This is a genomic window from Sphingomonas montanisoli (assembly GCF_008274695.1).
In the GTDB taxonomy this organism is placed as follows: domain Bacteria; phylum Pseudomonadota; class Alphaproteobacteria; order Sphingomonadales; family Sphingomonadaceae; genus Rhizorhabdus; species Rhizorhabdus montanisoli.
Genome location: NZ_VTOU01000003.1, coordinates 611,786 through 668,281 on the forward strand (window position 1 = coordinate 611,786; position 56,496 = coordinate 668,281).

54 protein-coding genes (2 of these 54 only partly in view) are annotated in these 56,496 nt (G+C 66.6%); 15 read left to right on the forward strand and 39 right to left on the reverse strand.

The window, feature by feature from the left end; all coding sequences use genetic code 11:
• The 6 genes from FYJ91_RS14210 to ung form a co-directional block, all read left to right on the forward strand.
• Positions 1-244 carry the 3' portion of a PspC domain-containing protein gene (locus tag FYJ91_RS14210; protein WP_149522921.1) on the forward strand. It extends 41 nt beyond the left edge of the window, so only the last 244 of its 285 coding nucleotides appear in the window; the start codon falls outside the window, past its left edge; the stop codon is at positions 242-244.
• Positions 245-331: 87 nt separating this feature from the next.
• The gene (locus FYJ91_RS14215; protein WP_149522922.1) at positions 332-1,807 is read left to right on the forward strand and encodes a helicase HerA domain-containing protein; all 1,476 of its coding nucleotides are present in this window, start codon (positions 332-334) and stop codon (positions 1,805-1,807) included.
• A gap of 43 nt (positions 1,808-1,850) precedes the next feature.
• Positions 1,851-2,450, forward strand: coding sequence for an anthranilate synthase component II (locus FYJ91_RS14220; RefSeq protein ID WP_149522923.1), 600 nt, complete (start codon positions 1,851-1,853; stop codon positions 2,448-2,450).
• The gene (gene trpD, locus FYJ91_RS14225) at positions 2,447-3,433 is read left to right on the forward strand and encodes an anthranilate phosphoribosyltransferase (RefSeq protein ID WP_149522924.1); all 987 of its coding nucleotides are present in this window, start codon (positions 2,447-2,449) and stop codon (positions 3,431-3,433) included. The genes FYJ91_RS14220 and trpD overlap by 4 nt, the downstream gene beginning before the upstream one ends.
• Before the next feature lie 96 nt (positions 3,434-3,529).
• Positions 3,530-4,840, forward strand: a complete 1,311-nt coding sequence (locus FYJ91_RS14230; RefSeq protein WP_149522925.1) for a dicarboxylate/amino acid:cation symporter — start codon at positions 3,530-3,532, stop codon at positions 4,838-4,840.
• 3 nt (positions 4,841-4,843) lie between these two features.
• On the forward strand, positions 4,844-5,539 hold the full coding sequence (gene ung / locus FYJ91_RS14235; protein WP_149522926.1) for a uracil-DNA glycosylase: 696 nt from the start codon (positions 4,844-4,846) through the stop codon (positions 5,537-5,539).
• Between the two features lie 155 nt (positions 5,540-5,694).
• Here ung and pal read toward each other — a convergent pair whose 3' ends face one another.
• The 7 genes from pal to ruvB form a co-directional block, all read right to left on the reverse strand.
• Positions 5,695-6,213, reverse strand: coding sequence for a peptidoglycan-associated lipoprotein Pal (pal, locus tag FYJ91_RS14240; protein WP_149522927.1), 519 nt, complete (start codon positions 6,211-6,213; stop codon positions 5,695-5,697).
• A gap of 76 nt (positions 6,214-6,289) precedes the next feature.
• Complete coding sequence (tolB, locus tag FYJ91_RS14245) at positions 6,290-7,618, reverse strand: Tol-Pal system beta propeller repeat protein TolB (RefSeq protein WP_425474050.1); 1,329 nt, start codon at positions 7,616-7,618, stop codon at positions 6,290-6,292.
• 74 nt (positions 7,619-7,692) lie between these two features.
• The gene (locus tag FYJ91_RS14250; protein ID WP_149522928.1) at positions 7,693-8,499 is read right to left on the reverse strand and encodes an energy transducer TonB; all 807 of its coding nucleotides are present in this window, start codon (positions 8,497-8,499) and stop codon (positions 7,693-7,695) included.
• Entirely contained in the window at positions 8,499-8,969 is a 471-nt protein-coding gene (gene tolR, locus FYJ91_RS14255; RefSeq protein WP_149522929.1) for a protein TolR, read from the reverse strand. The genes FYJ91_RS14250 and tolR overlap by 1 nt, the downstream gene beginning before the upstream one ends.
• Entirely contained in the window at positions 8,970-9,671 is a 702-nt protein-coding gene (gene tolQ, locus FYJ91_RS14260; protein ID WP_149522930.1) for a protein TolQ, read from the reverse strand.
• Between the two features lie 5 nt (positions 9,672-9,676).
• Positions 9,677-10,132, reverse strand: coding sequence for a tol-pal system-associated acyl-CoA thioesterase (gene ybgC, locus FYJ91_RS14265; RefSeq protein ID WP_149522931.1), 456 nt, complete (start codon positions 10,130-10,132; stop codon positions 9,677-9,679).
• Positions 10,133-10,304: 172 nt separating this feature from the next.
• Positions 10,305-11,336 carry a Holliday junction branch migration DNA helicase RuvB gene (ruvB, locus tag FYJ91_RS14270; RefSeq protein WP_149522932.1) on the reverse strand — a complete coding sequence of 344 codons (1,032 nt, stop codon included), beginning with the start codon at positions 11,334-11,336 and terminating at the stop codon, positions 10,305-10,307.
• Between the two features lie 95 nt (positions 11,337-11,431).
• Between ruvB and FYJ91_RS14275 the strand changes: the two genes are divergently transcribed.
• Positions 11,432-12,343, forward strand: a complete 912-nt coding sequence (locus tag FYJ91_RS14275; RefSeq protein ID WP_149522933.1) for a 2-hydroxyacid dehydrogenase — start codon at positions 11,432-11,434, stop codon at positions 12,341-12,343.
• Between the two features lie 4 nt (positions 12,344-12,347).
• On the opposite strand, the gene ruvA is transcribed toward FYJ91_RS14275, so the two are convergent.
• From ruvA to FYJ91_RS14340, 13 genes are all read right to left on the reverse strand, one after another.
• The gene (gene ruvA / locus FYJ91_RS14280) at positions 12,348-12,944 is read right to left on the reverse strand and encodes a Holliday junction branch migration protein RuvA (RefSeq protein WP_149522934.1); all 597 of its coding nucleotides are present in this window, start codon (positions 12,942-12,944) and stop codon (positions 12,348-12,350) included.
• Complete coding sequence (ruvC, locus tag FYJ91_RS14285; protein ID WP_149522935.1) at positions 12,941-13,441, reverse strand: crossover junction endodeoxyribonuclease RuvC; 501 nt, start codon at positions 13,439-13,441, stop codon at positions 12,941-12,943. Before ruvC ends, ruvA begins: the two co-directional genes overlap by 4 nt.
• Before the next feature lie 173 nt (positions 13,442-13,614).
• The gene (locus FYJ91_RS14290; protein ID WP_149522936.1) at positions 13,615-14,361 is read right to left on the reverse strand and encodes a YebC/PmpR family DNA-binding transcriptional regulator; all 747 of its coding nucleotides are present in this window, start codon (positions 14,359-14,361) and stop codon (positions 13,615-13,617) included.
• Between the two features lie 70 nt (positions 14,362-14,431).
• The gene (locus tag FYJ91_RS14295; protein ID WP_149522937.1) at positions 14,432-15,724 is read right to left on the reverse strand and encodes a dihydrolipoamide acetyltransferase family protein; all 1,293 of its coding nucleotides are present in this window, start codon (positions 15,722-15,724) and stop codon (positions 14,432-14,434) included.
• A gap of 5 nt (positions 15,725-15,729) precedes the next feature.
• Positions 15,730-16,734 carry an alpha-ketoacid dehydrogenase subunit beta gene (locus tag FYJ91_RS14300; RefSeq protein ID WP_149523375.1) on the reverse strand — a complete coding sequence of 335 codons (1,005 nt, stop codon included), beginning with the start codon at positions 16,732-16,734 and terminating at the stop codon, positions 15,730-15,732.
• Positions 16,735-16,751: 17 nt separating this feature from the next.
• Complete coding sequence (locus FYJ91_RS14305) at positions 16,752-18,011, reverse strand: 3-methyl-2-oxobutanoate dehydrogenase (2-methylpropanoyl-transferring) subunit alpha (RefSeq protein WP_149522938.1); 1,260 nt, start codon at positions 18,009-18,011, stop codon at positions 16,752-16,754.
• 165 nt (positions 18,012-18,176) lie between these two features.
• Positions 18,177-19,610, reverse strand: a complete 1,434-nt coding sequence (locus tag FYJ91_RS14310) for an ATP-binding protein (protein ID WP_149522939.1) — start codon at positions 19,608-19,610, stop codon at positions 18,177-18,179.
• The gene (locus FYJ91_RS14315) at positions 19,607-20,320 is read right to left on the reverse strand and encodes a response regulator (RefSeq protein ID WP_181008518.1); all 714 of its coding nucleotides are present in this window, start codon (positions 20,318-20,320) and stop codon (positions 19,607-19,609) included. The genes FYJ91_RS14310 and FYJ91_RS14315 overlap by 4 nt, the downstream gene beginning before the upstream one ends.
• Complete coding sequence (locus FYJ91_RS14320; RefSeq protein WP_181008519.1) at positions 20,317-21,033, reverse strand: EF-hand domain-containing protein; 717 nt, start codon at positions 21,031-21,033, stop codon at positions 20,317-20,319. The genes FYJ91_RS14315 and FYJ91_RS14320 overlap by 4 nt, the downstream gene beginning before the upstream one ends.
• The gene (locus FYJ91_RS14325; protein WP_149522940.1) at positions 21,030-22,238 is read right to left on the reverse strand and encodes an ABC transporter permease; all 1,209 of its coding nucleotides are present in this window, start codon (positions 22,236-22,238) and stop codon (positions 21,030-21,032) included. The genes FYJ91_RS14320 and FYJ91_RS14325 overlap by 4 nt, the downstream gene beginning before the upstream one ends.
• Positions 22,238-22,978, reverse strand: a complete 741-nt coding sequence (locus FYJ91_RS14330; RefSeq protein ID WP_149522941.1) for an ABC transporter ATP-binding protein — start codon at positions 22,976-22,978, stop codon at positions 22,238-22,240. The genes FYJ91_RS14325 and FYJ91_RS14330 overlap by 1 nt, the downstream gene beginning before the upstream one ends.
• The gene (locus FYJ91_RS14335) at positions 22,968-24,362 is read right to left on the reverse strand and encodes an efflux RND transporter periplasmic adaptor subunit (protein ID WP_149522942.1); all 1,395 of its coding nucleotides are present in this window, start codon (positions 24,360-24,362) and stop codon (positions 22,968-22,970) included. The genes FYJ91_RS14330 and FYJ91_RS14335 overlap by 11 nt, the downstream gene beginning before the upstream one ends.
• Positions 24,359-25,864, reverse strand: coding sequence for an efflux transporter outer membrane subunit (locus FYJ91_RS14340; RefSeq protein ID WP_149522943.1), 1,506 nt, complete (start codon positions 25,862-25,864; stop codon positions 24,359-24,361). Before FYJ91_RS14340 ends, FYJ91_RS14335 begins: the two co-directional genes overlap by 4 nt.
• Before the next feature lie 144 nt (positions 25,865-26,008).
• Between FYJ91_RS14340 and trpC the strand changes: the two genes are divergently transcribed.
• The 5 genes from trpC (at position 26,009) to FYJ91_RS14365 (ending at position 29,675) form a co-directional block, all read left to right on the forward strand.
• Positions 26,009-26,800, forward strand: a complete 792-nt coding sequence (gene trpC, locus FYJ91_RS14345; RefSeq protein ID WP_149523377.1) for an indole-3-glycerol phosphate synthase TrpC — start codon at positions 26,009-26,011, stop codon at positions 26,798-26,800.
• Entirely contained in the window at positions 26,797-27,270 is a 474-nt protein-coding gene (moaC, locus tag FYJ91_RS14350) for a cyclic pyranopterin monophosphate synthase MoaC (protein WP_149522944.1), read from the forward strand. The genes trpC and moaC overlap by 4 nt, the downstream gene beginning before the upstream one ends.
• On the forward strand, positions 27,267-28,457 hold the full coding sequence (locus tag FYJ91_RS14355) for a molybdopterin molybdotransferase MoeA (protein WP_149522945.1): 1,191 nt from the start codon (positions 27,267-27,269) through the stop codon (positions 28,455-28,457). The genes moaC and FYJ91_RS14355 overlap by 4 nt, the downstream gene beginning before the upstream one ends.
• Before the next feature lie 76 nt (positions 28,458-28,533).
• Positions 28,534-29,202, forward strand: a complete 669-nt coding sequence (lexA, locus tag FYJ91_RS14360) for a transcriptional repressor LexA (RefSeq protein WP_149522946.1) — start codon at positions 28,534-28,536, stop codon at positions 29,200-29,202.
• Positions 29,203-29,204: 2 nt separating this feature from the next.
• On the forward strand, positions 29,205-29,675 hold the full coding sequence (locus FYJ91_RS14365; RefSeq protein ID WP_149522947.1) for a DUF3224 domain-containing protein: 471 nt from the start codon (positions 29,205-29,207) through the stop codon (positions 29,673-29,675).
• Positions 29,676-29,691: 16 nt separating this feature from the next.
• Here the strand turns inward: FYJ91_RS14365 and FYJ91_RS14370 are convergent, their stop codons facing one another.
• Both FYJ91_RS14370 and FYJ91_RS14375 read right to left on the reverse strand, forming a co-directional pair.
• Positions 29,692-30,477, reverse strand: coding sequence for an SDR family NAD(P)-dependent oxidoreductase (locus tag FYJ91_RS14370; RefSeq protein ID WP_181008520.1), 786 nt, complete (start codon positions 30,475-30,477; stop codon positions 29,692-29,694).
• A gap of 79 nt (positions 30,478-30,556) precedes the next feature.
• Positions 30,557-32,689, reverse strand: a complete 2,133-nt coding sequence (locus FYJ91_RS14375; RefSeq protein WP_149522949.1) for a ComEC/Rec2 family competence protein — start codon at positions 32,687-32,689, stop codon at positions 30,557-30,559.
• 26 nt (positions 32,690-32,715) lie between these two features.
• Between FYJ91_RS14375 and gltX the strand changes: the two genes are divergently transcribed.
• Together gltX and gltA are read left to right on the forward strand one after the other, a co-directional pair.
• Complete coding sequence (gene gltX, locus FYJ91_RS14380) at positions 32,716-34,137, forward strand: glutamate--tRNA ligase (RefSeq protein ID WP_149522950.1); 1,422 nt, start codon at positions 32,716-32,718, stop codon at positions 34,135-34,137.
• A gap of 48 nt (positions 34,138-34,185) precedes the next feature.
• Entirely contained in the window at positions 34,186-35,469 is a 1,284-nt protein-coding gene (gltA, locus tag FYJ91_RS14385) for a citrate synthase (protein WP_149522951.1), read from the forward strand.
• Between the two features lie 198 nt (positions 35,470-35,667).
• Here gltA and FYJ91_RS14390 read toward each other — a convergent pair whose 3' ends face one another.
• The 4 genes from FYJ91_RS14390 to FYJ91_RS14405 form a co-directional block, all read right to left on the reverse strand.
• Positions 35,668-36,996 carry a sensor histidine kinase gene (locus FYJ91_RS14390; protein ID WP_246152632.1) on the reverse strand — a complete coding sequence of 443 codons (1,329 nt, stop codon included), beginning with the start codon at positions 36,994-36,996 and terminating at the stop codon, positions 35,668-35,670.
• Between the two features lie 10 nt (positions 36,997-37,006).
• Positions 37,007-38,119, reverse strand: coding sequence for a DUF2336 domain-containing protein (locus FYJ91_RS14395; RefSeq protein WP_181008521.1), 1,113 nt, complete (start codon positions 38,117-38,119; stop codon positions 37,007-37,009).
• Positions 38,120-38,152: 33 nt separating this feature from the next.
• Complete coding sequence (locus FYJ91_RS14400) at positions 38,153-39,367, reverse strand: hypothetical protein (RefSeq protein WP_149522953.1); 1,215 nt, start codon at positions 39,365-39,367, stop codon at positions 38,153-38,155.
• 162 nt (positions 39,368-39,529) lie between these two features.
• Positions 39,530-39,820 (reverse strand): Hpt domain-containing protein, encoded by a 291-nt coding sequence (locus tag FYJ91_RS14405; protein WP_246152633.1) that lies wholly within the window; start codon positions 39,818-39,820, stop codon positions 39,530-39,532.
• Positions 39,821-39,913: 93 nt separating this feature from the next.
• On the opposite strand from FYJ91_RS14405, the gene FYJ91_RS14410 reads away from it, so the two are divergent.
• Entirely contained in the window at positions 39,914-42,343 is a 2,430-nt protein-coding gene (locus FYJ91_RS14410) for a coiled-coil domain-containing protein (protein WP_149522955.1), read from the forward strand.
• A 98-nt stretch (positions 42,344-42,441) separates the two neighbouring features.
• On the opposite strand, the gene FYJ91_RS14415 is transcribed toward FYJ91_RS14410, so the two are convergent.
• The 13 genes from FYJ91_RS14415 to nuoF all read right to left on the reverse strand — a co-directional run.
• The gene (locus FYJ91_RS14415) at positions 42,442-42,711 is read right to left on the reverse strand and encodes a DUF1467 family protein (protein WP_149522956.1); all 270 of its coding nucleotides are present in this window, start codon (positions 42,709-42,711) and stop codon (positions 42,442-42,444) included.
• Between the two features lie 107 nt (positions 42,712-42,818).
• Entirely contained in the window at positions 42,819-44,399 is a 1,581-nt protein-coding gene (locus FYJ91_RS14420; RefSeq protein ID WP_149523379.1) for a ribonuclease J, read from the reverse strand.
• 81 nt (positions 44,400-44,480) lie between these two features.
• A complete protein-coding gene (locus tag FYJ91_RS14425) occupies positions 44,481-45,263 on the reverse strand; it encodes a type III pantothenate kinase (protein WP_149522957.1) in 783 nt (260 codons plus the stop codon).
• 30 nt (positions 45,264-45,293) lie between these two features.
• Positions 45,294-45,995, reverse strand: coding sequence for a biotin--[acetyl-CoA-carboxylase] ligase (locus FYJ91_RS14430; protein ID WP_149522958.1), 702 nt, complete (start codon positions 45,993-45,995; stop codon positions 45,294-45,296).
• The gene (nuoN, locus tag FYJ91_RS14435) at positions 45,992-47,431 is read right to left on the reverse strand and encodes an NADH-quinone oxidoreductase subunit NuoN (RefSeq protein WP_149522959.1); all 1,440 of its coding nucleotides are present in this window, start codon (positions 47,429-47,431) and stop codon (positions 45,992-45,994) included. The genes FYJ91_RS14430 and nuoN overlap by 4 nt, the downstream gene beginning before the upstream one ends.
• Positions 47,431-48,957, reverse strand: coding sequence for an NADH-quinone oxidoreductase subunit M (locus tag FYJ91_RS14440; protein WP_149522960.1), 1,527 nt, complete (start codon positions 48,955-48,957; stop codon positions 47,431-47,433). Before FYJ91_RS14440 ends, nuoN begins: the two co-directional genes overlap by 1 nt.
• 1 nt (position 48,958) lies before the next feature.
• Positions 48,959-51,028: an NADH-quinone oxidoreductase subunit L gene (gene nuoL, locus FYJ91_RS14445; RefSeq protein WP_149522961.1), complete on the reverse strand. Its 2,070-nt coding sequence runs from the start codon at positions 51,026-51,028 to the stop codon at positions 48,959-48,961.
• 7 nt (positions 51,029-51,035) lie between these two features.
• A complete protein-coding gene (gene nuoK, locus FYJ91_RS14450; RefSeq protein ID WP_149522962.1) occupies positions 51,036-51,341 on the reverse strand; it encodes an NADH-quinone oxidoreductase subunit NuoK in 306 nt (101 codons plus the stop codon).
• A complete protein-coding gene (locus FYJ91_RS14455; protein WP_149522963.1) occupies positions 51,338-51,949 on the reverse strand; it encodes an NADH-quinone oxidoreductase subunit J in 612 nt (203 codons plus the stop codon). Before FYJ91_RS14455 ends, nuoK begins: the two co-directional genes overlap by 4 nt.
• Before the next feature lie 36 nt (positions 51,950-51,985).
• The gene (gene nuoI / locus FYJ91_RS14460; protein ID WP_127740064.1) at positions 51,986-52,471 is read right to left on the reverse strand and encodes an NADH-quinone oxidoreductase subunit NuoI; all 486 of its coding nucleotides are present in this window, start codon (positions 52,469-52,471) and stop codon (positions 51,986-51,988) included.
• Positions 52,471-53,514 (reverse strand): NADH-quinone oxidoreductase subunit NuoH, encoded by a 1,044-nt coding sequence (nuoH, locus tag FYJ91_RS14465; RefSeq protein WP_149522964.1) that lies wholly within the window; start codon positions 53,512-53,514, stop codon positions 52,471-52,473. Before nuoH ends, nuoI begins: the two co-directional genes overlap by 1 nt.
• On the reverse strand, positions 53,511-55,511 hold the full coding sequence (nuoG, locus tag FYJ91_RS14470; protein WP_149522965.1) for an NADH-quinone oxidoreductase subunit NuoG: 2,001 nt from the start codon (positions 55,509-55,511) through the stop codon (positions 53,511-53,513). Before nuoG ends, nuoH begins: the two co-directional genes overlap by 4 nt.
• Before the next feature lie 6 nt (positions 55,512-55,517).
• On the reverse strand, positions 55,518-56,496 hold the 3' portion of the coding sequence (nuoF, locus tag FYJ91_RS14475) for an NADH-quinone oxidoreductase subunit NuoF (protein ID WP_149522966.1). 314 nt of this gene lie beyond the right edge of the window; the window shows 979 of its 1,293 coding nt (coding positions 315-1,293); its start codon lies off the right edge, out of view; its stop codon occupies positions 55,518-55,520.

Sequence of the window (56,496 nt, forward strand, 5' to 3'; positions counted from 1 at the left end):
GATGTTCGGTGTCTGCGAAGGAATCGGCACCGAATTGGGTTTCAACCCCAACATCCTGCGGATGGCCATCGGCGTTTGCCTGCTGCTCAGCCCGAAGATCACGATCGGCGTCTATGTCGCCCTCGGCATCCTGCTGTTCGCGGCATACAAGCTGATGCCGAGCCGCAAGCGCGCGTCGGTCGTCGAAATCGGCCAGCGCAGCGAGCGGGCGGACGACACACAGGAACTGGCGCAGGCTGCCTGATCTGCGGCTTCCGGCCGAAACATCCACAACTTTATTGGGGCCTGCGCTTGAACGGCACAGGCCCTTTCCGTCAGAACGCAGCGCAGCATGACAGCGCGAATCGATATGGGAGCGAGCGAGCGGGGCGAGAGCGTCTCCTTCGACATCGAGGAATTGCTCGCCACGCGCCTGCTCGTCCAGGGCAATTCGGGTTCGGGCAAGTCGCACCTGCTGCGCCGCCTGCTCGAAGGATCGGCGGGTCTCGTCCAGCAGGTCGTGATCGATCCCGAGGGCGATTTCGTGACCTTGGCCGACCGCTTCGGCCATGTCGCGATCCAGGCGGCCGACCATAGCGAGGCCGAGATCGCGCGCATCGCCAGCCGTATCCGCGAGCATCGCGTCTCGGTGATCCTCGCGCTCGACGAGCTGGAAGTCGACGCGCAGATGAAGTGCGCCGCGACCTTCCTGTCCGCCTTATTCGATGCCCCGCGCGACCATTGGTATCCCGCGCTGGTCGTGGTCGACGAAGCGCAGCTGTTCGCGCCTTCGGCGGCCGGCGAGGTTTCCGAAGAGGCGCGCCGCACCTCGCTCGCCGCGATGACCAACCTGATGTGCCGCGGGCGCAAGCGCGGACTCGCCGGCATCATCGCGACCCAGCGGCTCGCAAAGCTCGCGAAGAATGTCGCGGCGGAGGCCTCCAACTTCATGATGGGGCGCACCTTCCTGGATATCGACATGGCGCGCGCGGCCGACCTGCTGGGCATGGAGCGGCGCCAGGCCGAACAGATTCGCGATCTGCCGCGCGGCACCTTCCTGGCGCTCGGCCCCGCCGTGTCGCGCCGCCCGATCTCGGTGAAGGTCGGCGCGGTCGAAACGAGCGCGCGCAGCGGCAGCCCCAAGCTGATGCCCCTGCCCAGCGCCGCGCCGGCCGAGGATCTGCAGGGGCTGCTGTTCGCGCCCGGCAACGATCTGCCCCCGCCCCCCCCACCGCCGCGTGCGCCCGTCCCGACGTCGGACGACCTGCTGCGCGCGATCAGCCGGTCCGGACCGGCGCTGACGCCGACCGCAGCCCCATCCACACCCGCCATGCCCGAGGATGAGCGCGACGCGGTGATCGACACGGTGCTGCGCGAAATCGTCGAGGATCCCGACGCGACCTATCGCGCCGCCGCGATCCTTTTCCAGGATTTCGGCGTGCGCTGTCGCATGCACCGGCTCGCCAATCCGGGGCTCGACCTTCCCGGCTTCCGGCGCCGTCTCGCGATGGCGCGGGCGGGCCTTTATGGCGGGCTCGATGAAGGATGGCTCGACGCGATGGCGCTGGGCGCGACCTTGCCCGACGACATGCTTGCCCCTTTCCTGCTCGTCGCGCGCGCGGGCCGCGAAGGATCCGAAGCGCCGTCCGATTCGGCGCTCGCCGCCGTGTACGGCACCCACAGCCTCGGCCGCGTCCGCCGGCTGATCGCCTATATGGAAGAACAGGGCATCTTCGTCCTGCGCACCGACCTGGTCGGCAAGCGATCGATCAACATCCCGCGCCTGGGCTGGACGACCGCATCGGCGCTGCCCGAAGCGGCGGAATAGGCAGTCTCTTCCCCCGCGCGACCCCACCCGCTACAGCGCCTTCATGATCCTGGTCATCGACAATTATGACAGCTTCACCTGGAACCTGGTCCATTATCTGATGGAACTGGGTGCCGAGGTCGAGGTCGTGCGCAACGACGCAATCGGCGTGGGACAGGCGATGTCGTCGGGCGCCGAGGCGTTCCTGATCTCGCCCGGGCCGTGCACGCCCAACGAAGCGGGGATCAGCCTGGATCTGGTCGCCGCCTGCGCGGAGGCGAAGCGGCCGCTGCTGGGCGTGTGCCTGGGCCACCAGTCGATCGGACAGCATTTCGGCGGGCAGGTGATCCGCGCGCCGCAGTTGATGCACGGCAAGACCAGCCCGATCCTGCACGACGATACCGGCCTGTACGAAGGACTGCCCTCGCCCTTCACCGCGACGCGATACCATTCGCTGATCGTGCCCGAGGAGGGGATGCCCGCCGATCTGATCATCAACGCGCGAACCCCCGACGGGCAGGTGATGGGCGTGCGCCATGCGACGCTGCCGATCCACGGTGTCCAGTTCCACCCCGAAAGCATCGCGACCGAACATGGCCATGCGATGCTCGCCAACTTCATGCGCGCGGCGGGAATGCAGGTGAAAGAGCGGGCGACAGCTTGAGCGCCCTGCCCGATCCGATCGTTCCGCTCGGCCAGGCCGAGGCCGAAGAAGTGTTCGCCGCCATCCTCGACGGCGCGCACGACGATGCCAGCGTCACCACGTTCCTGACCGCGATGGCCGAGCGCGACGAGACGGCGAGCGAGATTGCCGGCGCGGCGCGGGCGATGCGCGCACGGATGATCCGCGTCACCGCCCCCGACGGCGCAATCGACGTGTGCGGCACAGGCGGCGACGGCGCGCACAGCCTGAACGTGTCGACCGCGGTGGCGATGGTGGTCGCGGGCGCAGGCGTTCCCGTCGCCAAGCATGGCAATCGCGCGGCATCGTCCAAGGCGGGCGCGGCCGACACGCTGGAGGCGTTGGGCCTCGATCTCGATCGCGCGTCCGAACGCGCCGAGGCATCGCTGAACGAGATCGGCATCTGCTTCCTGTTCGCGCAGAAGCATCATCCGGCACTGAAACCGCTGGCCGCGATCCGCAAGGCGATAGGGCGGCGGACGATCTTCAACCTGCTCGGCCCGATCTGCAATCCGGCCGGCGTCGAGCGCCAGTTGATCGGCGTCGCGCGGCCCGATTATCTGCCGACCTATGCCGGTGCGCTCGATCGCCTCAAGCCGGCCTCGGCGATGCTGGTGGCCGGCGACGAGCCGCTCGACGAACTGTCGATCGCGGGCGAATCGAGCCTGTTCCGCCTGGGCGAGGCGGGCTTCGGACCGGAGCGGACCTCACCCGAGGCCGCCGGCCTTGCGCGCCACGGGCTCGACGCGATCAGGGGCGGCGATCCTGCCTACAATGCCGCCGCGCTCACGCGCCTGCTCGATGGCGAGGCGGGCGGCTATCGCGACGCCGTGCTGTTCAATGCCGCCGCCGCGTTGATGGTCGCTGGCAAAGCCGCCGATTGGGCCGAGGGCGTGGCGCTTGCCGCCGAATCGATCGACAGCGGCAAGGCGAAAGCCCTGCTCGCGCGCTGGATTGCATTCTAGACGTCCCAAGTCGCACTCGCGGACCCATAAGTTTATCTCGTTTGTTGCTGGGGCGAAGCGACCCCACCTTCGCGGCAGAGTCACATGAGGTCCGCCATGGCCAGCACGCCCGCACAACGCCCTTTCTTCAGTAATTTCGGATTGCAGGTTCTCGCTGGCATGGTCGTCGGCCTCCTGCTCGGCCTGCTCGCGCGCAATATCGGCGTCGGGCCGGAGGGGCAGCCCAATGCGCTGGCCGAGACGCTCGATACGGTCGGGTCGATCTTCGTCCAGTTGCTCAAGGCGCTGGTGCCGCCGTTGATCTTCGCCGCAATCGTGACGAGCATCGTCAATCTGCGCGAGCTTCAGAACGCCGCGCGCCTCGTCGCGCAGACGCTTTTGTGGTTCGCGATCACCTCGCTGATCGCGGTCGCGATCGGCATCGCGCTGGGCGTGATCATCCAGCCGGGCCTGTCGGCCGGAGTCGCCCCCGCCGATGCGGCGGTGCCCAAGTCGGTCGGCAGCTGGCTCGATTTCCTGAAAGGGCTGATCCCCGCCAACGCCTTCGGCCTGACCGCCTCGACCAAATTGTCGGACACCGGCAGCGCGTCGACCTCGCTCGGCTTCAACGTCCTCCAGCTGATCGTCATCTCGATCGCGGTCGGCGCCGCCGCGCTCAAGGTCGGCGAGGTTGCCGAGCCCTTCGTCGGCTTCGTCCGCGCTTTGCTCGGCATCATGCGCAAGCTCTTGTGGTGGGTGATCCGGCTGACCCCGATCGGGTCGGCGGGGCTGATCGGTCATGCCGTCGCCGAATATGGCTGGGATGCGCTTCTGCGGCTCGGCAGCTTCGCGGGGGCGATCTATCTCGGCCTCGCGCTGGTATTGCTCGTCGTCTATCCGACGCTGCTGCTGATCAACGGCATTCCGCCGCGCCGCTTCTTTGCCGGCGCCTGGCCCGCGATCCAGCTGGGCTTCGTGTCGCGATCGTCGGTCGGCACATTGCCCGTCACCGAAGCCGCCGCCGAGACCGTGGGCGTGCCGCGCACCTATGCGAGCTTCGCGGTGCCGTTGGGCGCGACGACCAAGATGGACGGGTGCGCCGCCATATATCCGGCGATCTCGGCGATCTTCGTCGCGCAATTCTATGGCCTGCCGCTGGGGCCGACCGATTACGCGCTGATCACCTTCGTCTCGGTCCTCGGCTCGGCCGCGACCGCCGGGCTGACCGGCGCGACGGTGATGCTGACGCTCACGCTGTCGACCCTCGGCCTGCCGCTCGAAGGCGCCGGCCTGCTGCTCGCGATCGATCCGATCCTCGACATGGGGCGGACCGCGGTGAACGTGGCGGGGCAGGTTCTCGTCCCGATGATCGTCGCCAAGCGCGAGGGAATCCTTGAGGAGCCGGTGCCCGACGCGCTACCTGCCTGACGCATGGGCGACGTAAGACTGCACGAAAGCTGGAAGACACCGCTGCAGGGGGAGTTCGACGCCCCCTATATGGCGGCGCTGCGCCAGTTCCTGGTCGGAGAGAAGGACAAGGGGAAGCATATCTTCCCCAGCGGCGGCGAGTGGTTCCGCGCACTCGACCTGACCCCGCTCGACAAGGTCAAGGTCGTGATATTGGGGCAGGATCCCTATCATGGCGAGGGGCAGGCGCACGGCCTGTGCTTCAGCGTCAAGCCGGGGGTGCGGCCGCCGCCGAGCCTGGTCAACATCTACAAGGAACTGGGCACCGACCTTAACCTCACGCGCCCGCCGCACGGCTTTCTCGAACATTGGGCGAAGCAGGGCGTGCTGCTGCTCAACAGCGTCCTGACGGTCGAGATGGGGCTGGCAGCGTCGCACCGCGAGCGCGGCTGGGAGAAGTTCACCGATGCGATCATCCGCCTCGTCAATGCCAAGCCCGATCCGGTCGTCTTCCTGCTGTGGGGAAGCTATGCGCAGAAGAAGGCCGCGTTCGTCGATTCGACCGACAAGGGCGGGCGGCACCTCGTCCTGAAGGCGCCCCACCCCTCGCCGCTTTCGGCGCACGCGGGCTTTTTCGGGTGCCGGCATTTTTCGAAGGCCAACGCCTTTCTGGAGGCGCAGGGGCAGACGCCGGTAGATTGGTCGCTGCCGCCCGTCTGAATCCTCCCCCGCAGGGGGAGGGGGACCGGCGCAGCCGGTGGATGAGTAGCTCTCCACGCGGGTATCGCTGCCGGCCAATATCCCTCCGTGGGCGCACAATGAAAAGGGCCGCCGGCATGACGCCGGCGGCCCCAAACATCGCAGAGGCGGAAGCCTTATTGCGGGACGACCGTCACGGCGCGGCGGTTCTGCGCCCAGCTGCCTTCGTCCGAACCGGCCGCGACCGGGCGTTCCTTGCCATAGCTGATCACCGAGATGCGCGACGCCGAGACGCCGGCCTGAACCAGGAAGTTCTTGGCCGAGTTGGCGCGGCGATCGCCGAGCGCAAGGTTATATTCGCGCGTGCCGCGTTCGTCGGCATGGCCTTCGATCGTGACCGCAACGTTCGGGAACTTGGCGAGCCACTGCGCCTGGCGGCTGAGGATCGACTGCGCTTCGCTGTCGACGTCCGAACTGTCGGTCGCGAAGTGGACGGTGTCGGTGCCCGCCTGCTGCATGAAGTCCGCACGCGAACCGGGGATCGTCGTGTTGCTCGGCGCGGGCGCCGGAGCTTCGGGGGCGGGCGTGGGCGCCGCGGCCGGGGGCGGCGGAAGATCCTCGACCTTCTTCTTCGTACAAGCCGCGGTCAGCACGAGGGCCGACACCAGAGCGACATTCAACATCGAGCGCGCCATCTGCTTCTCCTTCTTCATCAATACGGTTGCGCAACAATAACGCAATTCCGTGGAATTCGCTCACTGAACCTCAGGTTTACGGGAGCAGGGGACCCCATGCGGGGTCGGAACCGTCGAGTGGGGTGGGCACCGGCCGTTCATTGACGCCGGTCAGGTCGACCGACCACAGATCGGCCTTGCCGCTGCCCTGGCCGGTGCGGAAGAACATGATCACGCGGCCGTTGGGCGACCAGCTCGGCCCTTCATCCTGCCAGCCGTTGGTCAGAATCTTTTCGCCCGATCCATCGGTGCCCATCACGCCGACCGCGAAGCCGCCGCCAAGCTTGGTGAAGGCGATCATGTCGCCGCGCGGGCTCCACACGGGGGTCGCATAGCGGCCGCCGCCATAGCTGATCCGGTTCTGGTTCGAACCGTCGGCGTTCATCACGTAGAGTTGCTGCCCGCCCGACCGATCGCTTTCGAACACGATCTTCGATCCATCGGGAGAATAGCTGGCGGCGGTATCGATACCGGGCGATGTCGTCAGCCGCTGGGGCGTGCCGCCGCTGGCCGACACGCGATAGATGTCGGTATTGCCGCCGACAGACATCGAAAAGACGACATATTTCCCGTCGGGCGAGAAGCGCGGCGCGAAGGTCATGTTCGGTTGATCGACCACCAGCCGCTGCTGGCCCGTGCCGACATTGTACACATAGATGCGCGGCCGATCGCCCGCATAGGACATATAGGTGATCGTCTGCTGGTTCGGCGCGAAGCGCGGGGTGAGCACGATCGACTGTCCGTTGGTCAGGAAGCGGTGGTTGGCGCCATCCTGATCCATGATCGCCAGCCGCTTGATGCGGTTCTGCTTCGGGCCGGTCTCGGAGACATAGACCACCTTGCTGTCGAAATAGGGCCCTTCGCCGGTCAGCCGGCTATAGACCGTGTCGGCGCATTTATGCGCGGCGCGGCGCCACTGGGCGGGGACGACCTCGAACCCCTGCCGCGTCAGCTCGACCTTGCCGAGCACGTCGTAGAGATAGCAGCCGACCGTGATCTTGCCGTCGGCCGCGGCCTGGACGAAGCCCTGCACCAGCGCCTGCGCGCCACTCTGCCCCCAGAAGATGAAATCGGGGGCATTGGCCTGGCTGAAGGGCACGTTGGCGAGCGCGCTCTTGGGCAGCGGGTTGAACAGGCCGCTATTCTTCAGATCGTTGGTGATGACATCCGACACGCGTTGACCAAGCGCGGCGGTATCGCCCGCAGGCGTGGAAACGGTCGACGGCGTCGGCATCGACGGGATCGCGATCGGCATCGGCTGGGCGATGCCGCCGTTGATGTCGACCTCGAGCTGCGCATGCGCCGGAAAGGCGGTCAGCGACGCGACGATCGCGCCAAGAGTGATGCAGAAACGGGGCAGGGGCAGGCGGTTCAAGGCTCGTCTCCTCTGTCCCCCGTTCCGGTCATAGCCCGAAACGGGGGGATGAAGTCAAATATCGATCAGTTCATCTGGTTCGGGCGGAAGTTGAACTTGATGTCTTCCCAGCCGCCTTCGTACAATTCGGGCGGCAATTTATACGGCGCGCATCGTTGCAATGCGCGGACAGCCGCTTCGTTCATCTGGCGCAGATAGGCCGCGTTCGAATCGTTCACGCCGGCATTGGCGGTGACTTCGGGCGTAACCGCGATCCCGCCGTCGGGCTTCAGCCGCAGCCGGACCTGCGTGACGATGCTCGTCGCCCCCGCGCCGCCCGTTGGCACGGTGTAGCAAGGCTTCACCTGCGACGCGATCAACGCCGCCAGACCATTCGCCTGGATTGGGCTGATCACCGCGGCGCGCGCCACTGCGCCCTTGCCGGGCGACTTGGACGCCGGGATACCCTTCAGGAAGTCATCGCCCAGATTTGTCGCCTTGGGCTTGGCCTTCGCCGCCGGCTTTTCGGGCGCGGGCTTGGCCGCCTCCGCTTTGGGCGGTGCGGGCGTCGGCTTGGCAGGTTTCGGCGCCGGCTTGGGCGTCGCGACCGGCTTTGGCTCAGGCTTGGGCGGGGTCGGCGCGGGCGTCGGTTCGGGCGGCGGGGTCGCTTCCTCGGGTTTCCCGACGTCGGGCGCCTCCATCTGCTGCGGCGGTTCGACCGCCTTTTCGGGCGAGGAGGATTGCAGCGCCACCTTGTCGACGAGCATCACGTCCATCGCATCGGCGAGCGGCGGCTTGGGCCGTGCGCTCATCAGATTGAGCGACATGATCGCCAGCAGCACCACATGGCCGACAAAAGCTACACCGAGCCCGGCCTTTTCCGCGCGCTCCATCAGGGGCTCTCGGCTCCTGCCGCGCCTTCATCCGCGCCCCCATCAGCCCCCATCGTGACGAGCGCGACGCGGTTGAGGCCCGCATGGTTGAGCGACCCCATCACCGCCATCACGCGCCCATAATCGAGCCCGCGATCGGCGCGCAGGAATATCTGGGGCGCATCCTTGCCCTTGCCGGCGGTCGCCGCGATCTGCCCGAACTGGGCGTCGATCGCGGAGAACTGGACTGGCTTGTCGTCGACGAAGATCTCACCCGATTTGTCGATCGAGACGGTGATCGGCTTCTTGTCCTGGTCAAGCGCGCCCGCCGCACTTTCAGGCAGGTCGACAGGAACACCCGCAAGCATCAGCGGGGCCGTGACCATGAAGATGATCAGCAGCACCAGCATGACGTCGACCAGCGGCGTCACGTTGATATCGGCCATCGGCGCGCGCTTGCCGCCCCGGCCGGAGACCGGACCCATCGCCATTTACTTGACCCGCTCCAGCTCGCGGCTGAGCGTCAGGTGGAGCGAGTCGCCGAAACGGTGGAGCTGGTTTTCGATCTGCCCGACGCGGTGGAGGAGCCGGTTATAGGCGATGACGGCGGGGATCGCCGCGAACAGACCGATCGCGGTGGCGAACAGCGCCTCGGCAATACCCGGGGCCACGACGCCCAGCGACGTGTTCTGGCTCGCCGCGATATCGGTGAAGCTGCGCATGATGCCCCACACGGTGCCGAACAGCCCGACGAAGGGCGCGACCGACCCGATCGTGGCGAGGACGTTGAGCCGGTCGGACAGCTTGTCGATCTCCGCGCTGGTCGCGGCCGACATGGCGGTGGCGAGGCGCGCGCGGGTGCCTTCACGATCGACCGGGGTGATCCGCACCGAACGGCGCCATTCGCCGACACCCGCCGTGAACAGCTTCGCCGACGGCGTGTCCTGCCGCCCGGGGCCGTCATACACCTTGTCGATATCTTCGGATTTCCAGAACTCGGCCTCGAACGCCTTCGACGCCTTGAGCGTGCGGCCCATCTTCAGTCCTGACGAAAAGATGATCGCCCAGGTCCAGATGCTGGCCAGCAGCAGGCCGATCATCACCGATTTGACGACGATATCCGCCTGCAGGAACAGGGCGATCGGCGACAGGGCCGAGCTGGTGGCGGCGACGTGTGCGCCCGCTATGCTCATTCCACTCATGCCGTCTCGTCTGCTCCCTGAATTATCTTGAACTTGTTCACCCAGTCGCGCGGCTGGCGCCTGGGGCGGCCATCGGGGCCGACGAACGCGACCGAAACATCAGCCTCGGCGATCAATTGGTGAGCCCGCATGACTCGTTGATGAATGACCATCGATGCGCCCCCGATCTCTCTCATGCGGCTGAGAACGAGCAAATCGTCGTCCAGTTTCGCCGCCGCGCGATATCGGATGTGGAGATCGCGCACGACATAGACCCCGTCGCCCGCCGCCATCACCGCCTGCTGATCGATCCCGCACAGTCGCATCACGTCACTGCGCGCGCGCTCCATGAAGCGCAGATAGCTCGCGTGATAGACGACCCCGCCCGCATCGGTATCCTCGAAATAGACGCGCACGGCAAAACGATGCTCGGGGCCCGCGAAGCGGCCGGAATAGGGGACATCGTTGTGCATCGGTAACGGATTCTAGGCGCGCTTTGTCGATAGGCCAAGGCGCGAAGGGCCTAATTTCACCACTTCTCGTCGCCCGAGCGAAGGCTGGGGCCTATTTCTCTCATCTCCAGCGGTGCCGATTGCCACGGCAGGGACAGGCCCCAGCCTTCGCTGGGGCGACGATGAAATAGGATCAAACCCCGTCGAACAGCCCGTCCTGCCCGGCTTCCGGTGGCGGATTGAGGCCGAGATGCTTCCAGCCCCGGCTGTTCAAACACCGCCCGCGCGCCGTCCGCGCGATCAGGCCGAGCTGGATCAGATAAGGTTCGACGACCTCCTCGATCGTGTCGCGCGGTTCGGAGAGGCCAGCCGCCAGCGTCTCCACGCCCACCGGCCCGCCGCGATAGATGTCGGCGATCATATGAAGATAGCGCCGGTCCATCGCGTCGAGGCCCAGCGCGTCGACCTCCAGGCGGTTGAGCGCATTGTCGGCCGCCGCCGCGTCGACGATATCGTGTCCCGCGACATGCGCGAAATCACGGACCCGGCGCAGCAGGCGACCCGCGATGCGCGGAGTTCCGCGCGATCGGCGCGCAACCTCCATCGCGCCATCCTTCGATATCGGCAGATCGAGAAGTCGCGCCGCGCGACTTACGACCTGCTCCAGTTCCTCGACCGAATAGAATTGCAGCCGCACCGGAATGCCGAAGCGGTCGCGCAGCGGCGTGGTGATCAGCCCCTGCCGCGTTGTGGCACCCACCAAAGTAAAGCGCGGCAGATCGATGCGCACGCTGCGCGCCGACGGCCCCTCCCCGATCATCAGATCGAGCGCGCGATCCTCCATCGCGGGATAGAGCACCTCCTCGACCGCAGGCTGAAGCCGGTGGATCTCGTCGATGAAGAGGACGTCGCCATCCTCCAGATTGGTCAGCAACGCCGCCAGATCGCCCGACTTGGCGATGACGGGGCCCGATGTCGCGCGGAAGCCCGCCCCCATCTCCTTGGCGATGATCTGCGCGAGCGTGGTCTTGCCGAGGCCAGGCGGGCCGAAGAACAGGACATGGTCGAGCGCGTCGCCGCGCCGCCGCGCGGCTTCGATGAACACGCGCAGATTGTCGCGCGCCGCCTTCTGCCCGACGAATTCGTCGAGCGACTTTGGCCGAAGCGCCGCATCGGCATCCTCGGCACGGCGCGAGGCAGTTAGCAGGCGATCGCTATCGGTCATTGGCGCTATCGGTCATTCGCCACCGGATAGCGCGGGGCGGATGGACAGTCGATGGCGGGACTGTAGGGGGTTCCTACCTGCCGCCGGAGACCTCGATGACCAAGCCCCCCCTCTATTATATCGACAGCAGCTTCGCGGTGCCCCGCCTGACCGACGGGCTGAAGGCGACCTATGATCTGCGGCCCGAGCCCGGCCCCGGCATCCGCGCGGTCGCGACGCATGGCAGCACGGGGATCGACGCCGCAACGATGGCGAAGCTGCCCGATCTGGAAATGATCGCGGTGAGCGCGGTCGGGGTCGACAAGGTCGATCTGGCCGAAGCGAAGCGGCGCGGCATCCATGTGACCAACACGCCCGACGTGCTGACCGACGACGTCGCCGACCTTGCGATCGGGCTGATGATCGCGCTCTACCGCAACATCCCGCGCGACGACGCGCTGGTGCGCAGCGGCCGCTGGGCGAGCGAGGGCATGCCCACGCTGTCGCGCCGGCTGACCGGGCAGCGGATCGGCATTTTGGGGCTCGGCCGGATCGGGCAGGCGATCGCCAAACGCGCCGCGCCCTTCGCGGGCGAGATCGCCTATCACTCGCGCCATCCCGTTGCCGACGTGTCGTGGCGCTACGCCGAGAGCGCGATGGTGCTCGCCGCCTCGGTCGACATCCTGATCGTCGCGACGCCCGGCGGCCCCGCGACCGACAAACTGGTCGACGCCACCGTGATCGACGCGCTGGGGCCGAACGGTTCGCTGATCAACATCGCACGCGGATCGGTGGTCGACGAGGATGCGCTGGTCGCGGCGCTCGTCGAAGGCCGCCTCGGCGGCGCGGGCCTCGACGTGTTCGCGCACGAACCGCATGTGCCCGCGGCGTTGCTGCCGCTCCCCAATGTCGTCCTGCTCCCGCATCAGGGCAGCGCGACCGTAGAGACGCGCGACGCGATGGCGCAACTCGTCCTCGATAATCTTGCGGCCTTCTTCGCAGGACAGCCGCTGCTGACGCCGCTCTGACGTCTCACTTCGCGGCCTTGCGCAATGCTAGGCGCACCAGCGCGTCGAGCGTTGCGTCAGGCCCCAGATCCTCGACCGCAGCCCCCACCGCCGCACTCGCTTCGGCGGGGCGGAAGCCGAGGTTGGCGAGGGCGGACATGGCATCCTCGGCAGCACCGCCCTTCGGCGCGGGGACGCCGCTGGCAGGTCCGATCGCGACGCCCCCCATCTTGTCCTTGAGTTCGTTGACGATGCGCATCGCGAGCTTCGGGCCGACCCCGTTGGCGCGCGCGACCATCGCCTTGTCGCCACTGGCGATAGCACGCGACAATTCGCCCGCGTCGAGGACGGTCAGGATCGACAGCGCGACGCGTCCGCCCACGCCCTGCACGCTCGTCAACAGGCGGAAGGCATCGCGCTCGGAAGCCGATCCGAAACCGAACAGGGTGATCGCATCCTCGCGCACCTGCATCTCGGTGAGCAACAGCACCTCGCCACCGATCTCCCCCACCGCCGACAAGGTCCGGCCCGAGACGAGCGCGAGATAGCCGACGCCCTGCACGTCGAGCACCAGATGATCGGCCGCGACTTCGGCCAGCAGCCCCTTCAACCGCGCGATCATGCGTAGGCTCTCCGTGCCAGCGACTTCGCGCTCGCCAGATGGTGCGCGTGGGTGATCGCGACCGCGAGTGCATCGGCCGCATCGGGGCCGGCAAGCTTCACGCCGGGCAGCAGATGCTGGACCATCGCCTGGATCTGGCGCTTCTCCGCACCGCCGGTGCCGACGACCGCCTTCTTGACGACCGACGGATGATATTCGCCCACGGCAAGCCCCGATCGCGACGCCGCGAGCAACACCACGCCACGCGCCTGACCGAGCTTCAGCGTCGATTGCGGGTTGGAGTTGCCCAGCACCTCCTCTGCCGCCGCGCTCTCGGCGCGATGCGTGCGGATCACCTCGAACAAGGCATCGTGGAGCAGCGCCAGCCGGCGTGCGAGTTCCATCGACGGTTCGGTCTTGATCTGGCCGTTGGCGACGTGGCTCAGCCGATTGCCCTCCGCCGCGATCACGCCCCAGCCGGTGGTGCCGAGGCCCGGATCAAGCCCGATCAGGATCATGCTTATGCGGCCCCATGTTCATCACATGTTCCGTTTCGCGTATTGCGGAAGGTTTGTGAAGCGAAAACATCCCTCGTCATTGCGAGGAGCCGAAAGCGACGAAGCAATCCACTCCGGCATTGGAGTGGATTGCTTCGCTACGCTCGCAATGACGAGGTGGGGAGGTGAGCGGTTTAGCCGCCCAGCTTTTCCATCACGTCTTCGGGCACGTCGTAATTGCCCCAGACGGTCTGGACATCGTCATCGTCGTCGAGCGCGTCGATCAGCTTGAGGAGCTTGGCAGCATCCTCCTCGCCCACCGTGACCATCGTCTGCGGGCGCCAGGCGAGCTTCGCGCCTTCGGGTTCGCCCAGCACGGGTTCGAGCGCCTTCGACACTTCGTGGATCGCGTCGATCGCGGTCCAGATCTCGTGGCCGTCCTCGGTCGAGGTCACGTCCTCGGCGCCCGCTTCGAGTGCCGCTTCGAACACCTTGTCAGCATCGCCGGCGCTGGCCGGATAGTTGATCAGGCCGAGCCGATCGAAGGCGTGGCTCACCGAACCGCCCGCGCCCAGATTACCGCCATTCTTCGAAACGGCGGTGCGGACGTTGGTGGCGGTGCGGTTGCGATTGTCGGTCAGCGTCTCGATGATCAGCGACACGCTGCCGGGGCCGAAGCCTTCGTAGCGAACCTCTTCATAATTGGCGCCGTCATTGGCCGAAGCCTTGTTGATCGAGCGTTCGATGTTGTCTTTTGGCAGGCCTTCCTTGCGCGCGGTGATCACGGCGGAACGCAGGCGCGCGTTCATCGCCGGATCGGGAAGGCCCATCTTGGCCGCGACGGTGATTTCGCGGCTGAGCTTGGAAAAGAGCGTCGCGCGCTTCTTATCCTGCGCACCCTTGCGGTGCATGATGTTCTTGAACTTGCTATGACCGGCCATTGCCGCGCCCTCATCTTGATCTGTCGTGAAGTGGCCGGCTCTCTAGCGTCCGCCAAGGGGGCGGCGCAAGTCAGTCGACGAACAGTAGCGCCGGGGTTTCGAGAAGTCGCTTCAATGCCTGCACGAAACTGGCCGCGTCCCAGCCGTCGACGACGCGGTGATCGCAGCTGATCGACAGGTTCATCAGCTTGGCCGCAACCACCTGCCCATCGCGGAAGACGGGGCGTTCGACGATCCGGTTCGGGCCGATGATCGCGACTTCGGGCCGGTTGATCACCGGTGTGGTCGCGATGCCACCGAGCGGCCCGAGCGACGTGATCGTGAGCGTCGATCCCGAAAGCTCCTCCGACTTCGCCTTGCCCGTGCGTGCGGCGTCGGCAAGGCGGGTGATCTCGGATGCGAGCTGCCAGACGTTGCGATCCTGCGCGTCGCGGATGACGGGAACCATCAGCCCCGCATCGGTCTGCGCCGCCATCCCCAGATGCACCGCCCCGCTGCGCGTGACGATGCCGTTCTCATCATCGTAGCGCGCGTTGATCATCGGGAAATCCGGGATGGTCTTGCAGATCGCGACGATCAGCAGCGGCAGCAGGGTCAGCTTGGGCCGGTCCCCGCGCGTGTCGTTCAGGTCGCCGCGCAACGCCTCCAGCTTGGTGACGTCGATTTCCTCGACATAGGTGAAGTGCGGGATATGTCGCTTCGACGCGGCCATATTCTCGGCGATGCGGCGGCGCAGGCCGATCACCTTCACCTGTTCGTCGGCGCGCTTGCCGGTCGAGGGCGCGTAGCCGCGATTGTAGGTGATAAAGGCATCGAGATCGGCATGGCGGACATGATCGCCCGCGGATTTTACCGATGCGAGATCGATGCCGAGATCCTTGGCGCGGGCTCGGACGGCGGGAGAGGCAAGGACCTTTCGATCCTCCCCGGCACGGGGAGGGGGGCCGTCAGCCGCAGGCTGATGGTGAAGGGGGGCTTCAACAGGCGGCGCCTCCGGGGGCGAACTCCCTCCACCGGCTTCGCCGGTCCCCCTCCCCGTTCCGGGGGGGATCGATTCGACAACGGCGGCCGCCTCATTCGGCGCAACCTCGACGGTCGGCTCCGTCGCCGGCTCCGCGCCACCCTCCGTCTCGAACGTGGCGAGGATCGATCCGATCGCGACCATCTCACCGACTTCACCCGCAAGCGCGACAATCCGGCCGGAAACCGGCGCGGTCATTTCGACGGTCGCCTTGTCGGTCATCAGATCGGCGAGGGGTTCATCCTCCTCGATCATGTCGCCGACCGCGACGTGCCAGGCGACGATTTCCGCCTCGGCGATGCCTTCGCCGATGTCCGGCAATTTGAAGCTGTAGCTGCCCATTTCGATCAATCCTGCATGACGCGCTTGAGCGCTTCGCCGAGGCGGACGGGGCCGGGGAAATAGGCCCATTCGAGACTGTGCGGATAGGGCGTGTCCCAACCGGTCACGCGCTGCACCGGCGCCTCGAGATGATGGAAGCAATGTTCCTGGACAAGCGCGGACAGCTCGGCGCCGAACCCGCTGGTCTTGGTCGCTTCGTGAACGACCACGCAGCGCCCGGTCTTCTTCACCGACGCCACGATCGTTTCCAGATCGAGCGGAACAAGGGTGCGCAGATCGATGATCTCGGCATCGATGCCGGCATCGGCGACGACGCTCTGCGCGACATGAACCATCGTGCCATAGGCCAGGATCGTGACGTCATCACCCGGCCGCACGATCCGCGCCTTGCCCAGTTCGACGCGATAATAGCCTTCGGGCACCGCGCTTTCGGCGAACTTGGCCCATGGTTGGACCGGGCGATCATAATGGCCGTCGAACGGGCCGTTATAGATGCGCTTGGGTTCGAAGAAGATCACCGGATCATTGTCCTCGATCGCGGCGATCAGCAGGCCCTTGGCGTCATAGGGGTTGGACGGGATCACCGTCTTGAGGCCCGCGACATGGGTGAAGATGCCTTCGGGCGACTGGCTGTGCGTCTGCCCGCCGAAGATGCCGCCACCGAAGGGTGTCCGCACCGTGATCGGCGCGGTATATTCGCCCGCCGACCGATAGCGCAGCCGCGCCGCTTCGGACACGAGCTGATCGAGCGCGGGATAGATATAGTCGGCGAACTGGATTTCGGGCACCGGACGCAGGCCATAGGTCGCCATGCCCACCGCGACGCCGATGATGCCGCATTCGGTGATCGGCGTGTCGAACACGCGGGTCTTGCCATATTTGGCCTGAAGCCCCTCGGTCGCCTTGAACACGCCGCCGAAGAAGCCGACATCCTCGCCCAGCACGACGATCTCGTCATCGCGGCCCATGCAGATGTCGATGGCCGAATTGATCGCCTGGATCATGTTCATGGTGCGGGTTTCGTCGCTCATATCCCCGCCGCCTTGCGCTCGTCGCGCATCTGCTGGCTCTGTTCCTTGAGGTGCCAGGGCATCTCTTCGAACACGTCCTCGAACATCGAATCGAACGGCTGCTTGAGGCCGTCGTGGAGCGTGCCGAGCGCCTCGGATTCGCGCTGCGCCGCCTTGCACAGTTCGGCGACTTCGCGGTCCATCGCGGCGTGGCGCTCCTCGTCCCAGATGCCGAGCGCGATGACGTGCTGCTTCAGCCGCGCGATCGGATCGCCGAGTGGCCAGTTGGTGCTTTCCTCGGCCGATCGATATTTGGTCGGGTCGTCCGAAGTCGAATGGCCTTCGGCGCGATAGGTGAAATGTTCGATCAGGGTCGGGCCGTGATTGCCGCGCGCGCGATCGGCCGCCCATTGGGTCGCCGCATAGACCGCGAGCGCATCGTTACCATCGACGCGCAGCCCGGCGATGCCATAGCCCACCGCGCGCGCCGCGAAGGTCGTCGCCTCGGCGCCCGCAAAGCCCGAAAAGGACGAGATCGCCCACTGGTTGTTGATCACGTTGAGGATCACCGGCGCGCGATAGACGGCGGCGAAAGTGAGTGCCGAATGGAAGTCGCCCTCCGCCGTCGATCCCTCGCCACACCAGACCGCTGAGATGCGCGTGTCGCCGCGCGCCGCACTGGCCATCGCCCAGCCGACCGCCTGCGGATATTGGGTGGCGAGATTGCCCGAGATCGAGAAGAAATTGGCCTGCCGCGCCGAATACATGATCGGCATCTGGCGGCCCTTCAGCCGATCGCCCTTGTTCGAAAAGACCTGGTTCATCATGTCGACCAGCGGCCATTCGCGCGCGATCAATATGCCCTGCTGGCGATAGCTGGGGAAACACATGTCGTCATAGTCGAGCGCGTGGGTGGCGGCGATCGAGGTCGCCTCCTCGCCGGTGCACTTCATGTAAAAGCTGGTCTTGCCCTGCCGCTGCGCGCGATAGAGCCGCTCGTCATAGGCGCGGACCAGTGCCATGTGGCGGAGCATCTTGAGCAGGGTTTCGGGCGCTAAACGCGGATCCCACGGCCCCTGCGCATTCCCCTGATCGTCGAGGACGCGGACCATCGCATAGCTATGGTCGCGCATCTCGGCGGGGGCGGTGCCGATCTCCGGCCGCGCGACGGCGCCCGCCACCGGCATGTCGAAATCGGCGAAGTCGACCGCGTCGCCGGGGCGAAAGCGCGGTTCGGGCACATGGAGCGATAGCGGCGGCAGATTGCGCCCGGTCATCCAGCGTTCCTCTCTCATGACGGCTTCAGCCGCCTTTGCGAAAGTTATATGCCCCCGATATTAAATTACAAAGCGCTGCGAGGGGTCAGGCATCAATTCGCCCGATCCTTGCCAACGCCGTGACGCCCGCGAAATATCCGTGCGGAATCGACGTCCCGAGCGAAATCAGTCGCCGATCGGCAGGCAGGCGACGGCCGCCAGCCCCCCGCCGTCGCGATTCTTGAGCGCAAGGCTGCCCCCATGTTCCTGCGCGATCGCACGCGCGATCGACAAGCCCAGCCCGATGCCGCCAGTGGTCCGGTTGCGCGAGGGATCGCCGCGCTCGAACGGCTTGAACATCCGCTCGATCGAATCGGGCGGCAGGCCGGGACCGCGATCGGACACGCGCAGTTCGGCCATATGTCCGACGCGCGCAAGCGTGATTTCGACCGCCCCGCCGTAGTTCACGCCATTGTCGACGAGGTTCTGGAGCATCCGGCGCAACGCCATCGGATCGCCCTGCACCGTGATCGGCGCGATCGCCCCGGCCGTCACCGGCCGTTGCTGCTCCGCCTCGGTCGCGGCGATGTCGGCGATCAGCGCGTCGAGCGACACCGGACCCATCGGCCCCGACCGCCCCGTGTCGCGTACGAAGGAGATGGTCGCCGCGATCATCGCGCGCATCTGTTCGATATCGCCCTGCACCTTCTGCCGCATGTCGTCGGGTGCGCCTTCGATGCGGAAGGCGATCCGGGCGAGCGGGGTGCGCAGATCGTGCGCGATCGCCCCGATCATGTTGGTGCGTTCGGTCAAATAGGTGCCCAGCCGGTCCTGCATCCGGTTAAGCGCGTGCGCCGTGGTGCGGATTTCGGCGGGGCCTTCCTCGGCGATCGGTGGCGCCTGCGGGTTGGCGCCCATCCGGTCGGCGCCCTCGGCGATGCGGCGTATCGGCCGGGCGAGCACGCGCGCGAAAGCCCAGGCGAATGGCGCGAGCACCAGCGCGGAGATCGCGAACAATTGCAGCATCTGCCGCTGCCAGCGCGGCAGGAAGGGGCGCGGCGGGGTGCGAACCACGCGCCAGCCGTCGGCGGTGCGTACGCCCGCCACCACCGTGTCGAAGAAGATCGGTTCGCCGCGGCGGATCAACACGTTGCGCTCGCGCGCCCACGGCATGTTGCTGCGCTGATCGGCCTCGAAGAACAGGCGTACATCGCCGTCGCCGACGTCGAGCATCGATGCCAGCCGATCGGTGAAGACGTCGTCGGACACCATGTCCGGATCGGGCTTCGGCTCGTCGGGGATGGTCGCGACACTCAGGGCGCGCTCGCGAACCGCATTGCCGCGCTCCTGCCGTTGCTGGCGTTCCTGACGGTCCTCGCGCTGGCGCATGATGTCGCGCGGCTCGCCCAGCGGGCCGATCTGCGGCATCCGCACCGGCCGGCGATCCAGCCGCCGCCCCGCCAGCGTCTCGGCGATGTCGGACAGGCGGTTGAAATCGGGGCGCGGCGGCGGCGAATAGAGAAACAGAGCGATCGACACGCCCTGCACCACCGCCACCGCAGCAACCAGCAGCAGCAGGGTCTGCCAGAAGATCGGCAGCCGGGCGATCGCCTTCATCATTCGCCCTCGACCTTCAGGGTGAACATATAACCTTCGTTGCGCACGGTGCGGATCGGATCGTCGGGGCCGAGCTTCTTGCGCAGCCGGCTGATCGTCACGTCGATCGCGCGATCATAGACGTCGCTGTCGAGCCCCTTGCCCGCTTCGATGATCTGATCGCGGGTCAGCACGCGCTGCGGCCGATCGAGGAAGGCGACGAGGACGCGGAATTCGGCATCGGTCAGCGGCGCGGGCGCAGTGCCCGCACGGCGCACCTCGCGCTGGACGACGTCGAGCGCCCACGCGCCGAACCGGCGCTGCTGCCCGCTGCCATTGGCGGCCCCGGCCTCCTCCGCCTTGCGGCGCAGTACCGCACGGATGCGGGCGAGCAGTTCGCGCGGATTGCACGGCTTGGGCAAATAATCGTCGGCACCGACTTCGAGCCCGATGATCCGATCGGTATCCTCGCCCATCGCGGACAGCATGATGATGGCTGGGCCGCCTGGCTTTCGGATACGACGGAGCACCGACAGCCCGTCCTCGCCCGGCATCATCAAGTCGAGCACGATCAGGTCGGGCCGCTTCGCCGCGATCGCCGCATCCATCGCCACCGCATCTTCCGCGCTTTCGACCGACAGGCCGTTCTGGCGCAGGAAATCGGTGATCAAAGTGCGCAGATCATTGTCGTCGTCGACGACCAGGATGTTGGACTGGGCATTGGGCGGGTTCACGGGCTGGGCTCCTTGCGTTTCTGCGGCGCCCTGCCCGACGCCTTCTCCTTGAGCTTTTCGATGCAACGCCGGTTCGCCTCGATCTGCGCGGGGGTGCGCGGCAGGGTGGCGAGGGTCAGCATCTTGGTGAGATTGGGGTCGAGTTCGCGGAAACGATCGGCCGCCATCCGGCGAAACTCGTCGCGGTCGATCGCGCGGTTGAGATCGGCATCGGCGCCCGCGACCGGATTGGGGACGTTGACGAAGGCGTAGCGCCCCGCCCCCATCGGCCCGTCATAGCCGCCGTCGCCCTTGGCGCGCCGTTTCGCCCGCTCACGCGCCTCGCGCACCGCTTCGGCGCTCGGCCGTTCGGCGGGGGGCGCTCCCGCTTGCCGTGCCCGATACAGCTTCACTTCGGGCGCGACATTCTCCTCATAGTCGCTGATTTCATCGGGCAGCAGCTCGCCATTGTGATCCTTGTCGAGCGTCGCAAAGAAGCGATCGGCGTCGAGGATCAGCTCGCTCTGGGTCAGCTGCCCGTCATGGTTGCGATCGGCGCCGTCGAACCAGCGCGTCACCGGATCGCCGCCATCGGGCTGGGGGCGGAAGGGTTCGCCGACGGGCGACATGAACAACTGCGTCGGGATCGGGCCGGGGCAGACGGCAGGATCGGCCTTCTTCGCCACAGCGGCGGTCGAAAGCGCTGCGGCCAGCAAAGCGAGCGCGATCCTCATTCGTGCCGCAGCGCTTCGATGGGGTTGAGCGAGGCCGCACGCTTGGCGGGGAAATAGCCGAAGACCACGCCGATCGCCGCCGAGAAGAAGAAGGCGAGCAGGTTGATCTGCGGATCGAAGATGAAGGGCACTTTCAGCACCGGCGCGAGCGCCAGCGTCGACAGCAGAGCGAGGACGAGGCCCATCAGCCCGCCGAGCGACGACAGCACCACGGCTTCGACCAGGAACTGCATCAGCACCTCCTTGCCCACCGCGCCGATCGCGAGGCGGATGCCGATCTCGCGCGTCCGCTCGGTCACCGACACCAGCATGATGTTCATGATGCCGATCCCGCCGACCAGCAGGCTGACCGCCGCCACAGCGCCCAGCAGCGCGGTCAGGATCTGGGTGGTGCCCGACAGGGTGTCCGAAATCTGTTTGGTATCGAAGATGTTGAAGTCATCCTCGGCCTCGGCCGTCAGGTGCCGCCGCTCACGCAGCAATTCCTTGAGCGCTGACTGCACCTTCTGGCTGTCATAGGCTTCGTCGACCGAGACCAGGATCGCGCGCACGTCACGATTGCCCGTCATCCGGCGCTGGACCGCCTTGTACGGCATGATCACGACATCGTCCTGATCATTGCCGAAACCGCCCTGCCCCTTGGCCGCGAGCGTACCGATCACCTCGCAGCTGATATTCTTGATGCGGAAGCGCTGGCCCACCGCGTCGACGCCGCGGAACAGCCGGCTGTTGACCGTATTGCCGATCACGCACACCGCCTTGCCCGCCTGCTCCTCGGCTTCGGAAAAGATGCGCCCCTCGGTGATCGTCCAGGGCTGCGCGATGAAATACTCGCGATTGGTGCCGTTGATCGTCGTCGACCAGTTGGCGGCATTATAGACCGCCGCCCCGGTCGACTGGACCTGCGGCGCGACCGCAGTCACACCGACGATCTGTTCGCGGATCGCATCAAGATCCTCGATCTTGAAATCGGGCGGCTGCGGCCCGCCGCCGCCACGCCCGAAGCCCTGGCCGGGCCGGATCTGGAGCACGTTGGCACCCAGGCTGGAGATTTGCGTCTTCACCGCCTGGGTCGCGCCATTGCCCAGCGTCACCATCGTCACGACCGCCCAGACGCCGATGACGATGCCGAGGATCGTCAGGAAGGATCGCAGCAGGTGCCGCCTGATCTCGCGGATCGCGAGGAGGAGCGTGGTCGCCCACATCAGGCAGTCGCTCCTGCGCCTGCGCGATCGCCCGAACCTTGGTCGATCCGTTCGACGAGGCCATCCTTGAAGTGGATGATCGTGCGCGCAAACGCCGCCATGTCGGGTTCGTGGGTGACCATCAGGACGGTGATCCCGCTGTTGCGGTTGAGATCGGTCAGCAGCTCCATGATCTCGATCGAGCGCGCCGAATCGAGATTGCCGGTCGGCTCGTCCGCCAACAACACGTCGGGATGGGTGACGATCGCGCGCGCGATCGCAACGCGCTGCTGCTGGCCGCCCGAAAGCTCGGCCGGGGTGTGATCCCACCAGTCGGCGAGACCAACCTTGTCGAGCGCGGCCATGCCGAGTTCGTGCCGCTTGGCCTTGTCCTCGCCGCGATAGACCAGCGGCAGTTCGACATTTTCCAGCGCGGTGGTGCGCGCGAGCAGGTTGAACCCCTGAAACACGAAGCCGAGATAGCGGCGCCGCAGCAACGCGCGTTGATCGCGATCGAGCGTTTCGACGGCGTGCCCCTTGAACCGGAACTGGCCCGAGGTCGGCACATCGAGACAGCCCAATATGTTCATCGTCGTCGACTTGCCGGAACCCGACGGGCCCATGACGGCGACGAAATCGCCGCGCGCGATATCCAGATCGACGCCCTTGAGCGCCTGAAAGGCGGTCGCGCCTTCACCGAAGGTCTTGGTGACGCCGCGAAGCTGGATCAGCGCGTCGGACGCGCCGGGTTCATTGGGCATTGCGCCGCTGCCCGCCGCCGGAGCCCGACCCACCACCCGACTGGCCGCTCGCATATTGGCCGATGACGACCTGATCGCCTTCTTTCAGCTCGCCACCGACGATCTCGACCAGGCTGCCATTGCTCTCGCCAACCGTCACTTCGACCGGCTTCGGCTTGCCGCCCGAACCCACGATATAGACGGTCTGCTTGCTGCCGCGCCCGATCACGGCCTCACGGCCCGCACCACCGCCGCCACGCCGCGGGCGCGGCGGGGCGATCACGCTGGTGATGCCCCCACCCTGATTGGCGCTGGCACCATTGCTGGGCGTGAAGCGCAAGGCCGCCGTCGGCAGCAGCAGCACATTCTTGCGCTCCGACGTGACGATGTCCGCGGTCGCGGTCATGCCCGGACGCAGCACGCCCTGCTTGTTCGCGACGGTGAGCCGCGCCGTATAGGCGACGACGCCGCTCGTCGTGGCGGCCGTCGTCGAACTGCTCGACGATGACGACGCGCTCGCCGCATTCGCGCCGACATCGACCCGTTCGATCGACGCGGGAAAGGTACGGCCCGGGAAGGCATCGACCGTGAATGTCGCGCGCTGGCCCTTGGCCACCTGCCCGACATCGGCCTCGTCCACCTTCACCTCGAGCCGCATCTGATGGAGATCCTCGGCGATGGTGAACAGCACCGGCGCATTGAACGAGGCGGCGACGGTCTGCCCCGGCTCGATCGATCGCGACAGGACCTGCCCGTTGACGGGCGACTTGATCGAGACGCGGCTCAGGTTGAATTCGGCGGTCGACAGTGTGGCCTTGGCCTGTTCGACCGACGCCCTGGCGGTCGCCACGCCCGCCTCGCCGCGGGCCACATCGGCGCGGGCGGTGTCAAGTTCGGTGCCCGACGGCACCTTGCCGCCCGACAATTTATAGACCTGCTCCATCCGGCGCAAAGTCGCGCGCGACTGAAGCAACGTCGCCTCTGCCTGCTGCACGCTCGCTTCGGCGGATGCGACGCCCGCGCGACCCTGATTCACGGTATCCTGAAAACGCTGCGGATCGATCTTGGCGATCAGCTGCCCCTTCTTCACCCGGTCATTGTTGTCGACATAGACCTCGGTCACCGTGCCTGACTGTTCGGAGCCGACATCGACCTGATTGGTCGGCGCGAGATTGCCAGTGGCGGAGACGATGACGGTCAAGTCGCCACGCTCCACCGCGCGGGTCGCATAGGCCGTGTCGTTGCCGCTGCCGGTGAACAGCCGCCAAACGATCAGCAGGCCGACGACCGCCGCCAGCCCGATCGCGCCACGCCGGATCCACAGCGCGCGCTCGGACTTGGGCTCGACACCCAGAAAGGCGTCGAGATCGTCGCTGTGCGGATCGCTGGTCGGTTGGTCCATCATGGCCTCGTCTTGGAATTGGTGCCGCCCTCATAGGGGCCGGCCGCAGGCGTCGGCGCGGATTCCCATCCGCCGCCAAGCGCCTTGTAAAGCTGGATCGTCGCGGTAGCGCGCGCTGCGCGTGCCTGCGCCTCGCTGTCCTGGCTCGACAGCCGGGTGCGCTGCGCGTCGAGCAGCGCCTGAAAATCGATCAGTCCGGCGCGATATTGATCCTGCGCATAGATCAGCGCGTTCGCCGCCGCCTCCGCCCCGATCGATACGTCACGCACGCTGCGCTCGGCCGCCTCGCGCCCCTTGAGCGCATTTTCGACCTCTTCGAGCGCCACGAGCACGGTCGAGCGATAGCTGGCGAGCGCCGCATCCGCAGAGGCACGCTGCCCCCTGATCGCCGCGCGAATCTGTCCCCCCTGAAAAATCGGCGCGGTGATTCCGGCGAGCAACTGGCCAACGCCGTCGTCGATGACATTGCCGACCGACGTCGCGGATCCGCTGAACGATCCCGACAGGCGCAGCGCGGGATAAAGCTGCGCGGTCTGCACGCCGATCCGCGCGACTTGGGCGGCGAGGGTCCGTTCGGCCTGGCGAATGTCGGGGCGCCTCTGCACCACCATCGCCGGGATAGGCGCGCCCACCCCCGGCGCCAGCGGCAGCGAGGCGGGCGGATCGATCAGCGGCGTGATCGCCCCCGGGGCCTCCCCCAACAAGACCGCGATCCGGTTAACCGCGGTCAGATAGTCATTCTCGATCCCCGGCAGCGAGGCGGCGGTCTGCGATCGCAATTGCCGCGCCTGTTCGAAATCGAGGCTGCTGACCAGCCCCGCCTGCCGCCGCCAACCGACGATCTGGAGCGTATCGTCCTGCGCCGCCAGATTGTCGCGCGCGATCCGCAGGCGGATCTGGGCAAGGCGGGCGTTGACGTAATTGAGGCCGACTTCGGACGCGACGCCCGCCTGCGCAAAGGCCAGGTTCGCCGCCTGCGCCTGCGCATCGGCGCGCGCCGCTTCGACCGATCGGCGGATGCGGCCGAACACATCGGCTTCCCACGCCACGGTCGCGCTGCCGCGATAGATGGTCGTGTCGCCGCCACGCGACACCGTCTGCCCCGTCGTCGGATCGATGAAGGCCGAACTCTGATTGCCGACCGACCGATTGACAGACCCGCTTGCGTCGACCGTCGGCAGCAATTGCCCCTGCGTGCCCCGCAACGTCGCGCGCGCCTGCGCCAGCCGCGCGGCAGCCGAGGCGATATCGAGATTGGCGGTGAAGGCGCGATCGACCAGCCCGGTCAGTACCGGATCATCGAACTCGCGCCACCATTGAGCAAGATCGAGCGGTTCGGCATCCGCCTCGCTCGGGTCCGATGCCACGAAGGCGCGCGGCACCTTCAGTTCGGCATTGGCCCTGGGTTTGTAATCGGGTCCGACCGCGCACCCGGCGAGGAGCACCAGGGGCACCAGCCCCGGCAGCATCGCGCCGATCGCAAGTCTGTTCAGGCCGTGCCGCATCGTCACCGGTCTAGGGGGCTTTCCTGTCAGCAGATTTCACGCATGAAACATCTGTTCGCACCTGCACATAGGCCGCGAACCGCCCCGCCCGCAACCGTAACGGGCCTTTCCGCCCCCGCGCGCAGCCGCTATGCGGGCCGGATCATGGCGAACAAGCTTATCGAAATCTGCGACACGAAGCGCGATCACGTCACCGCCCGCAAGGCCGCGACCAGCCAGGGCGCGCTCGATGCCGCCGCAAAGGCACAATCGGCCCCGCGCGGTTTTCGCGCCGCACTCGATCGCAAGGCCGGCATCGGCCACGCGCTGATCGCCGAGATCAAGAGGGCGTCGCCCTCAAAAGGGCTGATTCGCGCCGATTTCGATCCGCCCGCGCATGCCCGCGCTTACGAAAGCGCCGGTGCAGCCTGCCTGTCGGTGCTGACCGACGTTCCCTATTTTCAGGGGCATGACGAATATCTGGTCGCCGCGCGCGAAGCGTGCACGCTGCCCTGCCTGCGCAAAGACTTCATGGTCGACCCGTGGCAGGTGGCCGAGGCGCGCGCACTGGGCGCGGACGCGATCCTGATCATCGTCGCGGCGCTCGAGGACAGCGCAATGGCCGAGATCGAGGCGGCGGCGATCGAATGGGGCATGGACGTCCTCGTCGAAGTCCACGACGCCGCCGAACTCGATCGCGCGCTCGCGCTCAAATCGCGACTGATCGGGGTCAACAATCGCGACCTGCGCGACTTCAGCGTCGATTTCGCGCGCACCTATGAACTGGTCGGCCGCGCCCCCGAAGGCTGCACCTTCGTCGCCGAGAGCGGGCTGGGATCGAAGGCCGATCTCGATGCGATGGCCGAGCATGGCGTGCGCTGTTTCCTGGTGGGCGAGGCGCTGATGCGCGAGGCCGATGTCGCGGCGGCCACCCGACGCCTGCTCCTCGGGGCATGACCGACAAGCTCACCCATATCGACGCCGAGGGCGCGGCGCGCATGGTCGACATTTCGGCCAAGGCGACCACGCAGCGCAGCGCCACCGCCGAAGGCCGCATCCTGATCGCGCCCGTCGCGCTCGCCGCGATTGCCGAAGGATCGGTCCAGAAGGGCGACGTCCTCGCCGTCGCGCGCATCGCCGGGATCATGGCGGCGAAGAAGACCGCCGAGCTGATCCCGCTCTGCCACCCGCTCCCGATCGCGGGCGTCACGCTCGACCTTGCAATCGAGGCCGACGGCATCCGCGCCACCGCAACCGTCGTCACCGCCTACACCACGGGCATCGAGATGGAGGCGATGACCGCCGTCTCGGTCGCGTTGCTCACAATCTACGACATGGCCAAGGCGATGGACAAAGGCATGCGGATCGAAGGGGTCCGCCTGCTCGCCAAGACCGGCGGCAAATCGGGCGACTGGCGCGCGGGATGACGGGGTTGCTGCCTGTTGCCGAAGCACAGGCGCGGATGCTCGCGCTCGCCGCCGTGTGTACGGTCGAGAGTGTTTCGCTGATCGACGCGGTGGGCCGTTACGCCGCCGAGGACGTTCGCGCCCGACGCACCCAGCCCGCACTGCCGCTGTCGGCCATGGACGGCTATGCGATCCGCTTCGCCGAGCGTCCCGGCCCGTGGACCGTGATCGGCGAGAGCGCGGCGGGCGGCGGGCTCGATCGCGCGCTGGGGACCGGCGAAGCGGCGCGCATCTTCACCGGCGCGCCCGTTCCGCAAGGTGCCGATGCAATCCTGATCCAGGAAGAGGCGAGCCGCGATGGCGACCGCCTGACCATGAGCGGAGAAGGCCCCAAGGCGATCGCCGAATTCATCCGCCCCGTCGGCGGCGACTTTGCCGAGGGCGAGACTCTGATCGCCGCCGGAGCATTGTTCAACCCGGCCGCGATCGCGCTGGCAGCATCGGGCGGCCACGCGACCCTTCCCGTCCGCCGTCGCCCGCGCGTCGCGATCCTGTCGACCGGGGACGAGCTGGTCCCGCCCGGCGAGCCGACGCCCGGATCCCTGCTCCCCGCATCGAACGGCCCGATGCTCGCGGGCCTGCTCGCACCGCTCGCCTGCTCCGTCACCGATCACGGCATCGTCCGCGACGATCTCGGCGCGATCGGGGCGGCCTTTGCGACGGCTGCGGGGAATTCCGACATCATCGTCACGACCGGCGGCGCGTCGGTCGGCGATCACGACCTCGTCCTCCCTGCGCTCCAAGCGGCGGGTGCGACGATCGATTTCTGGAAGGTCGCGATGAAGCCCGGCAAGCCGGTAATGATCGCGCGACTGGGCGACGCGATCGTCCTCGGACTTCCCGGCAATCCGGTGTCGGCCTTCGTCACCGCGACCTTGTTCCTCAAGCCCCTGATCGCGCACCTGCTCGGATCGAACAGCCCGCTGCCGCGCTGCGTCACCGGTATCCTCGCCGCCGGGCTGCCCGCGACAGGCGTGCGTGCCGAATATCCGCGCGCGCGCCTGGCCGATGGCCTCGTCCATCCCCTGATGGGGCAGGACAGCGCCGGCCTCTCCGCGTTGGCGGCCGCCGATCATCTGGTGGTCCGCCCGCCCCATGCGCCACCAGCCCTTGTGGGCGATGCGGTCGAGTTGCTTTCCCTCGCTTGACACGCCCGTAACGGTTGCCTAAATGTTCCGCGTTCGTTCTGGCGACGTGCCGGAACCGTCATGTGAGGGGCCGGCGATGCTCACCGCCAAGCAACATGAACTGCTCGTCTTCATCCACGACCGACTGGCCGAGACCGGGGTTTCACCCTCGTTCGAGGAGATGAAGGACGCGCTCGATCTCAAGTCGAAGTCGGGCGTCCATCGGCTGATCTCGGCGCTGGAGGAACGCAACTTCATCCGCCGCCTGCCCAACCGCGCCCGCGCGCTGGAGGTGGTGCGGATGCCAGAGACGGCGACGCCGAAGCCATCCAAGACGCCCAAGCCCGCGAACACCAACGTGCCCGCGCCCGTCGCCGCGAACGAGAACGTCCTCGAAATCCCGCTGCACGGCCGCATCGCCGCCGGTGTGCCGATCGAGGCGCTGGAAGGACAGAGCAGCCTGTCGGTGCCCGCCGCTTTGCTCGGCCCCGGCGAACATTATGCGCTCGAAGTGTCGGGGGATTCGATGGTCGAGGCCGGCATTCTCGACGGCGACTACGCGCTGATCCGCAGCGCGCAGACCGCGCGTGACGGCGATATCGTCGTCGCTTTGATCGCCGGCGCCGAAGCGACCCTCAAATATTTCCGCCGCGAAGGCACGATGATCCGGCTCGATCCGGCCAATCGCGCCTACGACCCGCAGCGTTATGCCCCCGATCAGGTGCAGGTGCAGGGCAAGCTCGCCGGCCTGCTGCGGCGCTACTGACGATGATCCGGCGCGGTCTTTTCCTGGCCGCGCCAATCGCGGCTGTCATCTTCGCGGCGGCCCCGCTGGTCGCCGCCGAGCCTGTCGAACAGATCGCGACCGGCGCCTTCGACGTGAAGGCCGCGCCCGAAGGCGCGGCCGACGCGCCGATCGGCACATACAAGCTCGACAAGGTCTATCATGGCGATCTCGACGCGATCGGCACCGGCAAGATGCTGACCGTCGACACCGCGACCAAGGCTTCTGCCGCTTATGTCGCGATCGAGCGCGTGACCGGCACCCTTGCCGGCCGCAAGGGCGGCTTCGCGCTCGACCATGTCGGCACGATGGCACGCGGCACCCCCACCCTCCACATCGCGATCGTCCCCGACAGCGGCACCGATGCCCTGACCGGCATCACCGGCACCCTCGACATCCGCATTGAGAAAGACGGCAAGCATTTTTATACGCTTCGCTATAAAATACCGGGGTGAGAGCTCACGCGGCTGGCTAATCGCGAAACGCAAAGCCGCCATTGGCTGAAATCACCTGACCTGTGATCCATCCGGCATCGTCCGACAACAAGAAGGCGATGACGCCGGCGATGTCGGTGTAGCGACCGATCCGCTTCAGGCTCTGTCCTTCCAACATGATCTTGGTCATATCTGGATCAGGCAATTCGCGCCCATCCTCCATTACCAGCCCCGGCGCGACGCCGTTGCAGCGGATTCCGTCGGCTCCCGCCAAGCGGGCAACGTGCCGGATCAGCCCGTGAAGTCCGGCCTTCGAAGCCGCATAGGCGGGAAGCGAGGGTCGACCGAGATAGGCCGACATCGAACTGATCGTGACGATCGATCCGCCACCTGCGGCTTTCAACAACGGCAGAGCCGCCTGCATCAACATCATGTGACCGGTGATGTTCACATGCATCACCCGGTCCCAGATCGCTGGGTCCGCATCAGGCAGCGCCACGTCGGCGCGCATACTCGCCAGCCCGACCTCGGCTGCCGGGATTACGACCCCGTCCAATCCGCCAAGCTTGTCCGAACAAGCCTGGATCAGTTCGGCGATCGACACAGACTCGGCGATGTCGAACGCATGCGTCGCAACGTGATTTGTTCGACCTGCCGCCAGAGCCGCCGCTATGGCGAGTTCTGCGGTCTGTGGAAGCTTGTGCTTGCTGATCCCAGCGACGAGCACGTCCGCACCCTCTTCGGCCAGACGGATCGATAATTCGCGACCGATTCCGCTGCCCGCACCCGCAACGAGAATCCGCTTTCCGACCAATCCCCTCATCGTTTTGTCCTCTTCTGGCTTTACCCAGATCCTATGCCGCGAGGTTATGCGGGGATATGGCGCAAGATCGCGGAACAGGTCAGCGCGATCCGGCAGCGAAACTCCCCCACGGATGCAGCCCCACCTGCTCCGCCACGCTCTCCACCTCGCCTGACCCAATCCGGATCGCCAACCCGCCGGTGCTCCGCAGGAACGGCGCATCGGCCTTGAGCCAGCGGGGATGGCAGGTGCGGGGAAGGCGGCGGTCGCTCACCACGATGTCGGCGGCGGCGCAGGCGCGCGTCATGGCGCGGATGTCCACGAAGTCGCGGCTGCGGGTGGCGAGCAGGCGGATCGTGCGGCCGCCGCCGCTCACGTCCACCGCGCACAGATCGGCGCTGCAGCGCGCGAAGGGCATCAACTCCAAAGCGGGCGCTTCGCCTTCGACGCCTGATGCTTCGCCCAGCACGTCGCGGACATAGTCGCCCGCCCGATCGCGCAGGATCGCGATGCCGTCCCGCCCGTCGCGCACGGCGACATGGCGGCCGTCGCCCGTGACAAGGATGTCGGGCGGTGGGGTCAGCAGCGACCAGATCGCGCCCATCGCAAGCGGCACCACGCCCCAACGCCGCAGCCGCGTCCGCCACAGCACGATCCACAGCCCGCCCGTCGCCATCAACGCAAAGGCGCCGCGCGGCATCGAAGGGAGGTTCGCGACCGATCCCGGCGCGTCGGCCACGACATGCGCGATCCACAGCAGCAGGCCCAGCGCCTTGCCGACCAGCCACCAGATCGGCGCGCCCAGCCCGACGAGATCGAGCGCCAGCGCAATCGCCTCCGCCGGCATCACGACGAAAGTGGTGAGCGGGATCGCGACGATGTTCGCCGCCGCGCCGTACAGCCCCGCCTTGTGGAAATGAAACAGGGCGATCGGCGACAAGGCGGCCTCGATCACCACGCCGCTCGCCAACAGCATGAGGAGAATGCGCGCGCCGCCCAGCACGATCCCCTCGTCGCGCCGCGCGGCGAAGGCGGCGACCTTGGGATGTTCGTGGAAGGCGACCAGAGCGGCGATGGCGGCAAAGCTCAGCTGGAAGCTCGGCCCCGCCAGCGCCTCGGGCCAGAAGACCAGCACGATCAAAGCGCCCGCCGCGACCAGCCGCAGGGTGATCGCCTCCCGCCCCAGCGCGATCCCGCCCAGTACCAGCAAGGCGGCGATGCACGATCGCACGGTCGGCACCTCCGATCCCGTCAGCAATGTATAGCCGATCCCCGCCAGCGCCCCTGCCCCGGCCGCGATCAACGGCAGCGGCGCATGGAGCGCAAGGCGCCGAGATAAGGCGAGAAGCCGGATCGTAAGCAGCATCACCGCCCCCACCACCGCCGTGACATGCAGCCCCGACACCGACAACAGGTGTGCAAGGCCAGCTCGCCGCAGCGCCTCATTATCATCCTCGGGAATGCCGCCCTGATCGCCGGTGACGAAGGACGCCGCGATCCCGCCCTCCCCCGCGTCCTTGATGCTCGCCTCGATATGTGCGGTCAGGCGGGTGCGGATGTCGGCGAGCGAGGAGCCGCCGTCGGGCGCGACGATCACCGGCGGATCGAGCGCCCTGCCGGTCGCGCCGATCCGTTCGAACCAGGCGACCCGCGCGAAATCATAGCCGCCCGGCACCATCGGCGGCGCGGGCGGGAGCAGGCGCGCGCGCACAGCGACCCGCGATCCGGCCGGCGGCGGCGCGGGCAGATCCTCCGCATCGACATTGATCCGTACCCGAGGCGGCAGGCCGTTTCCCGTATCGGGCGCTATCAGCAGACGGATCGTGGCGGTCGCCGGGCGCGGCTCGGCCGCCTCGACGATGCCGGTCAGTGCGACCACTTTCGGCCGGTCGATCCGGGGTGCTGCGACCCAATCGGCCTTTGTCCAGATCGCGACGAGGCCCAGCAGCATCGCCAGCGCGAAGATCGTCACCGCGCGGCCCAGCCGGCTCGTCCCGCCGAAAAGCAGTGCTGCCAGCCCAACGCCCGCCGCCGCGATACCCAGCCCGATCCAACCGGTCGGTCCCGGCAGCGCGAACCAACCCGCAATCCCCGCGCCGAATCCCACCGGCACCCACAGGGCCAGCTGATCGCGCTCCGCCTCCAGCACGCGCTCGATCGCGGCCAGCATCTGCCAGCCATCGGTTTGTCGCGGCGGGAGGGCTATGCTAGGGGCGGCGTCCGTCTCGGCCATCGCGCCATTTCTTGGAGAATCAGCGCGTGGGCGCAAGCACCGAAACCCGTCCTGTCGTTACCCGTTTCGCGCCTTCGCCTACCGGATTCCTTCATATCGGTGGTGCGCGCACCGCCTTGTTCAACTGGCTCTACGCGCGCCACATGGGCGGCAAGTTCCTGCTGCGCATCGAGGATACCGATCGCGCGCGTTCCACCCAGCCCGCGATCGAAGCGATCCTGGACGGGATGCGCTGGCTGGGTCTCGACTGGGACGGCGACACCGTGTTCCAGTTCGCCCGCGCCGATCGCCATGCCGAAGTTGCGAACGAACTGCTCGCCAAGGGCCATGCCTATCGCTGCTATGCGACGACCGAGGAGCTGGCCGAACTGCGCGAGCAGCAGCGCGCCGCCAAGCAGCCGCTGCGCTATGACGGGCGCTGGCGCGATCGCGATCCGTCCGAAGCGCCTGCGGGCGCGCCGTTCGTCATCCGACTGAAGGCGCCGCGCGAAGGCGAGGTCACGATCGAGGACCGGGTGCAGGGCGCGGTGACCGTCCGCAACAGCGAACTCGACGACATGATCCTGCTCCGTTCGGACGGGACGCCGACCTATATGCTCGCGGTCGTCGTCGACGATCACGACATGGGCGTGACCCACGTCATTCGCGGCGACGATCATCTCAACAATGCCTTCCGCCAGCTCGCGCTCATCCGCGCGATGGAGTGGCCCGAGCCGATCTACGCGCATGTCCCGCTGATCCACGGTGCGGACGGAGCGAAGCTTTCGAAGCGGCACGGCGCGCTGGGCGTCGATGCCTATCGCGACGAGATGGGGCTGCTGCCCGAAGCGGTGAACAACTATCTCCTGCGCCTGGGCTGGGGGCATGGCGATGCCGAGATCATCGATCGCGATCAGGCGGTCGAATGGTTCGATCTGGGCGGCATCGGCCGATCCCCCGCCCGCTTCGACATGAAGAAGCTCGAGAACCTGAACGGCCACTACATGCGCGAGGCCGATGATACGCGGCTGGCCGATCTGGCCGCGCCCGGAGTCGCAAAGGCGATCGACCGCGAACTGACCGCCGACGAGCACGCACTGTTGCTCCGCAGCGTCCCTTTTTTGAAGGTTCGTGCCAAAGATATCAACGACTTGGCAGACGGATCACTGTTTCTCTTTCGCGCCCGCCCGCTCGATATGGACGAGAAGGCCAATGCACTGCTAGACGAACCGGGCAAGGCGGTGTTGGCCCAAGCCCGCGACGCCCTTGCCGCTACGTCGGACTGGTCCGCCCCCGATCTGGAGGCGGCCATTCGCACCGTGGCGGAAAGCGCGGGGATCGGCCTCGGCAAGGTCGCGCAGCCATTGCGCGCGGCCCTTACCGGACGCACCACATCCCCGGGCATATTCGACGTTCTGGCCCTGCTCGGCCGCGAGGAGAGCCTGGCCAGGATGGACGACCATATTTGATCGCGCAGGCGGGGGGCCAGCCCGCCGGCCAGGAACAGGAGAATTGATATGGGGGACAACGCGAAGCTCGATCTGGGCGGAAAGCCGTCCGAATACCCCGTAGTCTCGGGCACGATCGGCCCGGATGTCATCGACATCCGCAAGCTTTATGCCGCGACCGGGGCGTTCACCTTCGATCCCGGCTTCACCTCGACGGCGGCCTGCGAAAGCGCGATCACCTATATCGACGGTGACGAAGGCGTTCTGCTGCACCGCGGTTATCCGATCGATCAGCTCGCCGAACAGTCGAGCTTCATGGAGGTCAGCTACCTGCTGCTGAACGGCGAACTGCCGTCGAAGGCCGAGCTCGACAAATTCTCCAACACGATCACGCGCCACACGATGGTGCACGAGCAGCTCGCCCAGTTCTTCCGTGGTTTCCGCCGCGACGCCCACCCGATGGCGATCATGTGCGGCGTCGTCGGCGCGCTTTCGGCCTTCTACCACGACAGCACCGACATCAACGACCCGCAGCAGCGCCTGATCGCGTCGCACCGCCTGATCGCCAAGATCCCGACGATCGCGGCGATGGCGTATCAATATTCGGTCGGCCGTCCGTTCGTCTTCCCGAAGAACGACCTGAGCTATACCGGCAACTTCCTGCGCATGACCTTCGCCAACCCGGCCGAGGAATATGAGGTCGATCCCATCGTCGAAGACGCGATGGACAAGATCTTCATCCTGCACGCCGATCACGAGCAGAATGCGTCGACCTCGACCGTCCGGCTCGCTGGTTCGTCGGGCGCGAACCCGTTCGCATGCATCGCGGCCGGCATCGCCTGCCTGTGGGGCCCGGCGCATGGTGGCGCGAACGAAGCCGCGCTCAACATGCTGCGCGAAATCGGCACCCCGGATCGCATCCCCGAGTTCATCGCGCGTGCGAAGAACAAGGACGATCCGTTCCGCCTGATGGGCTTCGGCCACCGCGTCTATAAGAACTTCGATCCGCGCGCGAAGGTGCTGTCGAAGGCGGCGACCGACGTCCTCAACAAGCTCGGCAAGAACGATCCGGTGCTGGATACGGCCCGCGAGCTCGAGCAGATCGCGCTCAAGGATCCGTATTTCGTCGACAAGAAGCTCTACCCGAACGTCGATTTCTATTCGGGCGTGATCCTGTCGGCGATCGGCTTCCCGACCAACATGTTCACCGTGCTGTTCGCGCTCGCCCGCACCGTCGGCTGGGTCGCGCAGTGGAACGAGATGATCTCGGATCCGCAGCAGAAGATCGGTCGTCCGCGCCAGCTTTACACGGGCGCCACCAAGCGCGACTATGTTCCGGTCGACAAGCGCTAAGGCGCTGCCCATCGCGAGCTAAGGGAAGGCCGGGGGAAACCCCGGCTTTTTCTTTTGCCGCTCATCCTCCCCCGCCAGGGGGAGGTGGCGCCGAAGGCGACGGAGGGGGAGGTCAGCGACCAACTCGAATGAGCCGCCGTCCTCCCCCTCCGTCAGCTAATGCTGACACCTCCCCCGCCAGGGGGAGGATAAAAGAAGTCAGGCGGCCGGCAGCGTCAGCAGGAAACGGGCCCCTTCACCGGGAGCGCTGTCGACGCCCAGGTCGCCGCCCATCGCGCGGGCGAGGCGGCGGGCGATGTAGAGGCCAAGGCCCGTGCCCGAACCATCGGCCAGGTCGAGCCGTTCGAAGCGTTCGAACATGCGCTCGTGGTTTTCAGGCGCGATGCCTTCGCCCATGTCGGCGACCAGAGCCACCGCTAGGTCGCCCTCGCGCGCGGCGCGCAGCCAGATCGTGCCGCCGGCGGGCGAATGGCGGATCGCATTGCTGATCAGGTTGATCAGGATCTGGAGGACGCGCCGATAGTCGGCCGATCCGGTCACGACACCCGGTTCGGGCATGTCGATCCGCACCTGCTGGTCGGCCGCGCGCACGGCGAGGAGAGCGCCGGCGCGGCGCAGAATATCGGTCAGGTCGACCGGCTCCTTTGCCGGATGGAAATCGGGATCCTCGATCGCCTGCAGATCGACGAGATCGTCGACCAAAGCGAGCAAGTGTCGCCCCGCGCCGGCAATGTCCGACGCATAATCGGCATAGTCGCGACGCAATGGCCCGTCCTCACGCGCGCTGAGACTGTCGGCATTGGCGATGATCCGCGCGAGCGGCTCACGCAGCGCATTGCTCAGCCGTTCGCCAAACGCATTGATCGCGGCCGGGGCGGGATCGTCGGAATTTCCGGACGTCGCGCGGCGATGGACGAGCAGGCGATAGCCCGCCAGCCGGCCGACGCCGTCGATCAGGGGGAGGCCGTCGATCCGCACTGGTTCGCCACCGTCGATCCGCAGCATCGCGCCGCCATCCTCGAAACGGGCGGCGGTACGCGCGGCGATTTCGACAAGTGTCTCACCCCGCGCACCCCGGCTGAGGTCGAACAATGCATCGAGCGGACGGCCGATTGCATCGGCGACGACGCCGGTCAGGTGGACGATGCGCAGGGTGGCGTCGGTCTCACAGATCCAGTCCGCGCGGGTGCGGGCGAAATCGCGCGCGCGGCCCGCGTCGTTCAGCGTGAGCGGGCTCTGCTCGTTCCAGCCGCTGATCGCGACATCGCAGCCATCGCCCGTCGGCTTGACGCGGACGAGCAGGTTGACGTCACGGTCGCCCAGCGCCGCCGTCATCGCGCGGGTGATCGGGATCTGAAGCCGGAACGCCAGCCGCACGATCGCGGCAAGGGGGGGCACAGCGAGCGGCTGGCCCAGCGTGCCGCCCGCACGCTCCTGCATCCGCAACAGCTGGGGATCGGCCTCGACCAGCCGACCGTCGCGATCGATGCGACCGATGGTCGCCTTGACCTCTCCGAGGACGCTCACGATTCTGGGCTCACGGCAGATAATCCCGCTCGCCCAGTTCGGCGACGCCGCGGCGATAGGCGCGATCCGAGCGCCAGATGCCCAGCGCGTCGTGGGCGCGGCCTTCGTTGAGTGCGTCGAACGCCTCGCTGCGTTCGATCAGCCTGTCCTCCGCCGTGCCATGCGCAAGGCCGAGGCGCCACAACATCGTGACTGCGGGCTCGCGCTGGCATCCGATCGCCTTCAGCAAGGTCGCGACCATCCAGGCCGAAGGGTCGGCGACCATCGCCCAGACGGTCGCCCCGTCGATCGCGCCCCGCAGCGCGAGGCCGGCGGCGAACAATGGCAACAGCCCATCCTCGAGCGCCTGCATGATCAGCTCGTCATCGAGCATCTCGCGCTCATCGAGCAAAGCGACGAGCGTTGCGGCCGCAGCCTCGACCCCCGGCACCGGCTGATGCTCGGCCAGATAAGCGCCGCCGATCGCGGTGACGTGCGCGTCTGCGCGCTCGGCGCGCATCCCGTGGCGGCGGACCATGTAGGTGCGCAGCGCCGCCGCGATCTTCCACACGAGCCGACGCCGCAGAATTTCGGGCAGGTCGACACCGTCGAGCTGCGGCTCGCCAAAGGCATCGCGGCTACGGCTGTCGGCGATCATCATCGCCATCGTCGCTTCGGCGATGGCGGGATCGGCGAGGTCGAGCAGTTGCTGGACGACCCCGGCTGCGCGGTGCGTATCCTGTCCCAAGGCGAGCGCCAGCCGGTGTGCATCGACACGGCGCAGCAGCAGCTCGACCAGCGCGAGATCGCCCTTGCCCGGCAGACGGATAAGCGGAAGCGCGATTTCGACATGCGCGGCATCGAGCGCGGCGAGCAGTTCTTCCGGCGCATCGTCGCGTTCGAGGCGGCGGGCGAGGCGCAGGCGCAGATCGGCTTCGATCGAGCGGACCAGCGCCTGATGCAGCGCCCGCATCTGCGCACGCTGCAACTCGGTAAGCCGCTGTTCCTCGTCGAGGGCCAGTTCGGCCGCGGCGGCATCGAGGCGCCGTTCGAGATGGCCCAGCGCCAGCGCGGAATCGGGCACGCCGCCGTCGAGCCATATCGGCCCATCCGGCAAAAATCCTTCGATCGCTGTGGTCGACAACGGGTCCATCTTAGCGCCCATAGCCGAACCCGGTTAAGAGGCCGCTAAGCGCGACGGCGCGCGGCGTGCGAGCGCATCGAGCCGGATGACGAAGCTGCCCAGCGCGTAGAGCGCCAACGCTGCCACCGTCCACGGCCAGCCCGCCAGCACCGCGAGCGGCGGCAGCAGCCAGATCAGCGCATCGCCGCTCGCCAGCCAGACCGGCCGGTCTGCGCCAAGCAACGCTTCGATCGGGCGAGCGCGATCGAGGCCAGCGAGACTGGCGGGGATGGCGAGCGCGACGAGCACCCAGCCCCAGCCCAGCGTGCGCGCCAGCATCATCGCCAGCAGGCCGAGCACCGCCAGCGCCGCCGCATGGCGCCCCGCGATCAGCAGGCGCCGCGCGGGCAGCTCGGGCGCCCAGATCGTGCCGATCGCGCGGGCCACGGCGAACGCCGCGGTTGCAAGCGGCAGCAACACTGCCGCAGGCCAGAAGAAGCCGAAGGCGGCGAACAATGGGGCCAGCCAGGCGGCGACCACCGATCCGATCGCGATAGGCATCGGCTTCACCCCACGCGCCGCGAGCGGCGACGCGATCGGGGCAACAATCAGGCGGTGGACATAGCGCGCGACCCAGCCTGCCCCGTCGCGCCGGCCCCGCGCCATCAATGCGCGCTCGACCGGCGCCAGCGCCTTGGGTTCCAGCACGAGTTGCGGCACGATTTCGCCGTCCGCGCCGCCTTCGATACGGGTCGCATCCTCCTGCGCGGCGCGGCGCAGCACGGTCGACACCAGATCCCAGTCCCCGAGCATCGCGTGGGTCGCGTGCAGCCGCGCGCCGTCGATCAGCGCGAAGCCGGCCCAGCGCGCTTCCGAATCGAGCCGTTCGAGCAAAGCGTTTTCGGGTTTGTCGGGGACCACCATCAGCGCGGGCGCCGGCGCCACGGCGAGGGCCGCGACCGCCGCATCGCCCGCCACGCAACCGTCGGCGATCAGCAGGATGCGCGTATCCGGATCGAAGCGATCGACCGCATCGGCGATGGTGCGCGCGACAATGACGGCTGCGCCCTCGTTGCGCAGCCGCTGAACCGCGCGCGCCAGTTCGCCCGGCATGCGTTCGACGAGGATGACAATCGTCTCCGCCCCCGCACGTGCGGCAAGCGCGGCCTGATATTCCACGAGTGTGCGACCGGCGACGGGCAGGGTCGCCCGCAGCCCCTGTCCCGAATCGTCGGCTTCCTGCGCGGCAATCAGCGCGGCCAGCGGCAATCCGTCTTCCTCTTTCCGACAAGCCGGCAATGGCTTTGGGATGATATCGGCGGGAGCAATGCTATGCCCCACCGGGCTCGGCTACGCGACCAACCTGCCTTGCGGCTCCCTTTCGGGGCCGCTTCAGAGGAGACTAGAATCGCCGCAGCGATTCTTCAAAGGTTAATGCTGGGACAGTTCGTTCAGCATCGCGCGAATCGGCGCGATGAGGGCAGGGCTGGGCTTTGCGCGCGCGGTGGCGGCGGCGAGCCACATCAGGTCGTTGAGCCCGAAACTGGCGGCCAGCCCCTGCAGCTTGTGCGCGGCATCGCGCCAGCTATCGACATTGTCCGCCATTTCGAGCGCCGCGAGCTGCGCCATCGCGGACCCGAGGAAATCGGCGCGCAAGGCGGCGAGAATGGCAGGGCTTCCGCCGACCGCCTCGGCCAGCAGGCGATCCAACTCTTGGGGCATGTAGGACATGCGCGCACGATCACCCGAAGCGAGTTAAGAAAGTCTTGACGCCCCCTGTTCGGCGAATCGGAAATGGGATAGCTTCTGCTACCAATGGCGAAGGCACCGCACCCATTGGACAGCTGGCGCGAGGCCAATGCGGCCGAGGCCGAAGCTGTCCGCGCCGCAGCCGGGCCGGATGCGTCCCCCCCGGCACCTGCGGACGAGCTTCTGCTCGACGATCGGATCGTCGATCCGCCCGTGATCAGGGCCGAAGCCCCCATCGAAGCCACCCCGCGTCGTGCATCCGATTTCGTCTCCGGCGCGCTGTGCGGCATCGTGGCGTCGGGCTGGGTTGCCATGGTCGCGCTGAGCGGGATGCCCGCCCAAAACCTCTCGGCCATCGTCACGGCGATCGCGACGGCGAGCGGGCCGCTGGCCCTGATCGGCATCGGGTGGATCCTGATCCAGCGATCGGGCCGACGCGAGGCCAAGCGCTTCCCCGAAACCGCAATGTCGATGCGCGCAGAGAGCGCCCGGCTGGAGGCCGCGATCGCGCGGGTGACACAGGCGCTCGACGTGCGGCGGCAGGCGCTGTCGATCCACACCGACGCTTTGCTGTCCGAAGGCGGCAAGGCAGCCGAACGGCTGGCGCAGATCAGCATGGACATGCGCGACGAGAGCGACGTTCTCGCGCGGCAGACCGACACGCTGGCCCAGGCCGCGGCCGGCGCGCGCAGCGACATCGGCGCGCTGATGGCCGATCTGCCCAAGGCGCGCGACCTGAGCCAGGAGACCGCCGGCTTTATGAAGGCTATCGCGGGTTCAGCGGTCAGCCAGTCCGAAAGCCTGGCCGAGCAACTGACCCAGATCATCGCGCGCAGCCATGAGGCCGACGAGTTGATCGGTGCGGCGGCGGGGCGGATCGCCAGCCATGTCGGCCGGATCGAAAGCCGTTCCGAACGCGCCGCGCGCGCGATCGACGAGGCGGGCACCGCGCTAGTCGCATCGAGCGACAAGGCGCTGATTGCGGCCGCCGAAGCGATCGAACAGGCGCGGCAGGGCGTCGATGCACAGCGCGCGGCAATGATCGCGATGATCGACCACGCCCGCGCGGCGATCGACGACACCGGCGACAGCGCCGCGCGATCGATCGCCGATCGGATGAACGCGCTGTCGACGCAGGCCGATGCGTTCGGAGAACGGCTGAGCGAACAGGACAAGGCGAGCCGTCGGCTGGTCGAACATATGAACCGCGCGCTGGGCGAGATCGAGGCGCGTTTCGAGAATCTCGGCGCGACCGGCACCGAACAGACCGCAGACCTGGCCGAGATGGTCGTGGCGCTGAGCGAGCATGTCGATGGCGTCGGCCGTGCGCTTGACGGCAGCATGGCCGGGGTGCGCTCGCTATCCGATCGCACCAGCGCGCTGCGCATCGCCCTGGATGCGGTGAACCAGGTGATTGAACGCGACATGCCCGCGGCGATGAAACAGGTCGAAGCCGAGGCCGCGCGCGGCGACAGCGCGATGCGCGCGGTTTCCGCGCAGGCCGAACAGCTTGCCGCGACGGTCGAGCGCGCGACCGACAGGCTCGATTCGGCCGACCTGCTGATCGACCGGCAGCGCAATGCCGTAGCGGGGCTGGGTGACCAGGCGGCACGGCGCATGGCTGCAATCGCGGCCGAGGGCGACGCCCTGCTCGATCGCCAGCGCGAGCTTTCGGACAGCTTCGCCGAGGAGGCCGCCGCGCGACTCGAGGCATTGCGCGACCATTCGACCGAACTGGGCCGCCTGATCGCCGAGAGCGAAAAGAACATGCGCTCGCTCGCCGAATTGTCGGGCAGCCGATTGGTCGAGGCGATCCTGAAGGTCCGCGAGACCGCAGGCGAGGCGGCGCGCGGCGCGCGGGCGGCGCTCGAATCGATCATCCCCGATGCGAGCGAGAAGCTGGCGCGCAGCGGTGCCGAGGCGATCGAGCGCGCCTTTGGCGATCAGATCACCCAGCGCATCCACCTGATCTCCGACACCGCCGAAGCGGCCGTCGCGGCAGCGAATCACGCGAGCGAGAAGCTGTTGAGGCAGCTTCTGTCGATCGCCGAAGCGAGCGCCAGTCTCGAGGAACGCGCGCTGACCTTCGAGAAGCGCCGGCCGGCGCCGGAACCCGAACCCTCCGACAATTTCGCGGCCGAGGTGGCGGTGCTGGTCGACGGATTGAAGGCGGCTGCGATCGATGTGACGCGGGTGCTGTCCGCCAGCGTCGCCGACACGGCCTGGACGGCCTATCTGGCGGGCGATCATGGCGTGTTCGCGCGTGAGGCCGTGCGCCTGCTCGACGAGGGCGAGGCCCAACACCTCGCCGCTTATTGCCAGCGCAACCCGGCCTTCCGGGCGCAGGTCGATCGCTATGTCGCGGCGTTCGAAGCGATGCTCGGCCGCATCCTCGACAGCCGCGACGGCGCGCCGCTGGGCGTCACGATGCTCTCGTCCGACATGGGCAAGCTCTACGTCGCACTCGCCCAGGCGATCGACCGCCTGCGGTTCTAAAGGTCCGGCGGCGCGGCAATCCCCCCCTAACAGCGGAATGGATTGCGTCGTTCTGCTCGCAATGACGCGTGAGGAGGGCGGCCTGGCGAGGCGCTATGTCAGCGCCGGGCATAATCCGAGAGGTCGAACATGTCGGCCGTGATCCAGCCCTGCGTGTAGTTCACGTAGAAGCAGCCGAACACCACGGCCGACGTGATCGTCGTCCACAGCACCGTTCGCCCGACCGAGAAGCGCGGGGTCGCGCTTTCGACCTGACCGGGGACATGTGCTTCGGGCTCCTGGCTCGACCGCAGACGGAAGGGCAGCACCAGGAACAGGCAGCCCCACCAGAAGAGCAGATAAATCGCGACGGCCGAACTGATCTTCATCGACATACTCGTCGCCCCGGCGGAGGCCGGGGCCGCTGGAGGTCTTGCGGCCAGCGAGCGGCATGTGCCCGTGGCGGCCCCGGCCTCCGCCGGGGCGACGATATTGCTTACGCCCGGATGATCGCGACGTCGACGATCGGCTTCTTGCCCGTCCAGTGATTCGCCTTGCGGCGAACGGCCAGACGGATCGTATCGCGCAATTTGGCCTCGTCCCTGGGGCCATCCTGCGCCGCTTCGGCCGCGGCATCGCGCGCGTCGGTGAGGAAATCCGCGCGATCTTCCTCGACAGGAATGCCCTGGATCTGGATCGCGGGTTCGCCGATCAGCTTGCCCTTCCGATCGAGCGCGACCGTGACCGCGATGGTGCCATATTGGGAGATACGGCGACGTTCGTTCATCGTCGTGCCATCCGCCGGCAGGATCACGTCGCCGTCGAGGACGAGGCGACCGACGCGCTCATGCCCCAGCACCTTCGGCCCATCGGGCGCCAGGCGCAGGAGGGTGCCGTTGGTCTGGACGATGCCCTTGGGCACGCCTTGTTCGGCCGCAAAGCGCGCCTGTTCGGCCATGTGGCGCAGTTCGCCGTGGACGGGCAGGATGATTTCGGGCCGGATCCATTCGTACATCGCCGCCAGCTCGGGGCGACCGGGATGGCCGGAGACGTGGACGAAGGCCTGCTTCTCGGTGACCATATCGATGTGCTTGGCGGCCAGCGCGTTCTGGATGCGGCCGATCGCAAGTTCGTTGCCGGGGATCTGCTTCGACGAGAAGACGACGGTGTCACCCTTGCCGAGCTTGATCGGGTGGCTGTCGAACGCGATCCGCGAAAGCGCGGCGCGTGCTTCGCCCTGCCCGCCCGTTGCGATGAACAGCACGTCGCGCGGGGGCAGGCGCATCGCGGCGTCGACGTCGATCGTCGGCGGAAGATCGAGCAGATAGCCGCTCGCCTTGGCAACGCGGATGATCCGATCGAGCGAGCGGCCCGCGACGCAGAGCTGGCGATTGGTGTCGATCGCGACCTGACCCAGCGTCTGCAGACGCGCGGCGTTCGACGCGAAGGTGGTAACGAGGACGCGGCCGGTGCAGCCGGCGATCACCTCGTCGAGCCCCTTGCGGACATCATCCTCCGAACCCGAAGCTTCGGGATTGAAGACGTTGGTCGAATCGCACACGAGCGCCAGCACGCCCTTGTCGCCGATCGCGCGCAGTTCCTCGGCGGTCGACGGGGTGCCGAGCTGCGGCTTTTCGTCGATCTTCCAATCGCCGGTGTGGAAGATGTTGCCGAACGGCGTTTCGATCAGGACGGCATTGCCCTCCGGGATCGAGTGCGCGAGCGGGACATAGGTGAAGCCGAACGGGCCGAGCGCGAAACTCTCCTCTTCCGGCACGATGATCAGCTTGACCTGATCGGTGATGCCTTCCTCGTCCAGCTTGCCCCGGATCAGGCCGGCGGTGAACTTGGTCGCGTAGAGCGGCACGCCGAGATCGGCGGCGAGATAGGGAATCGCGCCAATATGATCCTCGTGCCCGTGCGTCAGCACAATGCCGAGCAGGTCGTCGCGATGCTCCTCGATGAAGGTGAGATCGGGCAGGATCAGCTCGACCCCCGGATAGCCGGGATCGGAGAAGGTGAGGCCGAGATCGACCATCACCCATTTGCCCTGACAGCCGTAGAGATTGACGTTCATGCCGATCTCCCCCGAGCCGCCAAGCGCGAGGAAGAGCAGTTCGTTACCGGGTTTAGTCACTTAGAAAATTGTCCAATTCTGTTATCTGGCCGCGTTGAGGCGGTCGTACATGATGCCGAGCCCCTGGATCGTGAGATCGGGCTCGATGCTGTCGAACGCATCGCTATGGCGTTCGAAAAGAGTGGCGAGGCCACCGGTGGCGATGACCTTTATGGGGCGGCCGACTTCGGCCTTCATGCGCGCGACCAGCCCCTCGATCATCGCGATATAGCCGAAATAGATGCCGATGAGCATCTGATCCTGCGTGGTGCGGCCGACGACGCTGTCGGTCTCGGGCGCCTCGATCGCGATCCGCGGCAATTTGGCCGCCGCGGCGACGAGCGCGTCCAGCGACAGGTTGATCCCCGGCGCGATGATCCCGCCTTTATAGGCGCCGGTATAATCGACCACATCGAAGGTGGTCGCGGTGCCGAAGTCGATCACGATCAGATCGCCGGGGTGCAGCTTGTGCGCCGCGATGACGTTGACCGCGCGATCGGCGCCGACGCTCTGCGGTTCGGCGACGTCGAGGGTGATGCCCCATTCGGCGGGCGCCCGGCCCGCGACCAGCGCGTCCACGCCGAAATATTTCTGCGCCAGAACCTCCAGATTGTGGAGCGCACGGGGCACGACGGTCGCGACGATCACCGCGTCGATCGCGTCGCGGCCCAGCCCTTCGAGCGCGAGCAACTGGTGGAGCCAGACGGCATATTCGTCGGCCGTGCGGCGCGCATCGGTGGCGATCCGCCAGCGCGAGCGTATCTTGCCGTCCTCGATCAGCGCGAAAACGATATTGGTATTGCCGGCGTCGATCGCAAGCAGCATCGGTCAGTGCATCCCTTGTTCTACCGCGCCCTATAGCAGGAAAACATCGCCCGCGCGTATGATCTGCACGCTTCCGTCCGCGCCGCGCAGGCGGAGCGCGCCGTCGGCGTCGAGCCCATCGTAAAGGCCGTCGATCGCATTATCGCCCTCGCGCACCGACAGGGCCGTGCCGATCGGATGCGCGCGCGCCTGCCAGCGCGCGAGGATGGGCGCGAGCCCTTCGCCGCGCCAGCGACCGAGCCAGCGGGCGAACGTGTCGGCAAGGTCGACGATGACGTCGGCGGGCGCAGGCGGTGCCGCGCCTTCCGCCGCGACGCTGGTCACGATGCGATCGGGCAGGTCGGGATGATGGGCGAGATTGACGCCGATCCCGACGACCACGGCATCGCCGGCCGCCTCAAGCAATATGCCTGAAATCTTCGCCCCGCCGACAAGCAGGTCGTTAGGCCATTTGATGGTCAGCCGATCGGCGGGCAGCCAGAGCTGAAGCAACTCGTCGAGCGCGACCGCGGCGAGCATCGCCAGCGTCTGCGGCGGCGGATCGCCAGGGCGGCGGCGGACGATCGTGCTGGTGTAGAGATTGCCCGGCGGCGAGACCCAGGCCCGGCCGTGCCGCCCCCGGCCCCCGGTCTGGACATCGGCGCGCAGCCAAAGGCCTTCGGGGGCGCCATCGCGGGCGAGCGCCGCGATGTCGTCGTTGGTCGAGCCGGTCGTGGCGACGTGCCGGATCAGAACAGGGATCGAGCAGCCGCCATGCTGGCTACGCCCAGCGCCGGAATCGCAAGATAGCCCAGCGGTGAGACGAACAAGGCCGACAGCGCGATCAGACCGCCTTCGAGCTTGCTGTCCGACGGCGCGTAATCGGCGGCCGGCTCATCGAAGTAGATCGTCTTGACGATTTTCAGATAATAGAAGGCGCCGATCACCGAGGTCGCGATGCCGATCATCGCCAGCGGCCAGAAGCCCGCCTTCACCAGCGCATCGAACACCAGGAATTTGGGCCAGAAGCCGAAGAGTGGCGGGATGCCGGCAAGACTGAACATGAAGATCGCGAAGGCGGCGGCAAGTGCCGGGCGCGAGCGCGACAGACCCGAAAGGCTGGCGATCGTTTCGACCGGCTGACCATCGGCATCGCGCATCTGGAGGACGCACAGGAAGCTGCCGATCGTCATCGCGACATAGACCGCCATATAGGTGAGCGTGCCTGCCACACCTTCGGGCGTGCCGGCAGCGAGACCGAAAAGCGCGAAGCCGACATTGTTGATCGACGAATAGGCCAGCAGCCGCTTGATATTGCTCTGCCCGATCGCAGCGACACCGCCGAGGATCGTCGAGGCGAGCGCCGAGAAGATCACGATCTGGCGCCACGCGTCGGTGCCCGAGCCCATCGCGTCGATGGCGACGCGCATGAGCAGCGCCATGCCAGCGACCTTGGGGGCCGAGGCGAAGAAGGCCGTCACCGGGGTCGGCGCGCCTTCATAGACGTCCGGGGTCCACATGTGGAACGGCACCGCCGAAATCTTGAAGGCCAGGCCGGCGAAGACGAACACCATTCCGAACATCTCGCCCGTCGAGATGCCGGTGCCCAGCGAGTCCGCGATGCCGGCGAACAGGGTCGTGCCCGTGAAACCGTAGAGCAGCGAGATGCCGTAGAGCAGGATGCCCGACGCAAGCGCGCCCAGGACGAAATATTTCAGGCCGGCTTCGGCCGCGCGCGTGTCGCGGCGCATGAAGCTGGCCAGCACATAGGCGGAGAGCGACTGGAGTTCGAGGCCGACATAGAGCGTCAGCAGATCGCTGGCCGACACCATCATGCCCATGCCGACGGCCGAAAGCAGGATCAGGATCGGATATTCGGCGCGCAGTTGCCCGGTGCGCGCGAAAAAGCCAGGCGCGATCAGGATCGACGCGGCAGCGGCGATGTAGATCAGAACCTTGGCGAAGCTGGAGAAGCTGTCGGCGATATAGAGGCCGTCAAAGCCCGGACCGCCATTGCCGGCGGGGCCGGTGAGCGAGAAACCGGCGGCAGCAAGCAACGCGACCGCCCCCCAGCCGATCGCGCGGGTCAGCCCGTCGCCGCCAAAGGCTGCGACCATCAGGAGCGCGAGCGCACCGAGCGACAGGATCAGTTCGGGCAGGGTAAGCGCGAGGGAGGCGGTGATCGGCATCAGTGGTGCGCCTCCGCGTGCGCGGCAGCATGAGGAACAGGACCGACGACGACCTTCGCGTCGCTTTCGGGCGCCGTGGGCGCGATCCGGGCGAGAACCGCCCCGATATCGGCGCGCATCGGCGCAATGAAGCTTTCGGGATAAACACCCATCCACATCACGCCGGCCGCGATCGGGAGAAGCAGCGCGAGCTCACGCTTCGACAGATCGGGCATCGCCGCGACGTCTTCCTTCGTCAGCGGGCCATAGACCACGCCGCGATAGAGGACGAGCATATAGGCGGCGCCCAGGATGATGCCGGTGGTCGCGACGAAAGCGACCCAGCTGTTCGCTTCGTAGGCACCGACCAGCGCGAGGAACTCGCCCACGAAATTGCTCGTGCCCGGCAGGCCGACCGATGCCATCGTGAACAACAGGAAGAACAGGGCATATTTCGGCATGTTCGTCGCGAGGCCGCCATAACGGGCGATCTCACGCGTGTGCAGGCGATCGTAGATGATGCCGACGCACAGGAAGAGCGCGCCCGACACGAGGCCGTGGCCCAGCATCACGAGCATCGCGCCTTCGAGACCCTGACGATTGAACGAGAACAGGCCGATCGTGACGAAGGCCATGTGCGCGACCGACGAATAAGCGATCAGCTTCTTCATGTCCTCCTGCACCAGCGCGATCAGCGAGGTGACGACCACCGCGACCATGCTCAGCCCCATGACGAGCCAGAACAGCTCGGCGCTCGCGATCGGGAACATCGGCAGCGAGAAGCGCAGGAAGCCGTAACCGCCCATCTTGAGCAGCACGCCCGCCAGGATCACCGAACCCGCGGTCGGCGCCTGAACGTGTGCGTCGGGCAGCCAGGTGTGAACCGGCCACATCGGCATCTTGACCGCGAAGCTCGCGAAGAAGGCCAGGAACAGCCAGGTCTGCGCATCGGCCGGGAAATCGGTCTGCATCAGCACCGGGATGCTGGTGGTGCCGGCGAAGTTCACCATCCACAGCATCGCGATCAGCATCAGCACCGATCCGAGCAGGGTGTAGAGGAAGAACTTGTAGCTGGCGTAGATGCGATCCGCGCCGCCCCAGATGCCGATGATCAGGTACATCGGGATCAGGCCGGCTTCGAACATGATGTAGAACAGGTAGAGATCCTGTGCCGCGAACACGCCGATCATCAGCGTTTCCATCAGCAGGAACGCCGCCATATATTCGGGCACGCGCTTCGTGATCGCTTCCCAGCTGGCGCCGATGCAGATCGGCATCAGGAAAACCGAGAGGACGATCAGCAGCAAGGCGATGCCGTCGATGCCCAGCGCCCAGGCGAAGCGCCCGAACAGATCGGCATGTTCGACGAACTGCCACTGCGGCCCGCCAATCTCGTAATTGGTCCACAGCACCACGCCGAGCGCCAGATCGACGAGCGTCGCGATCAAGGCGATCCAGCGCGCGGCGCTGGCACCGGCGAAGAGGCAGGCGACCGCGGCCAGTGCCGGGATCGCGATCATCAGGGTAAGGATCGGAAAGCCCATCACGTCAGCCCACCATCGCCCAGGTCGCGGCGGCGGCAAGGCCGAGCAACATCACCAGCGCATAAGTATAGAGATATCCCGACTGTGCAGCGCGTGCCGCGGTGCCTGCGCGCACCACCAACGCGGCGACGCCGTTCGGCCCGAAGCGGTCGATCGTTCCCTGATCGCCCTTCTTCCAGAAGAAGCGGCCGAGCCAGAGGGCGGGGACGACGAAGATATAATGGTACAGCTCGTCGAAATACCATTTGTGCAGCAGGAAGTCGTACAGCACCGAGAATTGATCGGTGAAGCGGCGCGGGATCGTCGTGTCGAGCAGGTAGGCCCAGATTGCGACCAGCAGCCCGGTGATCATCACCGCCGTCGCCGACCATTTCACCCACCACGGCACTTCGTGCATCGCATGCATCAGATGCTCGTTGAACGCGATGCTGCCGGCCCAGAAGGCGCCGCCATGCTCGGCTTCGAGGAACCACGGTGCGAAGAACCAGCCCGCGAAGATCGCGCCGATTGACAGCACGACCAGCGGGATCAGCATCGGGGCCGGGCTCTCGTGCGGATGATAGCCGAGATCGCCTTCGACCGGATGAGCATGGCCGTGGCCATGGCCGTGATCGTCCGCATGCGCGTCATGTGCGTGATGGTCATCATGCGCATGATCATCATGGCCATGGGCGTCACGCACCGCGTGCTGGATATGCTCCGAACCCGCCCAGCGCGGCTTGCCGAAGAAGGTGAGGAAGATCAGGCGCCACGAATAGAAGCTGGTCAGCAGCGCCGCGAACACCGCGACCGCATAGGCGATGCCGCCCGCACTCGACGAGCTGGCGAACGCCGCTTCGATGATCGCATCCTTCGAATGGAAGCCCGCGAAACCGGCCACGCCGACGATGCCGACTCCGGTGATCGCCAGCGTACCCGCCATCATCGCCCAGAAGGTGAGCGGGATGTGCTTCCGCAGGCCACCGTAGAAACGCATATCCTGTTCATGGTGCATCGCGTGGATCACCGAACCGGCGCCCAGGAACAGCAGCGCCTTGAAGAAGGCGTGGGTGAACAGGTGGAACATCGCCGCGCCATAAGCGCCGACGCCGCACGCCATGAACATGTAGCCGAGCTGCGAACAGGTCGAATAGGCGATGACGCGCTTGATGTCGGTCTGCGTGGTGCCGACGGTCGCCGCGAAGAAGGCGGTGGCCGCCCCCACATAGGTGATAACCGTCAGCGCGTGCTGCGACACTTCGAACATCGGCGACAGGCGGCACAGCATGAACACACCCGCCGTCACCATCGTCGCGGCATGGATCAGCGCCGACACCGGGGTCGGGCCTTCCATCGCGTCGGGGAGCCAGGTGTGAAGGCCGAGCTGCGCCGACTTGCCCATCGCGCCGACAAACAGCAGCAGGCAGAGCAAGGTCATCAGATCAACACGGTAACCGAGGAAACCGATGGTCGCATTGGCATAGCCGGGTGCGGCCGCCAGGATTTCGGGGATCGAGACCGTGCCGAACACCAGGAAGGTGCCGAAGATGCCGAGCGAGAAGCCGAAGTCGCCGACGCGGTTGACCACGAACGCCTTGATCGCCGCCGCGCTGGCCGACGGCTTCTGATACCAGAAGCCGATGAGAAGGTAGGAAGCGAGACCGACGCCTTCCCAACCGAAGAACATCTGGACCAGGCTGTCCGACGTCACGAGCATCAGCATCGCGAAGGTGAAGAGCGACAGATAGGCGAAGAAGCGCGGCTGGCTGTCGTCTTCCGACATATAGCCCCAGCTGTAGAGGTGGACGAGGCTGGATACGCTCGTCACCACCACCAGCATCACCGCCGTCAGCGTGTCGACGCGCAACGCCCAATCGACGTTCAGGTCGCCCGAACGGATGAAGGCCAGCACCGGTTCGACATGCGCATGCATGTTGCCGGTCAGGAAGCCGATGAAGATCGGCCAGCTCATCGCGCACGAAGCGAACAGCGCGCCGGTCGTCACCACTTTCGCGGGGACGTTGCCGATCATGCGGTTGCCAAGGCCCGCGACGATCGCCGCCAGAAGCGGCAGGAAGACGATTGCTACGATCACCGAACGATCACCCCTTCATCCGGTTGATATCGTCGACCGCGATGGTGCCACGGCCACGGAAATAGATGACGAGGATGGCAAGGCCGATCGCGGCCTCACCAGCGGCCACCGTCAGCACGAACATCGCGAACACCTGCCCCACCAGATCGCCGAGGAAGGCAGAAAAGGCGACGAGGTTGATGTTCACGCTGAGCAGGATCAGCTCGATCGCCATCAGGATGATGATCACGTTCTTCCTGTTCAGGAAGATGCCGAACACCCCCATCACGAACAGGATGGCCGAGACGACCAGATAATGCTGGAGGCCGATCACAGCTCCACTCCCTTACCGATCGTCGGCTTGACGTTGCGGATCGCATCTTCAGGGCGACGCTGGTTCTGCGCCGCGATGTTCTGCGTCTTCACGCCGCCGCGCACGCGGTGGGTGAGGACGATCGCACCGATCAGCGCGACGAGCAGGACGAGGCCCGCGCCTTCGAAGATGAAGAGGTAGCGCGTATAGATGAGCGTCCCGAGTGCCTCGATATTGGGCACTTCGGCGGGCGTCGGCGCGGCCTTGGCAGCGATATCCACACCGCCGGCCGTCCAAGCGCCTACCGCGAACACCATTTCGGCGAGCAGCAGGATCACCAGCAGCACGCCGAACGGCAGATATTGGGCGAAGCCCGCGCGCAGCTCCGCGAAGTCGATATCGAGCATCATGACCACGAACAGGAACAGCACCGCGACCGCGCCGACATAGACGATGACGAGCAGCATCGCGATGAACTCGGCGCCGACCAGAATCATCAGACCCGCCGCGTTGAAGAAGGCGAGGATGAGCCACAGCACGGAGTGCACAGGGTTGCGCGCCAGGATGGTGAGCGTACCCGACGCGATCACCATGGCGGCGAACAGATAGAAGGCGATGACTGTGATCACGGCTGCTTATGGCCCTTCTTGGTCACGGCGTGCGGCTTAACGATAGGGTGCATCGGCGGCAAGGTTCTGGGCGATCGCGCTTTCCCAGCGGTCGCCGTTCGCCAGCAGCTTCGACTTGTCGTAAATCAGTTCCTCGCGCGTCTCGGTCGCGAACTCGAAATTCGGGCCTTCGACGATCGCGTCGACCGGGCACGCTTCCTGGCAGAAGCCGCAATAGATGCACTTGGTCATGTCGATGTCGTAGCGCGTCGTGCGGCGGCTGCCGTCGTCGCGCGGCTCGGCCTCGATCGTGATCGCCTGCGCGGGGCACACGGCCTCGCACAGCTTGCACGCGATGCAGCGTTCCTCGCCGTTCGGATAGCGACGCAGCGCATGTTCGCCACGGAAGCGCGGCGACAGCGGATTCTTTTCGAACGGGTAGTTGATCGTCGCCTTGGGCTTGAAGAAATACTTCAAGGTCAGCCAGTGCGCCTTCACGAACTCCCAGAGCGTGAACGATTTGACGATGTAGCCGAGGCTCATCACGAATACCTTGTCAGCATGAGGTAACCCGAGACCAGGAACACCCAGAACAGCGACAGCGGCAGGAAGATCTTCCAGCCCAGCCGCATCAGCTGGTCATAGCGATAACGCGGCACGGTGGCCTTCACCCAGCTGAACACGAAAAAGAAGAACATCAGCTTCGCGAAGAACCAGACGATGCCCGGGATCATATAGAGCGGCGCCCAATCGACCGGGGGCAGCCAGCCGCCCCAGAACAGGATCGCGTTGAGCCCGCACATCAGGATGACGTTGGCATATTCGCCGAGCCAGTAGAGCGCGAAGGCCATCGACGAATATTCGGTCTGATAACCGGCCACGAGTTCCGATTCCGCTTCGGTGAGATCGAACGGCGCGCGCGCGGTTTCCGCCATTGCCGAAATCAGGAACACCACCGCCATCGGGAACAGCAGCGGATTGAACCCGAAGCCGTTGACGAATTCGAACACATGCGCGCGCTGCGCCTCGACGATCGCCGACATATTGAAGCTGCCGGCCCACAGGACGACCGAGATCAGCACGAAGCCGATCGACACTTCGTAGGATACCATCTGCGCGGCCGCGCGGAGCGCCGAGTAGAAGGGATATTTGGAGTTCGACGCCCAGCCCGCGATGATCACGCCATAGACGCCGATCGACGATGCAGCGAGGATGTAGAGCAGGCCTACATTGATGTCGGCAAGCACAACGCCCGGCGCGAACGGGATCACCGCCCAGACGACCAGCGCGATCGTGAAGGTGATGATCGGCGCGAGCAGGAACAGCCCCTTGTTCGCGGCCGACGGGATGATGGTTTCCTGTAGGAACACCTTCGCACCGTCGGCGAAGCTCTGCAGCAGGCCGAAGGGACCGACGACGTTCGGGCCGCGGCGCAGCGCCATCGCCGCCCAGATCTTGCGATCGGCATAGATGATCATCGCGACCGCGAGCATCAGCGGCAGCGCGATCACCAGGCAGCCGATGACCATCGAGACGAACCACGCCCATTCGAAGGGCAGGCCGAAGCTTTCGAAGAACGCGGTCATTCGGCGGCCTCCGCGAAGCTGACCCCGTGGAGCAATTCGGCCGAGCAACGCTGCATCGTGTCGCTGGCGCGCGCGATCGGGTTGGTCAGGTAGAAATCCTTGATCGGATAGCCCACCGGACCCGAGGCCGACGCGGAGAGCGACGGCGCCGACCAGCCATAATCGGCCAGCCCTTCGACGCCCAGAGCGGGCACTTCGGCGGCCATCGCGCTACGCAGCGCATCGAGCGTATCGAACGGCAGCGTCGCGCCCAGCGCGTCGCTGAGCGCACGCAGGATCGCCCAGTCCTCACGTGCATCACCCGGTGCGAACACAGCTTTCTCGCTGCGCTGGACCCGGCCTTCGGTGTTCACATAGGTGCCGGCCTTCTCGGTATAGGCCGCACCCGGCAGCACGACGTCGGCCGCGGCCGCGCCATTGTCGCCATGATGGCCGATATAGACCTTAAGACCCGCGAATTTCGACGCATCGACATCGTCCGCGCCGAGCAGGAAGACCAGCTTCGGATTGGCCGCGACGATATCGGCGATCCCGCCCTTCTGCGCAAAACCGAGCATCAGCCCGCCCATGCGCGCGGCGGCGAGGTGGACGACGTTGTAGCCGTTCCAGCCGTCCTTGATCAGCCCGAGCGAGCCGACCAGCGCCAGCGTCGCGCCCTGCGCGCCCGCCTTGAGCGCGCCGCCGCCGACGATCATCGCCGGACGCTGCGCATTGGCGAAGGCGTCGGTCACGTCCTTGGGCAGATTGCCGAGCAGGCCGAGATCATTGCCGAGGAAGGTCGCCTTGTAGGTGAGGTTCACTTCATCGCCGATCGCGAACACCTTCGCGCCACGCTTCACCGCCTTGCGGATGCGCGTGTTGATCAGCGGGGCTTCCCAGCGCAGATTCGTGCCGACGAGCAGGATCACGTCGGCCGTCTCGATGCCCGCAATGGTCGAGTTGAAATTGACCGCGCCGAGGCTCGACACGTCATAATCCATGCCGGTCTGGCGGCCTTCGAGCAGGGTCGAGCCCAGCTTCGCGAGCAACCCCTTGGCGGCATACATCGTCTCGGCATCGAGCTGGTCGCCCGCAATCGCTGCAACCGAGGAACCCGCGTTCACCGCCGCAATCGCCTGGAACGCTTCGCCCCAGGTGACGGGGACCAGCTTGCCGTCCTTGCGCAGATAGGGCTTGTCGAGGCGCCGGCGGGCGAGGCCGTCGACGGCGTGGCGCGTCTTGTCCGACGCCCATTCCTCGTTCACGTCCTCGTTGATGCGCGGCAGGATGCGCAACACCTGGCGGCCGCGCGCGTCGATGCGGATGTTGGTGCCGACCGCGTCCATCACGTCGATGCCGGGGGTCTTGCCCAGCTCCCACGGGCGCGCTTCGAACGCATAGGGCTTCGACGTCAGCGCGCCGACCGGGCACAGATCGACGACATTGCCCGAAAGCTCGCTGGTCACCGCCTGTTCGAGATAGGAGGTGATCTGCATGTTCTCGCCGCGATAGATCGCGCCGATCTCCTCCACGCCCGACACTTCCTCGGCGAAGCGGACGCAGCGCGTGCACTGGATGCAGCGCGTCATCGTCGTCTTGACGATGGGGCCCATATATTTGTCGGTGACGGCGCGCTTGTTCTCATGGAAGCGCGACTGACCCTTGCCATAGGCGACCGACTGATCCTGCAGATCGCACTCACCGCCCTGATCGCAGATCGGGCAATCGAGCGGATGGTTGATCAGCAGGAATTCCATCACGCCTTCGCGCGCCTTCTTCACCATCGGCGACGCGGTGAACACTTCCTGCTTGTCGGCAGCCGGCAGCGCGCACGAAGCCTGCGGCTTGGGCGGCCCCGGCTTCACTTCGACCAGGCACATACGGCAATTGCCGGCGATCGACAGCCGCTCATGGTAGCAGAAGCGCGGGATTTCCTTGCCCGCGGCCTCGCACGCCTGCAGCACGGTGGCGCCTGCGGGAACTTCGACTTCGACGCCGTCAACGGTCAGCTTTGGCATATCTGGTTACTCCGCCGCGACCGCGAGGTCGCCGCTGCGCTCATTGATCCGACGCTCGATCTCCGGACGGAAATGGCGGATCAGACCCTGGATCGGCCAGGCGGCGGCGTCGCCCAGCGCGCAGATGGTGTGGCCTTCGACCTGCTTGGTGACGTCGTGGAGCATGTCGATCTCACCGATCGAGGCTTCGCCGGTACGCAGCCGCTCCATCACGCGCCACATCCAGCCGGTGCCTTCGCGGCACGGCGTGCACTGGCCGCAGCTCTCATGCTTGTAGAAATAGCTGAGGCGGCTGATTGCGCGGACGATGTCGGTCGACTTGTCCATGACGATGACGGCGGCGGTGCCGAGGCCCGAACCGAGTGCCTTGAGGCCATCGAAGTCCATCGGCGCATCCATGATCTGCGCCGCCGGCACCAGCGGTACCGACGAACCGCCCGGGATCACGGCGAGCAGATTGTCCCACCCGCCGCGAATGCCGCCGCAATGCGTCTCGATCAGTTCGCGGAAGGAGATGCCCATCTCCTCCTCGACCACGCACGGCTTGTTCACATGGCCGCTGATCTGGAAGAGCTTGGTGCCCTTGTTGCCCTCACGCCCGATCGACGAGAACCACGCCGCACCGCGGCGCAGGATCGTCGGCGCTACCGCGATCGATTCGACGTTGTTGACGGTGGTGGGGCAGCCCCACAGGCCCGCGCCCGCCGGGAAAGGCGGCTTGAGGCGCGGCTGGCCCTTTTTGCCCTCCAGGCTTTCGATCTGTGCGGTTTCCTCGCCGCAGATGTAAGCGCCCGCGCCGCGATGGACGAACACGTCGAAGTCATAGCCAGACCCGGCGGCATTCTTGCCGAGCAGGCCGGCGGCGTAAGCCTCTTCGACGGCGGCGAAGAGCACCTTCGCCTCGTAGATGAACTCGCCACGAATATAGATGTAGGCCGCCCGCGCGCGCATCGCGAAGCCGGCGATCAGCGCGCCTTCGATCAGC

What these genes read in the sequence shown, in the direction of transcription:
- ybgC (WP_149522931.1), bottom strand. Translation starts at nt 10,132, where the DNA reads ATGCACAACGATGTCCCCTATTCCGGCCGCTTCGCGGGCCCCGAGCAT.
- lexA (WP_149522946.1), top strand. Translation starts at nt 28,534, where the DNA reads ATGCTCACCGCCAAGCAACATGAACTGCTCGTCTTCATCCACGACCGA.
- FYJ91_RS14320 (WP_181008519.1), bottom strand. Translation starts at nt 21,033, where the DNA reads ATGAGGATCGCGCTCGCTTTGCTGGCCGCAGCGCTTTCGACCGCCGCT.
- ung (WP_149522926.1), top strand. Translation starts at nt 4,844, where the DNA reads ATGGGCGACGTAAGACTGCACGAAAGCTGGAAGACACCGCTGCAGGGG.
- FYJ91_RS14415 (WP_149522956.1), bottom strand. Translation starts at nt 42,711, where the DNA reads ATGAAGATCAGTTCGGCCGTCGCGATTTATCTGCTCTTCTGGTGGGGC.
- nuoG (WP_149522965.1), bottom strand. Translation starts at nt 55,511, where the DNA reads ATGCCAAAGCTGACCGTTGACGGCGTCGAAGTCGAAGTTCCCGCAGGC.
- FYJ91_RS14410 (WP_149522955.1), top strand. Translation starts at nt 39,914, where the DNA reads ATGGCGAAGGCACCGCACCCATTGGACAGCTGGCGCGAGGCCAATGCG.
- FYJ91_RS14305 (WP_149522938.1), bottom strand. Translation starts at nt 18,011, where the DNA reads ATGACCGGGCGCAATCTGCCGCCGCTATCGCTCCATGTGCCCGAACCG.
- FYJ91_RS14220 (WP_149522923.1), top strand. Translation starts at nt 1,851, where the DNA reads ATGATCCTGGTCATCGACAATTATGACAGCTTCACCTGGAACCTGGTC.
- FYJ91_RS14425 (WP_149522957.1), bottom strand. Translation starts at nt 45,263, where the DNA reads ATGCTGCTTGCGATCGACGCCGGCAATACCAATATCGTTTTCGCGCTG.
- FYJ91_RS14295 (WP_149522937.1), bottom strand. Translation starts at nt 15,724, where the DNA reads ATGGGCAGCTACAGCTTCAAATTGCCGGACATCGGCGAAGGCATCGCC.
- pal (WP_149522927.1), bottom strand. Translation starts at nt 6,213, where the DNA reads ATGGCGCGCTCGATGTTGAATGTCGCTCTGGTGTCGGCCCTCGTGCTG.
- FYJ91_RS14300 (WP_149523375.1), bottom strand. Translation starts at nt 16,734, where the DNA reads ATGAACATGATCCAGGCGATCAATTCGGCCATCGACATCTGCATGGGC.
- moaC (WP_149522944.1), top strand. Translation starts at nt 26,797, where the DNA reads ATGACCGACAAGCTCACCCATATCGACGCCGAGGGCGCGGCGCGCATG.
- FYJ91_RS14420 (WP_149523379.1), bottom strand. Translation starts at nt 44,399, where the DNA reads ATGAACGTCAATCTCTACGGCTGTCAGGGCAAATGGGTGATGGTCGAT.
- FYJ91_RS14230 (WP_149522925.1), top strand. Translation starts at nt 3,530, where the DNA reads ATGGCCAGCACGCCCGCACAACGCCCTTTCTTCAGTAATTTCGGATTG.
- trpC (WP_149523377.1), top strand. Translation starts at nt 26,009, where the DNA reads ATGGCGAACAAGCTTATCGAAATCTGCGACACGAAGCGCGATCACGTC.
- nuoN (WP_149522959.1), bottom strand. Translation starts at nt 47,431, where the DNA reads ATGCCGATCACCGCCTCCCTCGCGCTTACCCTGCCCGAACTGATCCTG.
- FYJ91_RS14335 (WP_149522942.1), bottom strand. Translation starts at nt 24,362, where the DNA reads ATGATGGACCAACCGACCAGCGATCCGCACAGCGACGATCTCGACGCC.
- FYJ91_RS14310 (WP_149522939.1), bottom strand. Translation starts at nt 19,610, where the DNA reads ATGATGAAGGCGATCGCCCGGCTGCCGATCTTCTGGCAGACCCTGCTG.
- FYJ91_RS14375 (WP_149522949.1), bottom strand. Translation starts at nt 32,689, where the DNA reads ATGGCCGAGACGGACGCCGCCCCTAGCATAGCCCTCCCGCCGCGACAA.
- tolR (WP_149522929.1), bottom strand. Translation starts at nt 8,969, where the DNA reads ATGGCGATGGGTCCGGTCTCCGGCCGGGGCGGCAAGCGCGCGCCGATG.
- ruvA (WP_149522934.1), bottom strand. Translation starts at nt 12,944, where the DNA reads ATGATCGCGCGGTTGAAGGGGCTGCTGGCCGAAGTCGCGGCCGATCAT.
- FYJ91_RS14340 (WP_149522943.1), bottom strand. Translation starts at nt 25,864, where the DNA reads ATGCGGCACGGCCTGAACAGACTTGCGATCGGCGCGATGCTGCCGGGG.
- FYJ91_RS14330 (WP_149522941.1), bottom strand. Translation starts at nt 22,978, where the DNA reads ATGCCCAATGAACCCGGCGCGTCCGACGCGCTGATCCAGCTTCGCGGC.
- nuoI (WP_127740064.1), bottom strand. Translation starts at nt 52,471, where the DNA reads ATGAGCCTCGGCTACATCGTCAAATCGTTCACGCTCTGGGAGTTCGTG.
- tolQ (WP_149522930.1), bottom strand. Translation starts at nt 9,671, where the DNA reads ATGAGCATAGCGGGCGCACACGTCGCCGCCACCAGCTCGGCCCTGTCG.
- FYJ91_RS14275 (WP_149522933.1), top strand. Translation starts at nt 11,432, where the DNA reads ATGACCAAGCCCCCCCTCTATTATATCGACAGCAGCTTCGCGGTGCCC.
- FYJ91_RS14355 (WP_149522945.1), top strand. Translation starts at nt 27,267, where the DNA reads ATGACGGGGTTGCTGCCTGTTGCCGAAGCACAGGCGCGGATGCTCGCG.
- FYJ91_RS14405 (WP_246152633.1), bottom strand. Translation starts at nt 39,820, where the DNA reads ATGCCCCAAGAGTTGGATCGCCTGCTGGCCGAGGCGGTCGGCGGAAGC.
- FYJ91_RS14365 (WP_149522947.1), top strand. Translation starts at nt 29,205, where the DNA reads ATGATCCGGCGCGGTCTTTTCCTGGCCGCGCCAATCGCGGCTGTCATC.
- FYJ91_RS14325 (WP_149522940.1), bottom strand. Translation starts at nt 22,238, where the DNA reads ATGTGGGCGACCACGCTCCTCCTCGCGATCCGCGAGATCAGGCGGCAC.
- FYJ91_RS14215 (WP_149522922.1), top strand. Translation starts at nt 332, where the DNA reads ATGACAGCGCGAATCGATATGGGAGCGAGCGAGCGGGGCGAGAGCGTC.
- ruvB (WP_149522932.1), bottom strand. Translation starts at nt 11,336, where the DNA reads ATGACCGATAGCGATCGCCTGCTAACTGCCTCGCGCCGTGCCGAGGAT.
- ruvC (WP_149522935.1), bottom strand. Translation starts at nt 13,441, where the DNA reads ATGATCCTGATCGGGCTTGATCCGGGCCTCGGCACCACCGGCTGGGGC.
- nuoH (WP_149522964.1), bottom strand. Translation starts at nt 53,514, where the DNA reads ATGACCGCGTTCTTCGAAAGCTTCGGCCTGCCCTTCGAATGGGCGTGG.
- FYJ91_RS14370 (WP_181008520.1), bottom strand. Translation starts at nt 30,477, where the DNA reads ATGAGGGGATTGGTCGGAAAGCGGATTCTCGTTGCGGGTGCGGGCAGC.
- FYJ91_RS14250 (WP_149522928.1), bottom strand. Translation starts at nt 8,499, where the DNA reads ATGGAGCGCGCGGAAAAGGCCGGGCTCGGTGTAGCTTTTGTCGGCCAT.
- FYJ91_RS14290 (WP_149522936.1), bottom strand. Translation starts at nt 14,361, where the DNA reads ATGGCCGGTCATAGCAAGTTCAAGAACATCATGCACCGCAAGGGTGCG.
- gltA (WP_149522951.1), top strand. Translation starts at nt 34,186, where the DNA reads ATGGGGGACAACGCGAAGCTCGATCTGGGCGGAAAGCCGTCCGAATAC.